42 protein-coding genes, 2 tRNA genes and 1 pseudogene (1 of these 45 cut by a window edge) are annotated in these 50,851 nt (G+C 68.9%); 27 read left to right on the top strand and 18 right to left on the bottom strand.

Annotation, left to right across the window (positions count from 1 at the left end):
• The 8 genes from RMN86_RS01720 to RMN86_RS01755 form a co-directional block, all read left to right on the top strand.
• Positions 1-264, top strand: partial view of an acyl-CoA dehydrogenase family protein gene (locus RMN86_RS01720; protein WP_309604097.1) — the final stretch only. 900 nt of this gene lie to the left of the window's left edge; 264 of the gene's 1,164 nt are visible here — the last part of the coding sequence; its start codon lies off the left edge, out of view; the stop codon is at positions 262-264.
• Positions 265-1,044, top strand: coding sequence for an enoyl-CoA hydratase-related protein (locus RMN86_RS01725; RefSeq protein ID WP_309604098.1), 780 nt, complete (start codon positions 265-267; stop codon positions 1,042-1,044).
• A gap of 67 nt (positions 1,045-1,111) precedes the next feature.
• Positions 1,112-1,957 (top strand): phytanoyl-CoA dioxygenase family protein, encoded by an 846-nt coding sequence (locus tag RMN86_RS01730; protein WP_309604099.1) that lies wholly within the window; start codon positions 1,112-1,114, stop codon positions 1,955-1,957.
• Positions 1,958-1,993: 36 nt separating this feature from the next.
• Positions 1,994-3,262 carry a hypothetical protein gene (locus RMN86_RS01735; protein ID WP_309604100.1) on the top strand — a complete coding sequence of 423 codons (1,269 nt, stop codon included), beginning with the start codon at positions 1,994-1,996 and terminating at the stop codon, positions 3,260-3,262.
• 42 nt (positions 3,263-3,304) lie between these two features.
• On the top strand, positions 3,305-4,792 hold the full coding sequence (locus RMN86_RS01740; protein ID WP_309604101.1) for an FAD-linked oxidase C-terminal domain-containing protein: 1,488 nt from the start codon (positions 3,305-3,307) through the stop codon (positions 4,790-4,792).
• Entirely contained in the window at positions 4,792-5,949 is a 1,158-nt protein-coding gene (gene glcE / locus RMN86_RS01745) for a glycolate oxidase subunit GlcE (protein WP_309604102.1), read from the top strand. Before RMN86_RS01740 ends, glcE begins: the two co-directional genes overlap by 1 nt.
• Position 5,950: 1 nt before the next feature.
• Complete coding sequence (gene glcF / locus RMN86_RS01750; RefSeq protein ID WP_309604103.1) at positions 5,951-7,252, top strand: glycolate oxidase subunit GlcF; 1,302 nt, start codon at positions 5,951-5,953, stop codon at positions 7,250-7,252.
• A gap of 28 nt (positions 7,253-7,280) precedes the next feature.
• Entirely contained in the window at positions 7,281-7,895 is a 615-nt protein-coding gene (locus RMN86_RS01755) for a glutathione S-transferase family protein (protein ID WP_309604104.1), read from the top strand.
• Between the two features lie 20 nt (positions 7,896-7,915).
• Here RMN86_RS01755 and RMN86_RS01760 read toward each other — a convergent pair whose 3' ends face one another.
• Together RMN86_RS01760 and RMN86_RS01765 are read right to left on the bottom strand one after the other, a co-directional pair.
• Entirely contained in the window at positions 7,916-8,482 is a 567-nt protein-coding gene (locus RMN86_RS01760) for a gluconate 2-dehydrogenase subunit 3 family protein (protein WP_309604105.1), read from the bottom strand.
• Positions 8,482-10,209 carry a GMC family oxidoreductase gene (locus tag RMN86_RS01765; protein ID WP_309604106.1) on the bottom strand — a complete coding sequence of 576 codons (1,728 nt, stop codon included), beginning with the start codon at positions 10,207-10,209 and terminating at the stop codon, positions 8,482-8,484. The genes RMN86_RS01760 and RMN86_RS01765 overlap by 1 nt, the downstream gene beginning before the upstream one ends.
• Positions 10,210-10,336: 127 nt before the next feature.
• Between RMN86_RS01765 and RMN86_RS01770 the strand changes: the two genes are divergently transcribed.
• Positions 10,337-11,155: a DUF1080 domain-containing protein gene (locus RMN86_RS01770; protein ID WP_309604107.1), complete on the top strand. Its 819-nt coding sequence runs from the start codon at positions 10,337-10,339 to the stop codon at positions 11,153-11,155.
• Positions 11,156-11,178: 23 nt separating this feature from the next.
• Here RMN86_RS01770 and RMN86_RS01775 read toward each other — a convergent pair whose 3' ends face one another.
• Positions 11,179-12,081, bottom strand: a complete 903-nt coding sequence (locus tag RMN86_RS01775; protein WP_309604108.1) for a helix-turn-helix transcriptional regulator — start codon at positions 12,079-12,081, stop codon at positions 11,179-11,181.
• A 117-nt stretch (positions 12,082-12,198) separates the two neighbouring features.
• Between RMN86_RS01775 and RMN86_RS01780 the strand changes: the two genes are divergently transcribed.
• The 4 genes and pseudogenes from RMN86_RS01780 to RMN86_RS01795 all read left to right on the top strand — a co-directional run bounded on the left by RMN86_RS01780 (position 12,199) and on the right by RMN86_RS01795 (position 16,645).
• A complete protein-coding gene (locus tag RMN86_RS01780) occupies positions 12,199-13,503 on the top strand; it encodes a hypothetical protein (RefSeq protein WP_309604109.1) in 1,305 nt (434 codons plus the stop codon).
• Positions 13,504-13,530: 27 nt separating this feature from the next.
• Positions 13,531-14,859: pseudogene (locus tag RMN86_RS01785) on the top strand (aspartate aminotransferase family protein).
• Positions 14,856-16,031: a membrane dipeptidase gene (locus RMN86_RS01790; protein WP_309604110.1), complete on the top strand. Its 1,176-nt coding sequence runs from the start codon at positions 14,856-14,858 to the stop codon at positions 16,029-16,031. Before RMN86_RS01785 ends, RMN86_RS01790 begins: the two are co-directional and overlap by 4 nt.
• Positions 16,032-16,123: 92 nt before the next feature.
• The gene (locus RMN86_RS01795; protein ID WP_309604111.1) at positions 16,124-16,645 is read left to right on the top strand and encodes a DUF1993 domain-containing protein; all 522 of its coding nucleotides are present in this window, start codon (positions 16,124-16,126) and stop codon (positions 16,643-16,645) included.
• Between the two features lie 34 nt (positions 16,646-16,679).
• Here the strand turns inward: RMN86_RS01795 and RMN86_RS01800 are convergent, their stop codons facing one another.
• Complete coding sequence (locus tag RMN86_RS01800) at positions 16,680-17,129, bottom strand: hypothetical protein (protein ID WP_309604112.1); 450 nt, start codon at positions 17,127-17,129, stop codon at positions 16,680-16,682.
• A 223-nt stretch (positions 17,130-17,352) separates the two neighbouring features.
• Here RMN86_RS01800 and RMN86_RS01805 point away from each other — a divergent pair, with 223 nt between their 5' ends.
• On the top strand, positions 17,353-17,892 hold the full coding sequence (locus tag RMN86_RS01805; RefSeq protein WP_309604113.1) for a hypothetical protein: 540 nt from the start codon (positions 17,353-17,355) through the stop codon (positions 17,890-17,892).
• 21 nt (positions 17,893-17,913) lie between these two features.
• On the opposite strand, the gene RMN86_RS01810 is transcribed toward RMN86_RS01805, so the two are convergent.
• Together RMN86_RS01810 and RMN86_RS01815 are read right to left on the bottom strand one after the other, a co-directional pair.
• Positions 17,914-18,354 carry a hypothetical protein gene (locus RMN86_RS01810; protein WP_309604114.1) on the bottom strand — a complete coding sequence of 147 codons (441 nt, stop codon included), beginning with the start codon at positions 18,352-18,354 and terminating at the stop codon, positions 17,914-17,916.
• A 173-nt stretch (positions 18,355-18,527) separates the two neighbouring features.
• A complete protein-coding gene (locus tag RMN86_RS01815) occupies positions 18,528-19,496 on the bottom strand; it encodes a LysR family transcriptional regulator (protein WP_309604115.1) in 969 nt (322 codons plus the stop codon).
• 82 nt (positions 19,497-19,578) lie between these two features.
• Here RMN86_RS01815 and RMN86_RS01820 point away from each other — a divergent pair, with 82 nt between their 5' ends.
• The 4 genes from RMN86_RS01820 (at position 19,579) to RMN86_RS01835 (ending at position 26,737) form a co-directional block, all read left to right on the top strand.
• A complete protein-coding gene (locus tag RMN86_RS01820; protein ID WP_309604116.1) occupies positions 19,579-21,996 on the top strand; it encodes an FAD-dependent oxidoreductase in 2,418 nt (805 codons plus the stop codon).
• Between the two features lie 5 nt (positions 21,997-22,001).
• On the top strand, positions 22,002-24,440 hold the full coding sequence (locus RMN86_RS01825) for an FAD-dependent oxidoreductase (RefSeq protein ID WP_309604117.1): 2,439 nt from the start codon (positions 22,002-22,004) through the stop codon (positions 24,438-24,440).
• Between the two features lie 25 nt (positions 24,441-24,465).
• Positions 24,466-25,710, top strand: coding sequence for an aromatic ring-hydroxylating dioxygenase subunit alpha (locus RMN86_RS01830; RefSeq protein WP_309604118.1), 1,245 nt, complete (start codon positions 24,466-24,468; stop codon positions 25,708-25,710).
• A 100-nt stretch (positions 25,711-25,810) separates the two neighbouring features.
• On the top strand, positions 25,811-26,737 hold the full coding sequence (locus RMN86_RS01835) for a LysR substrate-binding domain-containing protein (protein WP_309604119.1): 927 nt from the start codon (positions 25,811-25,813) through the stop codon (positions 26,735-26,737).
• Here RMN86_RS01835 and RMN86_RS01840 read toward each other — a convergent pair.
• Both RMN86_RS01840 and RMN86_RS01845 read right to left on the bottom strand, forming a co-directional pair.
• A complete protein-coding gene (locus tag RMN86_RS01840) occupies positions 26,734-28,242 on the bottom strand; it encodes an aldehyde dehydrogenase family protein (protein ID WP_309604120.1) in 1,509 nt (502 codons plus the stop codon). The genes RMN86_RS01835 and RMN86_RS01840 overlap by 4 nt on opposite strands.
• A gap of 47 nt (positions 28,243-28,289) precedes the next feature.
• Positions 28,290-29,243, bottom strand: coding sequence for an NAD(P)-dependent oxidoreductase (locus RMN86_RS01845; RefSeq protein ID WP_309604121.1), 954 nt, complete (start codon positions 29,241-29,243; stop codon positions 28,290-28,292).
• 269 nt (positions 29,244-29,512) lie between these two features.
• Between RMN86_RS01845 and RMN86_RS01850 the strand changes: the two genes are divergently transcribed.
• Positions 29,513-30,826 carry a dienelactone hydrolase family protein gene (locus tag RMN86_RS01850; protein ID WP_309604122.1) on the top strand — a complete coding sequence of 438 codons (1,314 nt, stop codon included), beginning with the start codon at positions 29,513-29,515 and terminating at the stop codon, positions 30,824-30,826.
• 10 nt (positions 30,827-30,836) lie between these two features.
• Here the strand turns inward: RMN86_RS01850 and RMN86_RS01855 are convergent, their stop codons facing one another.
• Entirely contained in the window at positions 30,837-31,802 is a 966-nt protein-coding gene (locus RMN86_RS01855) for a LysR substrate-binding domain-containing protein (protein ID WP_309604123.1), read from the bottom strand.
• Between the two features lie 163 nt (positions 31,803-31,965).
• Here RMN86_RS01855 and RMN86_RS01860 point away from each other — a divergent pair, with 163 nt between their 5' ends.
• Genes RMN86_RS01860 through RMN86_RS01875 form a run of 4 tightly spaced genes read left to right on the top strand, consistent with a single transcriptional unit; the run spans position 31,966 to position 37,202 of the window.
• Entirely contained in the window at positions 31,966-33,180 is a 1,215-nt protein-coding gene (locus tag RMN86_RS01860) for an aromatic ring-hydroxylating dioxygenase subunit alpha (RefSeq protein WP_309604124.1), read from the top strand.
• A complete protein-coding gene (locus RMN86_RS01865; RefSeq protein ID WP_309604125.1) occupies positions 33,177-34,445 on the top strand; it encodes a cystathionine gamma-synthase family protein in 1,269 nt (422 codons plus the stop codon). The genes RMN86_RS01860 and RMN86_RS01865 overlap by 4 nt, the downstream gene beginning before the upstream one ends.
• Entirely contained in the window at positions 34,445-36,031 is a 1,587-nt protein-coding gene (locus RMN86_RS01870; RefSeq protein WP_309604126.1) for an NAD(P)/FAD-dependent oxidoreductase, read from the top strand. Before RMN86_RS01865 ends, RMN86_RS01870 begins: the two co-directional genes overlap by 1 nt.
• 10 nt (positions 36,032-36,041) lie before the next feature.
• Entirely contained in the window at positions 36,042-37,202 is a 1,161-nt protein-coding gene (locus RMN86_RS01875) for an FAD-binding oxidoreductase (protein WP_309604127.1), read from the top strand.
• A gap of 143 nt (positions 37,203-37,345) precedes the next feature.
• Here the strand turns inward: RMN86_RS01875 and RMN86_RS01880 are convergent, their stop codons facing one another.
• The 4 genes from RMN86_RS01880 to RMN86_RS01895 are packed head-to-tail and all read right to left on the bottom strand — an operon-like array spanning position 37,346 to position 42,341.
• Positions 37,346-37,867, bottom strand: a complete 522-nt coding sequence (locus tag RMN86_RS01880) for a sarcosine oxidase subunit gamma family protein (RefSeq protein WP_309604128.1) — start codon at positions 37,865-37,867, stop codon at positions 37,346-37,348.
• A complete protein-coding gene (locus RMN86_RS01885; protein ID WP_309604129.1) occupies positions 37,860-40,805 on the bottom strand; it encodes a 2Fe-2S iron-sulfur cluster-binding protein in 2,946 nt (981 codons plus the stop codon). The genes RMN86_RS01880 and RMN86_RS01885 overlap by 8 nt, the downstream gene beginning before the upstream one ends.
• Positions 40,802-41,074 carry a sarcosine oxidase subunit delta gene (locus RMN86_RS01890; RefSeq protein ID WP_309604130.1) on the bottom strand — a complete coding sequence of 91 codons (273 nt, stop codon included), beginning with the start codon at positions 41,072-41,074 and terminating at the stop codon, positions 40,802-40,804. The genes RMN86_RS01885 and RMN86_RS01890 overlap by 4 nt, the downstream gene beginning before the upstream one ends.
• A gap of 10 nt (positions 41,075-41,084) precedes the next feature.
• A complete protein-coding gene (locus tag RMN86_RS01895; protein WP_309604131.1) occupies positions 41,085-42,341 on the bottom strand; it encodes a sarcosine oxidase subunit beta family protein in 1,257 nt (418 codons plus the stop codon).
• A 203-nt stretch (positions 42,342-42,544) separates the two neighbouring features.
• On the opposite strand from RMN86_RS01895, the gene purU reads away from it, so the two are divergent.
• Positions 42,545-43,420, top strand: a complete 876-nt coding sequence (purU, locus tag RMN86_RS01900) for a formyltetrahydrofolate deformylase (protein WP_309604132.1) — start codon at positions 42,545-42,547, stop codon at positions 43,418-43,420.
• A gap of 86 nt (positions 43,421-43,506) precedes the next feature.
• On the opposite strand, the gene RMN86_RS01905 is transcribed toward purU, so the two are convergent.
• Positions 43,507-43,583: transfer RNA gene (locus RMN86_RS01905), tRNA-Pro, on the bottom strand.
• A gap of 178 nt (positions 43,584-43,761) precedes the next feature.
• On the opposite strand from RMN86_RS01905, the gene RMN86_RS01910 reads away from it, so the two are divergent.
• Positions 43,762-43,835 (top strand) — tRNA-Gln (locus tag RMN86_RS01910).
• A 130-nt stretch (positions 43,836-43,965) separates the two neighbouring features.
• Here RMN86_RS01910 and RMN86_RS01915 read toward each other — a convergent pair.
• Both RMN86_RS01915 and RMN86_RS01920 read right to left on the bottom strand, forming a co-directional pair.
• Entirely contained in the window at positions 43,966-44,511 is a 546-nt protein-coding gene (locus tag RMN86_RS01915) for an N-acetyltransferase family protein (protein ID WP_309604133.1), read from the bottom strand.
• The gene (locus RMN86_RS01920; protein ID WP_309604134.1) at positions 44,508-46,598 is read right to left on the bottom strand and encodes a S9 family peptidase; all 2,091 of its coding nucleotides are present in this window, start codon (positions 46,596-46,598) and stop codon (positions 44,508-44,510) included. Before RMN86_RS01920 ends, RMN86_RS01915 begins: the two co-directional genes overlap by 4 nt.
• A gap of 179 nt (positions 46,599-46,777) precedes the next feature.
• Here RMN86_RS01920 and RMN86_RS01925 point away from each other — a divergent pair, with 179 nt between their 5' ends.
• A complete protein-coding gene (locus RMN86_RS01925; protein ID WP_309604135.1) occupies positions 46,778-47,617 on the top strand; it encodes a serine protease in 840 nt (279 codons plus the stop codon).
• A 4-nt stretch (positions 47,618-47,621) separates the two neighbouring features.
• On the opposite strand, the gene RMN86_RS01930 is transcribed toward RMN86_RS01925, so the two are convergent.
• A complete protein-coding gene (locus RMN86_RS01930; protein ID WP_309604136.1) occupies positions 47,622-48,071 on the bottom strand; it encodes a MaoC family dehydratase in 450 nt (149 codons plus the stop codon).
• Positions 48,072-48,176: 105 nt separating this feature from the next.
• Positions 48,177-49,718 carry an acyl-CoA synthetase gene (locus RMN86_RS01935; protein WP_309604137.1) on the bottom strand — a complete coding sequence of 514 codons (1,542 nt, stop codon included), beginning with the start codon at positions 49,716-49,718 and terminating at the stop codon, positions 48,177-48,179.
• 125 nt (positions 49,719-49,843) lie between these two features.
• Between RMN86_RS01935 and RMN86_RS01940 the strand changes: the two genes are divergently transcribed.
• Entirely contained in the window at positions 49,844-50,728 is an 885-nt protein-coding gene (locus RMN86_RS01940; RefSeq protein WP_309604138.1) for a crotonase/enoyl-CoA hydratase family protein, read from the top strand.
• The last annotated feature ends 123 nt before the right edge of the window (positions 50,729-50,851 follow it).

Below are 50,851 nucleotides of genomic sequence, written 5' to 3' on the forward strand. Positions count from 1 at the left end.
ATGGTGCAGAAGGCCTGCGCCCTGTTTGAAGCCGGCCTGCCCTGCGGCACGGAAGCCAACATGGCAAAGCTCTGCGCGTCGGAAGCCTCCTGGTACGCCGCCGACATGTGCCTCCAGACCCACGGCGGCTTCGGTTTCGCCGAGGAGTACGACATCGAGCGCAAGTTCCGCGAGACCCGCCTCTACCAGGTCGCCCCGATCTCCACGAACCTCATCCTCTCCCACGTGGCGACCCATGTGCTGGACCTGCCCAAGAGTTTCTGAATGCCCGAAACCCTCCTTCTCGACGAACCGGCGCCCGGCGTGGCGCGGATCACCTTCAACCGCCCCGAGGCGGCCAATGCGCTCAACACCCGCATGGGCGAGGATCTGCTGGCGGCCTGGACGGCGTTGGCCGCGCGCGAGGACCTGCGCTGCGTGGTGCTGGCCGCGGCCGGGCGGCACTTCTGCGCCGGGGCAGACCTCAAGGAACGCAACGGCATGAGCGATGAGGCCTGGTCGCTGCAGCACAAGGTTTTCGAGGCCATGGCGCGGGCGCAGCTTTCCGTGCCCGTGCCGATCATCGCCGCGGTCAACGGCGCGGCCATGGGCGGCGGCTGCGAAATGACGCTGGCCTGCGACTTCGCCTATGCCGCCGACACCGCCCGCTTCGGCCTGCCGGAAGTGGGGCTGGGGATCATGCCGGGCCTGGGGGGCACACAGCTGCTGCGCCGCTGCGCCGGCGAGCGGCGGGCGCTGGAGCTCTTGACCACCGGCCGGCCGTTCACCGCGGCCCAGGCGCTGGACTACGGCGTGGTCAGCGGGGTGACGGCGCCGGACGCCCTGATGGATACGGTCCTGGCCGTCGCCGCCGAGATCGCGGCCAAGGCGCCGCTCTCCGTCCGAGCCCTTAAGCACGTGGTCCGCGAGGCCCATTCGCTGGACCTGGCGGCGGCCATGGAGATGGAGCTGTCGGCCTACAACCGGCTGTTCAAGACCGCCGACCGCCGCGAGGGAGTCGCCAGTTTCAACGAGAAACGGACGCCGGTGTTCGGCGGCCGGTAGGGGCGCACTCCGAGACTTGCGGGGCCACGCGTCCCCCGACTAGGTTTGCCGGGCAAGGAACCCGGGCATGATCCGACGCGGCCGACCCTATCTCGAACCTCGTGACGACCCCGCCAGCGACGAGACCCTCCAGCTGGAGCGCGAAGGCTATGCGGTCATCCGCGACCTGTTGACGGCCTCGGAGGTCGCCGACCTTCGCCACGAGATCGCCGGGATCTTTGATCGCGACCCGCCGGACGAACGCGGCCAGCGCCCGGTCGAAGACGCTGCCATGTTCCGCTACGCCATGCTCAATCGCAGCGCCGCCGCGCAAGCCGTCGTCGCCCATCCGCGGCTGTTGTCTGTGATCGAACCTCTGCTGGGCGAGGACTGCCACGTGATCGCCAACACCGCCTGGCGCAATCCCGCGGGACATCCGGGATCGCACGGCGGCCAAGCCTGGCACGTCGATGGCGGGCCGCATGTGCCTCTGCCCGACGGTGTTCGCTGGCCGGCCGATATTCCGCACCCGGTGTTCGCCATTGGCGTGCACCTCTACCTTCAGGATTGCGCGCTTGAGGATGGTCCCACGGGCGTCATCCCGGGCAGCCATCTGTCCGGCCGCGCCCCGCCGACGGGACGCCAGCTGGACGACGACCTGGACTTCGAGGGCCGGGGCGTTACGCCGCTGATCGTCCGCGCCGGCGACGCCGGGCTGTTCGTCTCCGACATCTGGCATCGCCGCATGCCCACCGGTCCAGGCGACCACGGCCGCTTTTTCCTGCAGGTCCACTATGGCCGTCGCGACATCGCCCAGCGGCTGGTGACCACTGCACAGAGCAACCAGCTCAGCCCCGAGGCTATCGCCCGCGCCACGACCGACCGGCAACGCCGGGTCGTCGGCCTACATCCGGCTCATTTCTACGATGGATGAGTCGTCGGTCGGCGGCGGCCCACTGTGACCTTGCCCTTGTCGATCAGGGTGGATCGGCGCCGCGGGGTGCTGGCGGGCCTGGGCGCCTGGGCGGGGGCGGCGATGCCTGCGGGGCCCGCGATCGACCCGCTGGCCGGGGCTTCGCTCCAGGCCGACGTGCGGACCTATGCGAGCCTGGGCGTACATCGGACGGGCACGCCGGGCGACGCGGCGACCACGGCCTGGCTGCTCCGGAGGCTCCGGGCGGCGGGCTACGCGGCGCAGGCGCAAGGGTTCGACTATCCGGTGTTCGAGCTTGGCCGTGCGGACCTGGAGCTGGCCGGCCGCACCCTGGAAAGCTTTCCCTATTGGACGCCTGTGACGACCGCGCCGGGCGGCGTGACCGCGCCACTGTCGACGGCGGGCGGACCGGGCCGGATCGCGCTGGTCACCCTGGCCGCCGGGGCGGGGGGCGGCCTCAACGCGGCCCCGCCGCCGCAGATCGTCACGGCCGCGGCCAGCGGGGCCGTGGCCGTGGTGGCGGTCACCGAAAACCCGCTGGGTGAGCTTGCCGCGCTCAACCGGACGCCCAAGGCCCGGGCCTGGTCGGTCCCGGTGCTGCTGGCGGCGGCGCGCGACGGCGCGGCGTTGCGGGCGGCCGCGGCGGCGGGCGAGCCGCTCACCGCGCGCCTGGAAGGTCGGACGGTCCTGGGAAGGGCCGACAACGTCATCGGCCACCGCGCCCGGCCCGGCAAACACCTGGTGCTCTCGACGCCGAAGAGCGGCTGGTTCCATTGCGCGGGTGAGCGCGGATCGGGGCTGGCCATCTGGCTGGGGCTGGCGCGCCAGCTGGCGGCGACGACCGATCACAACCTGACCGTGGTCGCCGCCTGCGGCCACGAGTTCGACGGCTATGGCGGGCATGTCTTCACCGAGACCGCCGCGCCACCGCCCGCCGACACCAAGCTGTGGGTGGCCATCGGGGCCAATGTGGCGAGCTACGACTTCGCCCTGCGAGACGGCAGGCTCGTCCGCCTGGATGGGCCGCCGGCGGGCCGGATCCTGGCCTGCAGCGACGCCCTGATGACCCGCGCCGCTACCGCGTTCGCCGGCCAGTCTGGCTACCAGGCGCCAAGCGACATCGACCGGACCAGGCCGCCCGGCGAGCTCGCTCACTTCCAGAGCCTCGGCTATGTCCCGCTGATCGGCCTCGTCGCCAGCCACCCCCTGCACCACACCCGCCGCGACCGGGCAGATGTGACGGGGCCGGCGATGCTGGAACCGGTGGCGCGCGGCCTGGCGGCGCTGATCGCGGCCGCCACCTAAGCGCTGGAGGAATCCGGCGAAACCGGGTTAGTCGTGGCGCAGATGAAGATGCCGCTGCCCGACGCCGCGCTGATGGCCCGCAAGGGTGAGATCGTGCGCGCACTGCGGCGACTGGTCCCCGGCGACGGGGTGATCGGCGATCCCGCGGGGCTGGTTCCATTCCAGTCCGACGGGCTGTCGGCCTATCGGCAGACGCCGCTGGCCGTCGTGCTGCCGGAGACGACCGCGCAGGTCTCCGCCGTGCTGGCCTGGTGCCAGGCCAACGGGGTCAAGGTGGTGCCGCGCGGGGCGGGGACGTCGCTTTCCGGCGGCGCCCTGCCGCTGGAGGACGGCATCGTGCTCGGCATGGCCAAGTTCAACGCCATCCTGGAGGTCGACTACGCCAACCGCTGCGCCGTGGTGCAGCCGGGCGTCACCAACCTGGCGATCACCGGGGCGGTGGAGGCGGACGGCTTCTACTATGCCCCCGATCCGTCGAGCCAGATCGCCTGCACAATCGGCGGCAACGTCGCGGAGAACGCCGGAGGCGTGCACTGCCTGAAGTATGGGCTGACGACCAACAACCTGTTGGGTTGCGAGATCGTGCTGATCAGCGGCGAGGTGGTGCGGCTGGGCGGCAAGGGGCTCGACGCTGCCGGCTATGACCTGCTGGGCGTGGTGACGGGGTCGGAAGGGCTTCTGGGCGTGGTCACCGAGGTGACCGTCCGTCTGCTGAGGAAACCCGAAACGGCGCGCGCCATGCTGCTGGGCTTTGCGTCGGTTGAGGCGGCGGGCGGGTGCGTCGGCGACATCATCGCCGCCGGCGTGATCCCCGCGGGGCTGGAGATGATGGACGCCCCGGCGATCCGGGCGGCCGAGGCGTTCGTCGGCGCGGGCTATCCGCTCGACGCCGCGGCCCTGCTGATCGTCGAGCTGGACGGCCCGGAGGCGGAATGCGCCGAGCTGTCGGCTCAGGTTGTGGCGCTCGGCGAGGCCCGCGGCGCGACGACGATCCGCAGCTCCGCAAGCGAGGCCGAGCGGCTGGCGTTCTGGGCCGGACGCAAGGCGGCGTTCCCGGCGGTGGGGCGCATCGCGCCGGACTATTTCTGCATGGATGGCACCATCCCGCGCCGCCAGCTGGCCCACGTGCTGACCCGGATCGGCGAGATGGCCAGCCAGTACGGCCTGGGCGTAGCCAATGTCTTCCATGCCGGCGACGGCAACCTGCACCCGCTGATCCTCTATGACGCCGACAAGCCGGGGGAGCTCGAGGCCGCCGAGGCGTTCGGCGCCGACATCCTGAAGCTCTGCGTGGCCGTGGGCGGGGTGCTGACCGGCGAGCACGGGGTCGGCGTCGAGAAACGCGACCTTATGGGGGAGATGTTCAACGATACGGACCTGGCCTGCCAGCAGCGGGTCAAGTGCGCCTTCGATCCGGACCTGCTGCTCAATCCCGGCAAGGTGTTCCCGCGCCTGCACCGCTGCGCCGAGCTCGGCCGGGTGCATGTTCACCGCGGGGCCGTGGCCTTCCCCGACCTGCCGAGGTTCTGATGGCGGACGTGGCGGCGATCCTGCGACCGAAGACCGCCGAGGCCCTGGCCGCGATGGTGGCGGAAGCCCGTAAGCTGGAGATCATCGGCGGCGGGACAAAACGCGGCGTCGGGCGCGTGATCGGCGCCGAGGCGGTGCTGAGCACCCAGGCTCTGAACCGGGTGATCGACTATGCGCCGGAGGAACTGGTGCTGACCGCCCAGGCGGGCGTGCGGCTCGCCGACCTCGAGGCGCTGGTCGCCGCCCAGGGCCAGATGCTGCCGTTCGAACCGCCGCACCTGACGCGCCTGCTGGGATCCCGGGGCCGGCCGACGCTGGGCGGGGTGCTGGCGGCGAACCTCTCCGGACCGCGCCGGATCCGCGCCGGAGCGGCGCGCGACCATTTCCTGGGAGCCGAGGCGGTCACCGGCCGTGGCGAGATCGTCAAGGCCGGTGGCCGGGTGGTGAAGAACGTCACCGGCTATGACCTGTGCAAGCTGCTGGCCGGATCGTGGGGGACGCTGGCGGTGTTGACGGAAGTGAGCCTCAAGGTGCTGCCGGCGGCGCGTGCGGAGCTGACGCTGCTCTATTTCGGCCTCGACGATGCGCGGGCGGCGCAGGCGATGACCCAGGCGCTGAACGCGCCCGTCGATGTCTCGGCGGCGGCTCACCTGCCGGGGGCCACTGCGGCGCGTTCGCCGTTGAAGGTCGCTATGGCGGTCACGGCGCTGCGGCTGGAGGGCTTCGCCGCCTCGGTGGCGGCCCGCGCCGATCACCTCGCGGCGGCATTGCAGGGCTTCGGCCGATGCGACCGGCTGGACGCCGAGCACAGCCGGGGGTTCTGGGTCCAGGTCCGTGAGGTCGAGGCGTTCAGTCGGGACCCGCGCCCGCTCTGGCGCATCTCGGTCCCCCCGGCGGCGGGCTGGCGGGTCGGCGAGGCGATCGCCGGCGATGCGCTCTATGACTGGGGCGGGGGCCTCGTCTGGCTGGCGTCCGACGCGGACCCCGGCCAGGTCCGCGGCGCCGTCCGGGCGCTGGGCGGCCACGCTACGCTCTATCGTGGCGAGGCGCCGGCGTTCGAGCCGCTGGACGGAGCGCTGGCGGCGCTCAGCGCGCGGGTCAAGGCCGCGTTCGACCCCCGGGGTCTGCTGAACCCCGGCCGGATGGGGATGGTCTAGGATGCAGACCGCGTTCACGCCCGAGCAGCTGGCCGATCCGGACTATGCCGCCAGCCACGCAGCGATCCGCAAGTGCGTCCACTGCGGCTTCTGCACGGCGACCTGCCCGACCTATGTGCTGCTCGGCGACGAGCGCGACAGCCCGCGCGGCCGGATCGAGCTGATCAAGTCCATGCTGGAAGCCGACGGCGCGCCGTCGAAGGAAACTGTCACCCACATCGACCGGTGCCTGTCGTGCCTGGCCTGCGTCACCACCTGCCCCTCGGGCGTCGACTATGCCCAGCTGATCGACCACGGCCGGACCCATATCGAGACCCACTACCGACGGCCCTGGTTCGAGCGCGTCCTGCGCTGGGGGATCCCCCAGGTCCTGACGCGGCCTCGGCGCCTGCGCGCGGCGCTCTGGCTGGGACGGCTGACCCGGCCGTTGGAGCCCCTGCTGGAGGCGTTGCGGCTCGGACCCCTGGCGGCCCTGCTGCGGCTGGTCCCGGAGCATCGGTCGCGGGATGAGTTCGAACGATCCTACCCGGCGCGGGGGGAGACGCGGGGCCGCGTCGCCCTGTTGCAGGGTTGCGTCGAGCCGGCCATGGCGCCGTCGATCCGCGCCGCGGCGATCCGGCTGATCACCCGGGCGGGCTTCGAGGTGGCGCTGGTCGAGGGCGAGGTATGTTGCGGCGCGCTGTCCGAGCACCTGGGTCGGGCCGAGGAAGCCCGAGGCTTCGCCGCCGCCAATCTGGCGGCCTGGAGCCGTGCAGGGCCGTTCGCCGCGATCGTCACCACCGCCGCCGGGTGCGGCACGACGCTGAAGGGCTATGATCGCCGGGTGGCCGGAGAGGCCGCGTCCACGCATGCGGCGGCGATCACCCGCGATGTGCTGGAGTTCATCGAGGAGGTCGGTCTGCCGCCGGTTACCCGGCCGGGCCGGATCAGCGTCGCCTATCACGCCCCCTGCTCGCTGCAGCACGGCCAGCAGCTGAAGGCCGGACCGGCGCGGCTGTTGGCGGAGGCCGGGTTCGAGGTGCGCCAGGTCGCCGAGGGCCACCTGTGCTGTGGCTCGGCCGGGGTCTACAACATCCTCCAGCCGGCGCTTGCGGGCCGCCTGCGCGACCGCAAGGCCGCCAACATCGCGCGCACCGGCGCGGCCGTGGTTTCGGCCGGCAATATCGGCTGCATCGCCCAGCTGGCGCCGGCCCTGGACGCCCCCGTGATCCACCCCGTCGAGCTGCTCGACTGGGCGACCGGCGGCCCCGCGCCGGCGGGGCTTGAACAGCTCGCCGTTGACGCCCCTGGAGCAGCCTCCTAGAGATTTCACCCAAAGCAGGGGAAACGTCATGAAGCTCTATACCTCGGTCGGCCCGAACCCGCGGGTGGTGAAGATGTTTTTGGCCGAGAAGGGCATCGACCTGGCCCGCGTCACCGTCGATCTGGGCGTCGGCGAAAATCGCCAGGAGGCCTACCTGAAGCTCAACCCCGCGGGCCAGACCCCGGCGCTGGAGCTGGACGACGGTTCGTATCTCTCCGAGATCACCGCCATCTGCGAATATATCGAGGAACGCCATCCCTCGCCGCCGCTGATCGGCGCGACGCCGGAAGAGCGCGCCGCGGCCCGCATGTGGACGCGCCGGGTGGACATCATGATCTGCGAACCGCTGGCCAACGGCTTCCGCTATGGCGAGGGCCTGCAGATCTTCCAGAACCGGATACGGTGCCTGCCGGAAGCGTCCGCCGGGTTGAAAGCCGTCGCCCATGACGGTGAGAAGTGGCTGGAGGGTCAACTCAGCGGCCCCTGGATCGCCGGCGATCGGTTCACACTGGCCGACATCCTGCTGTTTGCCTTCATCGACTTTGGCGGCGTCGTGGGCCAGCCGCTGGACCCGGGCCTCAGCAAGCTCAACGCCTGGTTCGCCAGGGTGAAGGAACGCCCGAGCGCCGCGGCCAGCGCCTGACCGCCGCCCTGCCCCCGCGCTCAGATCGCCCAGCCTCGGCCGATCTCCTTGAGCGGGACGCAGCCGCGATAGGGGCCGGGGATCGGGTCATAGCGCAGGGCCACCGTCGCCCCGGGCCTGGACGTGAAATAGCCGATTGTGACCAGTTCGCGCAGCGTCAGGAAGAACGGCCGCTGGCGGGCGCCTGAGCTGTCATAACCGGCCAAGATCGCGGTCTGCTCGGCCGCTGTCAGGTCGGCGAAGGCGGCGGCGTGGGCCGCGCGCGCGTCGGCGTCCAGGCCGTCCAGTCCAGCGCGCAACAGGGCAGCCTGGCCCTTGTCGCACCAGCCGGCGATTGCGCGGTCAACGAATTGCGGTACGCCCGCCGCCCGCGCGCCAGGCGTCTCGGTGGCCGGCATGATCTGCTCGGCGGCGGCGTCCAGGGCGCGCGCCTGCGCCGGCGTCAGGGCGACGGGCGCCCAGGTCAGCCCCTGGGCCGCGGCGGGTTGCGCCAGTCCGAAAGACAGGGCTCCGACTGTGAAGGCGAGGCCGGCGAAGGCGACACCGGCGAAGGCCTCACGCCGACTGAGCTTGGCGCAGGTCGCCATCAGAGGTCTCCCCTTCGACGCTGGCTCACCGCATGGTCCACCGCGCGCGCGGTCAGCGCCATATAGGTCAGCGACGGGTTGACGCAGGAGGCCGAGACCATCGCCGAGCCGTCGGTGACGTAGACGTTGCGGCAGCCATGCACCTGGTTGTGGGCGTTGAGCACCGAGGTCTTCGGATCGCGCCCCATGCGCGCGGCGCCCATCTCGTGGATGCCATTGCCCGGCGAATAGCCGGCGTCGTAGCCGCGCACGTTCTTGAAGCCCGCCGCCTCCAGCATCTCGGCGGCGGCGACCTGCATGTCGCGGCGCATGGCGTGCTCGTTTTGGCGGATCGAGACATTCAGGCTGAGGGTCGGCAGGCCATGCTGATCCTTCACCGCGGGGTTGAGTGTCGCACGGTTGTCGGCATAGGGCAGGGTCTCGCCGAATCCGCCCAGCCGGATCGCCCAGGGTCCGGGCTGGCTGAGCGCGGCCTTGCGCTCGGCGCCGAAGCCGGCGGCCATGCGGTTCCAGCCGGCGCGCCCCGCGCCGCCCTGGTAGCCGAAGCCGCGGGTGTAGTCGCCGCGCGCGCTGGCCTTGTCGCCAAGGTTGCGGAACCGGGGCACATAGATGCCGTTCGGCCGCCGGCCCGAATAGTACATATCCTCATAGCCCGGCGCTTCGGCCGAGGCGCCGACGCCTAGGTGGTGGTCCATCAGGTTGCGGCCAAGCTGGTCGCTGTCGTTGCCGAAGCCGTTGGGGAACCGGTAGCTGGTGGAGTTCAGCATTACCCAGGTGGTGTTGAGCGTCGAGGCGCAGAGGAACACCACCTCGGCGTAGAATTCGCTCTCCTCGCCGGTGTTGGCGTCGAGCACACGGACGCCCCGCGCCTTGCCCTTGCCCGGGTCGAAGATCAGCGAGGTGACGATCGAGGCGGGGCGGATCTTCAGGTTGCCGGTGCGCTCGGCGGACACCAGGGTCGCCGAGTTCGACGAGAAATAGGCTCCGAACGGGCAGCCCCGCATGCACATGTTGCGATGCTGGCACTGGCCGCGGCCCAGCGCCTTCTGTTCCTCGGTCGGCGCGGTCAGGTGGGCGGCGCGGCCCATGGTCACTCGCCGCTCGGGGTAGCGGGCCTCGGACCTGGCCTTGAACGCCAGTTCCACGCAGTTCATTTCCATCGGTGGCTGGAAGACGCCGTCGGGCAGGTGCGCCAGGCCCTCCGCCTGGCCGCTGACGCCGATGAAGCGCTCGACATAGTCATACCAGGGCGCCAGTTCCGAATAGCGGATCGGCCAGTCGATGCCGACGCCTTCGCGGGCGTTGGCCTCGAAGTCGATCGGACTGTGGCGGTAGCACTGGCGACTCCACAGCAGGGAGCGGCCGCCGACCTGATAGCCGCGGATCCAGTCGTAGGGCTTGGTTTCGGTGTAGGGTTCCTCGTCGTCGCGGACGAAGAAATGCTTGGTGTATTCGGTGAGCGCATAGCCGGTGCGGTTCTGCACCGGGTAGTGGGCCTTCACCTGGTCCGGCGGCAGCCGGCCTGCGGGGTATTGCATATCCCAAGGGTCGGTCATGGCGGTGGGATAGTCAGCGATGTGGCGGACCATCGGTCCGCGCTCGAGCACAAGGGTCTTCAGGCCTTTTTCGGTCAGTTCCTTGGCCGCCCACCCGCCGGTCATGCCGCTGCCGACGACGATGGCGTCGTAGCTGTTGTCCTGGCCCCAGCGGCTGTTCAGGTTGGCCATGTTCCTCTCCCGGTCGCCGCATCAGGTCGCCGCGGATCCGGCCATGAGGTTTCCACGGCGTCGATTACACTTCAAGCTGGCCCTGACGCTCCGGGACGGGGCCAGGCATAGTCGCACGGAGGTCACGATGGTCGGTCGGGGATGGCGCGCAGCGCTGGTGGCCGGTGTCTGTGCGGTGCTGACGGCCTGCGCCCATGCGCCGCCGGCGCGACAGGCCGAGGCCCCCTGGCGCCCGCTCTTCGACGGGCGGACGCTGGACGGCTGGACGCCCAAGATCGCCGGCCACCAGCTAGGCGACAACTACCGGCAGACGTTCGTCGTGCGCGACGGGGCGATCACGGTCTCCTATGCGGGGTACGACCGGTTCGCCGGCCAGTTCGGACACCTGTTCTACAAGGCCCCGTTCAAGGCCTACCGGCTAAGGCTGAGCTATCGGCTGCTGGAGCCCGGTATGGCCGATGCGCCAACCTGGGCGCACAGCAACAGCGGGGTGATGTTCCACGCCCAGAGCCCGCAGAGCATGGGCCTCAATCAGCCGTTCCCGGTCTCCTTCGAATTCCAGATCCTGGGGCCGGACGGCCCGGGTCCGCGGCCGACGGGATCGGTCTGCTCACCCGGGACCAACCTGACCATCGGCCGGGCGATGGCGAAGACCCATTGCGTGACCTCCAGCGGCCCGACCGTTCCCAACGGGACCTGGACCCGGCTGGAGCTGGAGGTCAGCGCCAGTGGCGAGGTCACCCACAGGATCAACGGCCAGGTGGTGCATCGCTATGTCGGGTTGGAACTCGATCCGCTGGACCGCGACGCGCGGCCGCTGATCGCCGCGCGCGGCGGGGTGCTGGCGCTGACCGAGGGCTACATCGCCCTGCAGAGCGAGGGCCATCCCATCGCCTTCCGCGACATCGAGGTGCAGCCGATCACCCCGGCCCGCGCCGCGCCCTGATCGGGCGGCCGCGATCCGCGCGACTAAGCGTCATGGGGCGTCGGGGCTTCGAAGATCGGCCCGCGGCTGAGCGAGCGGCCCAGCGGCATGCTGAGCAGCCAGTCGCGGCCGGCGGCCAGTTCGCTGGGGCCGAAGTCGCGGTCGAGATGTCTGCGAATGGGCTCGGGGATGGAGCCCTCCGGGGCGAGCGGATTGAGGGTGATGAGCTCGGCATACTTTGCATTGTCGATCGCCGGGTCGCCACTCAGGTCCGCGACCCGTTCGCAGATCATCGCCATGGCCGTGGGCGTGCGGCCGGCGTCGAGGCTGGGCGTCAGGGTCAGGCCGTCGAAGACGTCGACGCGTGCGGTGCCGACGCCGTTGAAGATGCCGAACAGCAGCACACCGCTGGTGACGTCGCAGGCGATCGAGAACAGCTGGTTATGCAGCGGCAGCATCCAGCCGCTGACTTCCGTTCCGCCGGTGCCCATCGACAGGCGCAGGAGGCCGATCTCGTCGCGGCGGATCATCCCGTGGTCATGAACAAAGCGGCCGGGCATGGCGGGATGGGCGCGGGTGGAGCGGAAGAAACCCTCATAGGCCGCGCCGCGCACCGACGCGCCGGCGATCATCAGGTCCCAGATGGCGAGGGGCAGGCCCTGGATCGGGCGCGGTGCGAGGATCGCGGGAAAGGCGCCGGGCTCGGCCCCGAACATCTGGGCGAGGCTTTCGGCGTCGCGCTCCCAGTCCAGCGTGCGAAAGCCGGGCAGACGGGTCGCCACCAGGGCCGACAGGCGCGACAGGTTGTGGGCCGAGGGCTGGACGGCGCCGGCGAGCCAGCGGCTGACCACGGACTTGTCGGTCTCCAGCTCGGAGGCAAGCCTGGCGCTGCTCATCGACAGCAGCTTCAGCACCAGCCGCAATTTTTCGGAGAACGGCGTCGTCATAACCCTGGTTTCCCGCGAAAACCCTAAGAAGGCGTGGACTCTGCTGTTAAACGTTTCGCGTGGATGGCGATTTGATACGCGTGCGGCGAGGCCGCCCGCCCGCGGGGGCGGCCCGGCATGTGTGACACCCTTGTCAGCCTGCCCGCCTCGGCCCGGCGCGGGGCCACCCTGTTCGCCAAGAACAGCGACCGCGAGCGCAACGAGGCCCAGGGCCTGGAGATGTCGCCGGCGCGGCGCGGCGGCGGGCCGCTGAAGCTCACCTACCTGACCATTCCCGACGCCCCGGCCACCCACGCCTGTCTGCTCAGCCGACCGTTCTGGATGTGGGGCGCGGAGATCGGCGCCAATGCGCAGGGCGTGGTCATCGGCAACGAGGCGCTGCACGCCAAGATCCCCGCCCAGCGCAAGGCCGCGCTGACCGGCATGGACCTGGTGCGGCTGGGGCTGGAGCGTGCGGCGAGCGCCGAGGAAGCGGTCAGCGTCATCACCGGCCTGCTCGAGCGCTACGGCCAGGGCGGCGATTGCGGACACCTGGGGCGGTTCTACTACGACAACGGCTTCATCATCGCCGACGCGCGCCAGGCCTTCGTGCTGGAAACCGCCGGGCGCTGGTGGGCGGTGGAGGCGGTGACGCGGCATCGGGCGCTGTCCAACGCCTATTCGATTGGCGCGACCTGGGACGCGGTCAGTCCCGGCCTGGCTGAGCAGGCGCGCCGGGCCGGCTGGGCCGACGCCTCGGGCCGCTTCGACGTGGCCGCTCATCTGCTCGACGCGGCGCGCGACGTCGTCAGCTTCGGCCGGGGCCGCTGCGCCCGCGCCGCGGCCCTGCTGGACCGCGCCGCCCCGGACCTGACCCCCCGCGCGATGATGGCGATCCTGCGCGACCATGGCGACCAGGTCGACTGGAGTCCGGCCAATACCCGGGACCGCACGATCTGCATGCACGCCGCGCAGGGCGCGCGCCGCAGCCAGTCGGTGGCTTCGATGGTCAGTGAACTGCGGCCCGGGCGGATGGTCCACTGGGTGACGGGAACCTCGGCGCCCTGCGCCAGCCTGTTCAAGCCCGTGCTGTTCGAGACCGGCCTGCCGCCGCAGGGCGCCGCGCCGACCGACCGCTTCGACGCCCAGACGCTGTGGTGGCGGCACGAGCGCCTGCACCGGACCATGCTGGGTGACTTCGTCCCGGCGCTGGCGAGCCTCGAGGCCGAGCGGGACCGGGTCGAGGCGGGGTTCGTCGCGCGGATCGACGCAGCCGCCGATTCGCCCGCGCTGACCGCCGCTGTCGCCGAGTGCTGGCGCGAGGCTGACGCGGTCGAGGCGCGGTGGCTGGCGACGGCGTTGGCAAACGCCTCGCCAGGGGGCGGCGCGCATGGCCGAAGCTGGTCACGGCTCAATCATCTGGCGGGACTGCCGCGAACCTGATTTCCTGCATCCCCAAAGGCGGACCCCATGAACGACATCTCCAATCGCAAGAACCAGCTGGACATGGCGGCCTACTGGATGCCGTTCACGGCGAACCGCCAGTTCAAGGCCGATCCGCGGCTGTTGGTGGCGGCCAGCGGCATGTTCTATCGCACCGACGACGGTCGCGAGGTGCTGGACGGCACCGCCGGGCTCTGGTGCGTCAATGCCGGGCATGGACGGCCGGAGATCGCCGCGGCGGTCGGCCAGCAGCTGCTGGCCCTGGACTACGCGCCGTCGTTCCAGATGGGCCATCCCCTGGCCTTCGACTTCGCCACCGCTCTGGCGAAGATCGCCCCGGCCGGCCTCGACCGGATCTTCTTCACCAACTCCGGATCGGAGTCGGTGGACACCGCGCTGAAGATCGCACTCGCCTATCATCGGGCCTGCGGGCAGGGCCAGCGCACCCGGCTGATCGGCCGCGAGAAGGGCTATCACGGGGTAGGCTTTGGCGGCATTTCGGTGGGCGGCCTGGTCAACAATCGCCGCGCCTTCCTGACCCTGCCGGGCGCCGATCACCTGCGTCACACCCTCGACCCGGAGCGCAACGCCTTCTCGCGCGGCCAGCCGGCGCACGGCGCGGAACGGGCCGACGACCTGGAACGGCTGATCGCCCTGCATGGCGCGGAGACCATCGCCGCGGTGATCGTCGAGCCGGTGGTCGGCTCGGCCGGCGTGCTGCCACCGCCGGTGGGCTAACACGAGCGGCTGCGCGAGCTTTGCACCCGGCAAGGCATACTGCATATCTTCGATGAGGTGATCACCGGCTTTGGACGCCTGGGCGCGCCGTTCGCGGCCCAGTATTTCGGGGTCACGCCCGACCTGATGACCACCGCCAAGGGCCTAACCAACGGCGCCTTCCCGATGGGCGCGGTGTTCGCCAGTCGCGGCGTCCACGACGCCCTGGTGCAGGGGCCGGAAAACGCCATCGAACTGTTCCACGGCTACACCTATTCCGGTCATCCGGCGGCCTGCGCCGCGGGGCTGGCGACGCTGGAGATCTATGCGCGCGAGGGCCTGCTGACCCGCGCCGCCGAGCTTGCGCCGGTGTGGGAGGCGGCGATCCACGAGATTGCCGACTGTCCGCATGTGATCGACATCCGCAACCTGGGCCTGATGGGAGCTGTCGAACTGGCGCCCCGGCCGGGCGCGCCCGGCGCCCGCGGCTACGAGGTGATGGTCGCGGCGCTCAAGGCTGGACTGCTGGTCCGGTTCACCGGTGACACCCTGGCGTTCTCGCCGCCGCTGATCATCAGCGAGGCAGAGATCGCGCGTCTGTTTGCCACCCTGCGCACGGTGCTGGCGGACCTCAAATGAGCCTCTCGCGCCGCGAAGTGATGGCGAGCTTCGCTGCGACCTGGGGCGCCGGCCTGGCCGCCGGGCCCGCGGCGGCGCAGAAGGCCATCTTCGACGCCCAGAGCGCGGGAACCGGGCTCAGCCTCACCGAAGCCCAGATGGACGCCGGAAGGGCCTTGCTGGCGAAGCATCCGTCGGTGGACATCCACGCCCATCCGGGCCGCTTCTTCCTGCGCGACCTGACCCGCCAGAACGCCACCACCCGGGCGATGGGCGCGCCGTTCGAGGCAAGGGTCCTGGCCGCCATGGCGTCGGGCCAGGTCACCGCGGCACTGTTCAACTGCGTTTCCGACGCCGTCTTGCTGGAGCCGACCCGGTCCGGCGGGCTGGGCGCGGCCCGCGAGTTCGAACCGGGCGAGGCCTGGGCCGACTACCGCCGCCAGATCGGCGTGCTGAAGGCCCTGGTGGCGACGGGCCAGGCGGCGGCCGGACGCACGCCTGGCGAGATCGACAGGGCGCTCAAGGCCCACAGGACCGCCGCGGTGTTTGCCGTCGAGGGCGGCGACTTCATCGAAGACCGGCTCGAGCGTGTCCAGGCGGCCCATGCCGAGGGCGTTCGATCGATCACCATCGTCCACTATCATCCCAATCAGATCGGCGATCCGCAGACCGAGGCGCCGCGGTTTCCCGGCCTGACGCCGCTGGGGCGCGACATCGTGCGCGAGATGAACCGTGTCGGCGTGATCGTCGACCTGGCCCACGCCTCCTTCGGCGTCACCCGCGATGCGGTGGCGATCGCCACGCGGCCGATGATGATTTCCCACACCAACCTGAAGCGCCCCGATATCGACCATCCCCGCCTGGTCAGCGTCGAGCACGCCCGCCTGGTGACCCGGGCGGGCGGGATCGTCGGCTCGGTTCCCTCCGGCATCGGCCAGAAGACGGCGGGCGACTGGATCGTCTCGATCCTGCGGCTGATCGAGGCGGTGGGCGTCGATCATGTGGCCATCGGCACCGACATGGACGCCAATTTCAGGCCGGTGTTCGCCGACTACGCGCTGTGGCCGCTGATCCCCGCGGCCCTGCTGGCGCGCGGCCTGGGCGAAGCTGACGTCGCCAAGGTGATGGGTGGCAACTTCCTGCGCCTGATGGCCGCCGGCGCGACCTTGACGCCGGATCGCGCGCGAATTTGACGACGTCCCCTTTTTGACGACGCCCCCTGGCGCAGCGGGCCCGGCGGCGCCATCTGCTGACCTCGCGAGCCCCCTCGCCCTGGAGAACGCCCTTGTCCCTGTCGCTCTATGACGCCTCGATCTCGGTCTATCTGACGATGCTGAAGAACCTCAGCCACTTCATGGACAAGGCCCAGACCCATGCCGCCGCCGAGCACATCGAGCTCTCGACCCTCGCCGAAGCCAGTCTCGGCTTCGGGATGGGCAATTTCACCCGCCAGATTCAGTTCGCGAGCGACGCGGCCAAGAGCGGCTCCGCGCGGCTGGCCGGGGTCGAGGCGCCGGCCATGCCCGACACCGAGACCACCTTCGCGGACTTGAAGGAGCGGCTCGCCAAGACCATCGCCTTTGTCGAGAGCGTCAAGCGCGAACAGGTCGACGGCCAGGAGGGTCGCCAGGTCGTGCTGACCTTTCCCGGCCGGACCATGGAGTTCACCGGCCAGAGCTTCCTGCTGACCTTCTCGATGCCGAACTTCCTGTTCCACGTGACCACGGCCTACGCCATCCTGCGCCACCTGGGCGTGCCGCTGGGCAAGATGGACTTCCTGGCGGGCGCCCAGCAGCCGGCGTCCTGACCGTCCCGCCGTGCGCCAGGGTGAGCGTCGCGGCTCAGCCGGCCGGCAGCATGGCCACCACGGAGTTGGTCTTGGAGATGAACCGAACCCCCTTCAGGTGATCGGCGGGATAGGGTTGCCACGCGCCCTTGACCTCGATCGGGGTGACCCCCGCCGCGCTCGCGGCGGCCGGCTTGTCGGCCACGACATCGACCTCATAGACGCCATCCTTGGGCGGGCCGGCGTTGATCCGCTTGAGGAAGGCCTGATTGGTGTAGCCCGCTCCGCCGACGCTGCCCGAGACGGCCATGGTCAGGGAGCCGGCGGGGCCCGCGGCGATCGTTCCGGCGTCGACTTTGTCGATCATCTCCTGGCCGGCGTACATCTGTTGTGAGCGGGCGAGATATTTGGGGGCCGCGGGCGCCGCCACGGTCTCCGGCTTGGAGTCGCAGGCGGCCAGTCCGATCAACGCCGCCAGACTGGTGGCCACGATCACGCAACGCATAGGCATCCTCCCCGTTATGATTGGGCCGGAGTGTGCCTACGGTCGCGCTTGCGCCGCAAGCCCCGTGCGGCCGCGCGCTTCAGCGCCCGGCCAGGTCGGCGTCCGGCCTCGTCAGGGCGTCCGGGATCAGATCGCCTGGGCTACGGGACCTCTCCGGTTGGTCTGTTGCAGCGGCGTTGCAAGCGCGCCTTATTCTGGCGCATCGGCGGGGGGATAAACCGCCATGCCCAGGATCCGCGTGACGTCAGCAGCCCTTGCCCTCCTTGGACTTCTCGCCGCCGCGCCCGTCCTGGCGCAGGAGGCTCCGCAGGCGACCGCGCCGGTCGGCGTGGGCGCGGTCCCCAATATCGCCGACCAGATCGACACCTATCTGAAGACCTCGCCGGCCGTCCTGCCCAGGCCGGACACGCTGGGCGTCACGACGGGGACCGAGCCGCGCACGGTCCACGGCGTGGTGGATGTGGCGGTGGGGACGGGCGGCTATCGCAGCGCCTATCTGCGCGCCGACCTGCCGATCGGGGCCAGCAGCACGCTCAGCGTCGCGGTGCGGGAAACCCGGAGCGACGGCCGCTTCGGTCCGCGCCAACAGCAGGACCTGGGACTGAGCCTGGCGTTCGGCGAGGGCGACGGCCTCGACCCCGCCGATCCCCGCTGCCGTCCGGCCCTCGATCCGACCTTCGGCGGTCAAGTCGACCCGCGGCGCGGCGAGGTCGAACGCCTGCGTTCGTGCCGGTTCGCCGGGGCGCGAGGCCCTTCCCGTTAACGGCCATCGCGGGAGGGGCTCCTAGCGGCGCGGATCGTCACGGTTGTCGTAGCCGCGTCCGTTTCCGGTGTAGCCGCGGTAGGAATTGTTCCAGTCGTCCTGGCTCGCATGGCCCTCCTCGTGCGCCTGGTGCATCACCTCGTGCAGGCGATCGAGCCGCAGCTTGATGTCCTGGCCCTCCTGCGGGCTGAGATAGCCATCCTGCGCGCGGTAATAGGATTCGCGCTGGCGGATATTGCGCAGTTGCGAAACAAAATATCGCGCCTCGCGGCGGGTGTAGGCGCCGTCGCCGACGCTGTGCTGGATGCCCTCCAGTTCATGCTGATAGAGGGCGTCAAAGTTCTGATAGCCGCCGTAATACTGGCCGTATCCGGCGTTGTCGTCGCCATCGTGGGCGAAGGCGGGGCTGGCGACGGCGCCGATCGCGGCCGCGGCAAGCAGGGCGCCAAATAGCTTTTTCATCTGCCTATCCTTGTTGGAACGCCTTGAGGCGCGAGACCACAAGAACGCACGGGCGATGAGCTTGTTCTGAGCGGGCGGGTCAGGCGCCGTTCATGTCCCGCCCGCGTTCGGGTCGCCCACAAGGCTCCGGACGGCGTCGAGCGCCCAGCCCACCTGGCGCCGCCCCGGCAAAATCAACAGCCCGGATCCGCGGGTCCAACCCCGACGAAGGCGGCAGCGCCCACGCCAGCTTCGCCCTTCACCCAGTCCAGAAACACCCGCACTTCGCGCCGCGTCCGCTGTGGCCGGTCGGGCGCGACGACGTAGAAACTTTGCGGGTCGGCGAACGTCTGGCTGGACGGCAGAACCAGCCGGCCGGTGCGCAGATAGGCCTCCAGGAACAGCGGGTGGGTCAGCACGCAGCCGGCGTCGCTTGCCGCCAGTTCCAGCGCCGCGACCGTGGTGTCGACGGTGGGGCCGGGGATGGCGTCGATATCGCCGATCCTCAGGGTGTCGAGCGCGCCCAGCCAATGGGTCTCGTGGCCCATGATATGGATCATCTGGTGGCGCACCAGAGCCGCGAGATCGACCGACGCCAGATCGCCCGGCGCAGACGCGCGCGCCAGCAGGGCGGGACTGCAGGCGACCACCAGGTCCTGGTTGAGCAACCGCTCCGCGACATAGCCCTGGAACCGCCCATCGCCATAGCGGACCTCCAGATCGGTGGCGTCGTCCGGCGCCGCGGTGTCCCAGATCGTCGAGGACAGCCGCACCTCGATGTTGGGGTGACCCGCGAAGAACGTGGGCAGCCGCGGCGCCAGCCACAGCGCGGCGAAGGACACCGGGGCCTGCACCAGCAGGTGCACCCTGGCCCGGGCGCCGAACAGGCCGACCGTCGAGATCGCCAGGTCGTCGAACGCCTTGCGCACCGGCGCCAGATAGGCGACCCCCATGGCCGTCAGCCGCACGCCGCGCGGCTTGCGTTCGAACAGGGCAAAGCCGAGGTGCTCCTCCAGGGCGCGCACCTGGTAGCTTACCGCGGCCTGGGTCAGGTTCAGTTCCCTCGCCGCGGCGGTGAAGCTGGACGTGCGCGCCGCCGCCTCGAACGCCCGCAGCAACAGCAAGGGGGGCAGGCCGGCGAGGGGCGGGCGGGGATTGGGCATGACCGACCCATAAACCAATTGAGGTCAATCGCACGGAATTACTGATTTGTGTCGCCCCGTTGCGGACCCTTAGTCTGCCGGGATGAAGTCGCAGGCACGGGTGGTCATCGTCGGCGGCGGCATCATGGGCGCGAGCCTGCTCTATCACCTGGCGGAGCTCGGCTGGACCGACACCCTGTTGATCGAGAAGGACGAGCTGACCTCGGGCTCGACCTGGCACGCGGCCGGCCAGTGTCCGAACATCACCGGCAGCTACAACCTGGCCAAGATGCATGCCTACAGCAATCGGCTCTATCCGAAGCTGGAGGCGATCACCGGGCAGTACGTCAGCTGGCATGCGTCCGGCGGCATCCGGCTTGCGACCACCGAGCGCGAGGTCGCCTGGTTCCGCTACATCGAGGGCTACGCCAAGGCCATCGGCTTCAATATGCAGATCATCGGACCGGACGAGATCCGCCGGCTCAACCCGTTCCTGACCACCGACGGGGTGATCGCCGGCGCCCACACCACCGACGACGGCCACGCCGATCCGGCCGGCCTGTGCCACGCCCTGGCGATCGGCGCGCGCAACCTGGGCGCCAGCATCGTGCGCAAGACCCGCGTGGTCGGCATCGATCCGCTACCGGGCGGGGCGTGGCGGGTGCGCACCGATCAGGGCGACGTCACCGCCGAGATCGTCGTCAACGCCGCGGGCTGCTACGCGCGCCAGGTGGGCCAGATGGTCGGGCTCGACACCCCGATCACCAACATGGAGCACCACTATATCGTCACCGACCCGATCCCGGCCTTTGTCGAGCGCGGTGTCGAGATCCCGGTCATGCGCGACCCCTACATGTCGGGCTATTTCCGGCAGGAACAGAATAGCGGCCTGATCGGCGTCTATGAGAATCTGGGCCTGCGCGAGGCCTGGGCGCCGACGGGGGCGCCGGCGTGGGACTCCACGGCCGAGTTGTTCGCCGGCGACCTCGACCGGATCTCGTTCTGGCTGGAACGCGCAATCGAGCGGATGCCGATCTTTGGCGAAGTGGGGATTCGCCGGGTGATCAACGGCGCCATCCCCCACACCCCGGACGGTGGCCCCCTGCTGGGGCCGGCGCCGGGCCTGCGCAACTTCTGGATGTGTTGCGGTACGTCCTTCGGCATCGCCCAGGGCGGCGGGGCCGGCAAGTACCTCGCCCAGTGGATGGTCGAGGGCGACGCCGAGATCAACATGACCGAGTTCGATCCGCGCCGGTATGGCGCCTATGCGGACCAGGCCTACAGCCGCGCCAAGGTGTTCCTCGACTACCGCATGACCTTCACCACCCGCCTGCCGGGCGAGGAGGAGCCGGACGGCCGGCCGAACAAGGTCAGCCCGCTGCACGACCGGCTGGTCGCCCAGGGCGCGGTGCACACCGAGACCTTCGGCTGGGAGCGCCCGAAATGGTTCTCGCTCGACGGTCGAACGGAGGTCTCCGGCTACGGTCGGACAAATATCTTCGACGTCGTCGCCGAGGAGGTCCGCGCGGTGGCCGAGCGCGTCGGCGTCCTCGACCTGAGCGGCTTCGCCAAGTTCGATGTCTCCGGTCCCGACGCCGAGAGCTTCCTCAACCGCATCTGCGCCAACGCCATGCCTCGCAAGGCGGGCGGCATCGGCCTGGTTCACCCCCTGTCGCGCGGCGGACGGATCGCCGGCGAGATGACCGTCACCCGGTTCGCGGACGACCGGTTCTACTGCCTCTCTGCCGCGGCGGCCGAGCTGCGCGACCTGGACCTGATGACCCAGTCAATGCTGCCCGGCGAACAGGTGGCCGTGCACAACGTCACCGAGGACCGCGGCGTCCTGGTGCTCAGCGGCCCACGCTCGCGCGACCTGCTGGCGACGCTCACCGACGCCGACCTGAGCAACGCCGGGTTCCGCTGGCTGAGCGGCCAGGAGATCGACATCGCCGGCCACCCGGTCCGGGCGCTGAGGGTCAGCTATGTCGGTGAGCTGGGCTGGGAACTGCATCCGCCGATGGACGCCATGGCCCCGCTCTACGAGGCGATCTGGCAGGCCGGCCAAGCGTTCGGGATCGCCAACTACGGCCTCTACGCGGTCAACAGCATGCGGATCGAGAAGGGCTACAAGGCCTGGGGTAACGAACTGACAAATGAGCTGACCATGGTCGAATCCGACATGGGCCGGTTCATCAATTTCAAGAAGCCCGACTTCGTCGGCAAGGCCGCGACACTGAGCGCGCCCGACCGCCCGCTGCGCATCGTCTACGGCGAGCTGGACGCCGCCGGCATCGACGCGCGCGGCGCCGAGCCGGTGCTGGTGGGTGATCGCTGCATCGGGCTGACCACCTCGGGCGGCTATGGCCATCGGGTGAAGAAGAGCCTGCTGTTCGCCTGCGTCGACCCGGCGTTCGCGGCGCCGGGATCGCGGTTCGAGGTCTATGTGCAGGGCCAGCGACGCACCGCCACGGTGCTGGAGCACCCGGCCTATGACCCGGACAATCTGAAGATGAAGGTCTGATCGCCGTGGCCGCGGACCTGCCCACCCGAGCCCGTGTCGTGATCGTCGGCGGCGGGGTGATCGGCTGTTCGGTCGCCTATCACCTGGCTAAGATCGGCTGGAGCGATGTGGTCCTGCTGGAACGCAAACAGCTGACCAGCGGCACGACCTGGCACGCCGCCGGCCTGGTCGGTCAGCTGCGGCCGTCGATCAACATGACCAAGCTGGCCAAATATACGGCCGAGCTCTACCGCGGCCTGGAGGCGGAGACCGGCCAGGCCACGGGCTATCGCCAGTGCGGCTCGCTGTCGCTGGCGACCAACGTCGAGCGGTTCGAGGAACTCAAACGCAGCGCCTCGATGGCCAAGGTCTTCGACCTGCCGGTGCACGTGGTGGGCCCCGCCGAGATCAAGGCGCTCTACCCGATCGCCAGCGTCGACGACGTGGTCGGCGGGATCCACATCCCCAGCGACGGGTACGCCAACGCGGTCGACATCACCCAGGCGCTCGCCAAGGGCGCGCGCGCCGGCGGCGTGCGGATCTTCGAGAACACCAAGGTCACGGCGATCCGTCAGGACGGCGAACGGGTGACCGGCGTGGACACCGCGCAAGGCCGGATCGACGCCGACTATGTGGTGCTCTGCGGCGGCATGTGGACCCGCGATCTCGCCGCCAGCGTCGGCGTCGCCGCCCCGCTGCACGCTTGCGAACACTACTATGTGCTGTTCGAGGGCGTTGAGGGCCTGACGCCGGAATTGCCCGTGCTGCGCGACTACGACCACTGCGCCTACTACAAGTACGACGCCGGCAAGCTGCTGGTCGGGGCCTTTGAACCGCAGGCCCGGCCCTGGGGCATGGGGGGCATCTCCGAGGACTTCTGCTTCGACGAGATCGCCGGGGATTTCGCGCATTTCGAGCCGGTCCTGATCGACGCCATGCGACGCGTGCCGGCGCTGGAGACCGCCGGCCTGAAAAAGTTCTTCTGCGGCCCGGAGAGCTTCACCCCGGACGTGCGCTATCACCTGGGCGAGTCGGCCGAACTGAAGAACTGCTTCGTCGCCGCCGGTTTGAACTCCATCGGCCTGCAGTCGGCGGGCGGCGTCGGCAAGGTGATGGCCGAGTGGATCCGCGATGGCCGGCCGCCGGCCGACCTGTGGACCGTCGATGTCCGACGCAACATGCCCTTCCAGATCAATCGAAAATACCTGCGCGAGCGCGTCAGCGAGAGCCTGGGCCTGCTCTACGCCACCCATTGGCCGTTCAAGCAGTACGCCACCGCGCGCGGCGTCCGGCGCTCGGCGATCCATGACCGGGTAGCCGCCGCCGGCGCCTGCCATGGCGAGGCGTTCGGTTGGGAGCGGCCGAACTGGTACGCGCCGCCCGGGACCGCCCCGGAATACCACTACAGTTACGGCCGCCAGAACTGGTTCGAGCACAGCGCCCGCGAGCACTGCGCGGTCCGCAAGACGGTCGGCCTCTTCGACCAGTCTTCGTTCGCTAAGTTCCGGCTCGAAGGAGCCGATGCGACAGCGGTGCTCAATCAGGTCTGCGCCAATGACATCGACGTCGCCCAGGGCCGGCTGGTCTATACCCAGTGGCTGAACGAGAGCGGCGGGATCGAGGCCGATCTCACCGTCACGAGGCTCGAAGAGAACGCCTATCTGATCGTCACCGCCGCCGAGACAGAGATCCGCGATTTCAACTGGCTGAAGCGGCACATTCCGGCGGACTCACGGTGCGTGCTGACCAATGTGACCTCGGGCCTGGGGGTGATGTCGATCATGGGCCCCAACGCGCGCGCCCTGCTGCAGTCGCTGACGCCCAACGACCTGTCCGACGCCGCCTTCCCCTTCGCCACCAGCCAGCAGATCGAGCTGGGCTATGCCATCGTCCGGGCGTCGCGGATCACCTATGTCGGCGAACTCGGCTGGGAGCTGTATGTGCCCACCGAATTCATGACCGGCGTCTATGACGCCATCGTCGAGGCCGGCCCCCGGTTCGGACTGGTCCACGCCGGCTATCACGCCCTCAACTCGCTGCGCATGGAGAAGGGCTACCGCCACTGGGGCCACGACATCACCGACGAGGACACCCCGCTCGAGGCCGGCCTGGGCTTCGCGGTCAAGCTGAACAAGCCCGGCGGGTTCATCGGGCGCGAGGCGCTGGTCCGCCAGAAGGCCGAGGGACTGAAACAGCGGCTCGTGCAGTTCCGGCTGGGGTCGCCGGACCCGCTAATCTATCACAACGAGCCGATCTGGCAGGGTGAGGCGATCGTCGGCTACATCCGCTCGGGCATGTACGCCCATACGCTGGGGGCTGCCGTAGGGCTTGGCTATGTGGCGACGCCCGACGGCGCAACACCCGATCTGCAGGGCTTCGAGATCGAGATCGCCGGGGTGCGCCACCCGGCCACGGCGTCCCTGCGACCGATGTTCGATCCCGCCAATCTCCGCATCAAACAGTAGCTCTTAACTCCACAGAGGTATCGCGATGGCCGACGCCGCCGCCCCGCTCATGACCCGGCTCGCCGCCAACACCAAGGTTGGCTACAGCTTCGAGCGCGAATTCTACTGCAGCGACGAGGTGTTCGCCGCCGACATGGAACAGGTCGTCGGCCGCAAGTGGACCATGGCCGGCCATGTCGATCGCGTGCGCCAGCGCGGCGACTATTTCCTGTTCAAGATCGGCGATGAGCAGATCATCATCCTTCGCGAGAATGAGACCAGCGTAAGGGCCTATTTCAACGTCTGCCGGCATCGGGGCTCGTTGCTCTGCACCGAGGACAGCGGCCACAAGACACGGCTGACCTGCCCCTATCACGCCTGGACCTACGGCCTTGACGGCGCCCTGGTCGCGGCGCGGCTGATGCCGGAGGATTTCGCCAAGCAGGACAATGGCCTGCTGGCCTGCCACGTGCGGGTGTTCTTCGGCCTGATCTTCATCAACCTGTCCGTCGGTGAGCCCGACGATTTCGACGCCACCTTTGGCGACCTGGCCCCGTTCCTCGATTTTCACGGCCTGGAGGACGCCAAGATCGCCCACATGGCGTCCTACCCGACCACCGCCAACTGGAAGCTGGTCGTCGAGAATTTTATCGAGTGCTATCACTGCCAGCCCGCCCATCCCGAGTTCTGCTCGCTGCATCCGCCCGAGGCGCTGATCGCCTGTGGCGCGGGGCCCAGTTCCGGCCCGGCCGAGGCTGTTGCGGCGTATCAGCCGGTGCTGGAGGCCTGGGAGGCCCATGCCGCCGCCCTGGGCCGGCCGATCGGCACCGTCGACGACGGCCCGGAGTCCTCTCACCTGCGGCTGTTGATCCAGCGCACCTTGCGCGACGGCTTCGAAACCGAGACCGAAGACGGCACGGCGGCGTCCAGTCTGATGGGCAAGCGGCTGGGCTGGGACCAAGGGCGGATGCACCTGTCGTTCACACCTGTCAGCCACATCGTCGCGGACAATGACTTCGCCATCCTGTTCTTCTTCACTCCGCGCGGCCCCATGGCCACCGACGTCGATCTGATCTGGCTGGTCGACGGCAAGGCGGGCGACTACGACGTCGGCAAGATGATCTGGGCCTGGGACGCCACCACCAAACAGGACAAGGTCATCACCGAACACAATCAGGCCGGCATCCTGTCGTCGCGCTATCGACCCGGCCGGTATTCGGACCAGGAACGGCGCGTGATCACCTTCCAGCAATGGTACCTGCGCCAGTTCGGACTGGTCCGGGCGGACTGATCTCCGGGGCGGGCCGACGCCGCCGCCACCGGTAAATATATTCTACCGGTCCAGGCCACAGCTGCTAACCTGCCGCCACGGTGCGACGGGGGTGGCGCGGATGCGAAAGATCGATCTTCGAAAGCTTCCGCCACTGAAGTCCCTCAAGGGGTTCGAGGCGGCGACGCGACATCAGAGCATTCGCGAAGCGGCAGATGAGCTGTGCCTGACCCATCCCGCCATCAGTCATCAGGTGCAACTGATCGAAGAAGCGCTCGGCGTGACGCTGTTCGAGCAGAAGGGTCGCGGGATCGTCTCGACGGCTGAAGGCCGTGCGCTCTACCCCTACGTCCGTTCCGCCTTCGAACTGCTGATCGAGGGCGTCGAAGCCGCGCATCGCCAGAGCTTGGACAAGCAGTTGCGCGTGCAGACCTATGTCACGGCGTCAATTCGCTGGCTGGCCAAGCGTGTGCCACAGTTCCTGCGGGACAATCCGCAGATCAAGCTGGCCCTCAGCACCTGCGCCGTCGAATGGGAATTCGACGATATTCATGCCGATGTCGGGCTGGTCTACTACGAGGCCGATCCCGGCCCGAAATACCACTGGGCCCCGCTGTTCGAATACGCCCTCTATCCGGTCTGCAGCCCGGCGATGGCGGCCCGCGTCGGGCCGCAGGCCCAGGTCCGCGACCTGCTCGACCATCCCCTGGTGATCATCCATACCGAGGTCCGCAACTGGGAAACCTGGTTCGCCTCGGCAGGGGTGACCTTTGATCCCTCCAGCAACTATCTGGTCGTCGACACGCTGGCCGTGGCGCTGGAATTGGCGCTGAGCGGTCAGGCCATCGCGCTGGTGAATGGCCCGTTCGTCGATGATGACCTGGCCGAGGGTCGGCTCGTGCGCCCTGTGCCACACCGTCTGGTCTGCCCTGGCGAGTGGGGTCTGATCTGTCGCAAGGAGCTGCAGGAAAACCCGTCGGTGAAGACCTTCATCGACTGGATGGCGGCAAGCGCGGCCGGACCCGAGGCGCTGTCGCAAGTCGCTTAGCCGATGTTCAGCCAAGCTGACTTGGACTGGGTGTAGCCCAGCAGGCATTCCATGGATTTGTCGCGTGTGTTGCCGGATTGCTTGTAGCCGCCGAACGGCTGGGTCATGTCGCCGTCGCCGAAACAGTTGACCCAGACGACGCCGGCCTCCAGCGCCTTGACCATCCGGTGCGCCCGGCTGACATCCTGCGTCCAGACACTGGCGGCGAGGCCGTAGATGGACTGGTTGGCGACCTGGATGGCCTGGGCTTCGTCGCCGACCTTCAGGACCAGAGCCAGCGGGCCGAAGACTTCCTCCTGGGCGATGGCCATCTCCGGGCGGACATCGGTGAACAGCGTCGGCGCCACATAGGCCCCCCCAGGAAATTCGGCGACGTCGCCGCCGCCAAGCGCCAGCCGGGCGCCCTCGGCCTGGCCCCGCGCCACCCACTGCAGCACGCTGGCCTGCCGGGCGCGCGAGGCGGTGGGGCCCAGGGTCGTCAGCGGATCGAGGGGATCGCCCGCGCGGTAGAGTTCGCCCGCGCGGCGGGTGAATCTTTCGACAAAGACGTCGTGGATCTCGGCGTGGACCAGGAGCCGGGAGCCGGCGTTGCAGACTTGGCCCGCGTTGTCGAAAATCCCCCGGACCGCGGCGTCGACCGCCCGATCAAGATCGGCCAGATCCGGCAGGAAGATCTGCGGACTCTTGCCGCCGGTTTCCAGGCTGACCCGCTTGAGATTGGACTGGCCGGCATAGATCAGCAGCTGCTTGCCGACCGCTGTCGATCCGGTGAAGCTGATCTTCGCCACGTCCGGGTGCAGCGCGAGCGCCCGGCCAGCGGTCTGTCCGGGACCGTTGACCACATTGAACACGCCCGCGGGACCGCCGGCTTCCATGAACAGTTCCGCCAGTTTCAGGCAGCTCAGCGGCGCGAGCTCGGCGGGTTTCAGGACCACGCAGTTGCCCGCCGCAAGCGCCGGGGCGACCTTCCAGGTCGCCATCAGCAGCGGATAATTCCAGGCTGAGATCGCGCCCACCACGCCCAGAGGCTCGCGCGAGACATAGTGCAGGGCCTCGTGCGGCGAATTGCTCACCACGCCGGCCAGCTTGTCGATGCACTCGCCGAAGTAGCGGATGGTCACCACGGCCTCGGGGATGTCGAGGGTCAGCGCGTCGGTGATCGGCTTGCCCATCGGCAGGCAGTCCAACAGCGCCAGATCCACTGCATTGGCCGCCACCAGATCGGCGAAGCGGCTGAACACCGCCATGCGGTCACGCGGCGTCATCCGCCGCCAGCGGCCGTCGTCCCATGCGGCCCTGGCGCTGGCGACCGCACGGTCGATGTCGTGCGCCCCGCCGCTGGCGACCTCGGCGACGAGGTTGCCCGTCGCGGGGTTGATCACCGCCAGCGTCGCCCCGTCTGCGGCCGGGACGCTCGCGCCGTCGATGAACAGGCCCGTGGGGATCCGCAGAGCGCGCGCGGCAGCGAGCCAGCCCTGGTGGGTCGATGGCGTCGGCGAGGTCATGGGCGCACTCTCGATGCGGTCGTGCCGGGAAGGCTGGCGCTCAGGACTCAACGTTTCGGGACGACTTCGTAGCCGGGTTCCTCGGGCTCGTCATCGACCATCTCGGCCGGGAAACCCTGGCCGAGGACCTTCACCCCGCAGGGCTCCTCGAGACGGCGGATGATGTTCGGGGAATGCTCGCGCGGGCCATAGCGCGCCTGGCCGTCCTTGAAGATATTGAGCACCAGCGGAGAGATTTCCAGGGGCACATTGTGATCCTGCGCCAGCTGATCGAACAGGCCGACATCCTTGATCACCAGGTCCATGGTGAAGTTGATGTCCCGGCTGCCGTTGAGGATGACCTGGGACTCGGTCTCGTGGACGAAGGAATTGCCGGACGAAATGCGGATCGCCTCATAGGCGGTGTTCATGTCCATGTCGGCGACCTTGCAGACGGTCAGCGCCTCGGCCAGGGCGGCCAGGTGGACGGTGCACAGATAGTTGGTCACCACCTTGAGCCTTGAGGCTGTGCCCAGCGGGCCGGTGTGCAGGATGCGCCGGCCCATCGTGGCGAGGATCGGAAAGACCGTCTCGAAGGCGTCGCGACTGCCCCCCGCGAAGATGGCGATGTTACCGGTATCGGCCCTGTGGCAACCGCCCGAGACCGGGCAGTCCATCATCATGCCGCCCCGCGCCGCGACCCGTTCGCCCAGTCGCAGCACCTCGGTGTGATCGGTGGTGCTCATCTCGAGCCAGACCTGGCCGGGGCGAAGGACCTGGAGAAAACCGTCGGCGCCTTCCGCGACCGCGGCGCTGGCGGCCGGCGAGGGCAGGCAGGTGATGATGATATCGACCTTAGCGGCGAGATCTCGCGGCGAATTGGCGCGCGCCGCGCCGAGGCGTTCAAACGCCAGGACGAGGTCATCGTTGAGGTCCCTGACCACAACCTCGTGGCCGTTTCGCAGGAGGCTGCCGGCCAGCTTGCCACCGACGTTGCCGAGACCGATGAATCCAATTTTCATTGAAACATGAACGCCATTCAAAATGCTGATCTGAAGCCAGGGCGCCGCCAGCAGAGAAGAACCTGGAGCATCGCCTACGAGCCTGAAGAAACTAGGGAAATTGCACGGACGCCGACAACTGAAAATTTTGCGGCTATCGTCAAATTTTTTGCAGTCTCGAACGCGCCGGCAGTGCGAGTAATGACTCTGACGGCCGACGCAGTTCGAGCGGCCAAGCCGTCAACCCCGCCCTTGACTTGCCCGCTGGCGACGCCCCCTGGAGACCCATCATGCTGAGGTTCTGGCTGCCGCTCGTCGCCGCGATCTGGGTCGCGGGAGCCGCCGTGGCCGGCGAGCCGCTGAGCCGGCCGGGCATCGATGCGCCGGACCTCGCGCGCCTCGGGCCCCACGCGGTCGGACTCAAGTCCACCGTCCTGATCGACGGCACTCAGCCGGATCTCGCGCTGCCGGGATTGACCGGAACCGCCCAGCCGTCAGGGCGCCGCGTGCTTCCGATTGACATCTGGTACCCTGCCAAGGCGCGCGCAGGCGCCAGGCCGGTCAGCTATGCCGACGCCTTGCCGGGCGAGCCGCCGCTTGGACCGGCTCCGTTCACGGTCAAGGGCCTGGCGGTGCGCGACGCCAGCCCGGATGGCGGCCGCTATCCCCTGGTCATCGTCTCCCATGGCTACAGTGGGACCCCGGCGGCGATGACCTGGCTGACCGAGAACCTGGCGTCCAAGGGCTATGTGGTCGCCGCGATCCATCACCGCGATCCGGACATCAGCGACGCCTCAAAAGCCGGCCAGCCGATGCTGCGGCGGCCGCTGGACATAGCCTTTGTCGCCAGGACGCTGCAGGCTGAGGCGAGAACGGGGCGATTGCCCGGGGTCGATCCGGACCGGGTGGCGGTGATCGGCTATTCGATGGGCGGCTACGGCGCCCTGACCGTGGCCGGCGCGGCGCTGAGTCCGACCGGGCGGGCGGCGCGCGCGGTTCCGGGCGGCTATCTGCAACCCTATCTGCGGGGCGGCCCCAGGGTGTCGGACCTGCGTATCGCTGGGCTGAAGGCTGTCGCGGTGATGGCGCCGGCGGGCGGCGGGTCCGCGTTCAACGCCTGGGGCGCGGAGGGTCTGGCCGAGCTCAGGACCCCGCTGCTGGTGATCGGCGGTGATCGGGACCGGACGGTCGGCTTCAACGACGGCGTGCGCACCGTCTACGAACAGGCGGTGCATGCGGACCGCTATCTGCTGGTGTTCCAGAACGGCGGCCACAACATCGGCATGAACGCCGCGCCGGCCGGGATGCGCAACCGGCTCTGGGATCTGGACTGGTTCGAAGATCCCGTCTGGAGCAAGGACCGGACGGCCGCGATCCAGCAGCATATGATCACCGCCTTCCTCGACCTGTGGGTCAAGGGTGACCAGAGCCGGGCCGCCTATCTGACCACCGACGTGCCGATCTCCAATGACGCGAAATGGCCGTCCGGCGGACCCTCCGGCTATGCCGCCATCAGTCCGGGCGGTCCCGGCGCGCCCTGGAAGGGCTTTCCGCGCAACCATGCGGTCGGCCTGGAACTGCACCATGCGCCGGCAGCGCCCTGAGGTTGTGGCGTCAGACCGTCGCTGAAGCCTCCATGGACGCCAGGGTCCGGTTTTCCGCCGCGAACCGGGCCAGGAACCAGCTGCGGAACACCGCGATGGCCGGGTCGCCGAGGTCTTCGGCGTGGAACTTCAGATAGTAGCCGAATCCGTCCTCCATCACCGACTCAAAGGGCCGCACCAGGCGACCCTGGGTGATCTCCTTGGCGAACATGTCGATGTCGGCCAGGGCTACGCCGCCGTCGGACATGGCGTACTGCATCGCCGAGATCGCGGTGTCGAACGCGGGGCCGCGCTCGGCGTTCACCGGCAGTCCGAAATGGCGGGCGAACATCGACCACAGCAAGCTGCGCGGCTCGCTGTCGAGCTTCACATGCAGCAGTTCGGTTTCGGCCAGGAACTCAGCCAGCGTCTTGCCTTCCGCCGCCCTGGCCACCGCCGGGGAACAGACCGGCGAGACCCGGACCATCCACAGGAGGTCGGTGACCCGATCATCCATGACCGGCCGGTCGTAGACGATGGCCACGTCGATTTCCTGATCCGGCAGGCCGGTCACGTGGGATGACGAAACGTCGAGCAGCACATCGGGAAATTCACGGCGAAACTCGCGCAACATCGGCAAGGCCATCTGCTGCAGCAGGGACGGCGGCATGTGGACGCGCAGGGTCCGCCCGCCGGTCTCGCCGTTGCGCACCGCGTTGAGCGCCTGTTCCAGCCGGTCAAAGGACTTTCGCACCACCGGCAACAGGGCGGCGCCGGCCTCGGTCAGCGCCAGCCGGTGGGGTTTTCGCTCCAGCAGTTGACAGCCGAGCAGGCCCTCCAGGCTGATGACGTGGCGGCTTAGCGCGCTTTGCGACACATGCAGGGCCTGGGCGCCGGCCGTGAAACTCAGATGCTGGCCGACCGCGTCGAAAGCCCGCAGCGCATTCAGGGGAAGCCACCGCCGATTGATCCTGTTGGTCCTTGTCGCATCGCCCATCCGTCCTCCGCCCCCGGCGCTCACGGCCGATCCTGGACCGGCCGACTGTGGCCCTCCGCCCCGCCGACTGAAAGGGAAGAAATATCGAATAGACACATGATCAATTGCGATGTGCCGGGTTGCTTAGCGCGTGCCATGGTTCCCGTGAAATCCTGGAGAGATCATGGGCAGATTGCGGTCGATAGAGGCGATGCTCAAGGCGCGCAAGCCAGGACATAGCCTTCCGCAAGGGCTCTATAACGACCCGCAGACTTACGAATTCGATCTGCGGGCGATCTTTGCCCGGTCCTGGCTGATGGCTGGCTTCGAGATCGAACTGCCGAAGCCGGGGAGCTATATGGCCCTGACCGTCGGGCCGTGGCCGGTGCTGCTGACCCGTGATCGATCAGGCCGTCTGCACGCATTCCACAACACCTGCCGGCATCGCGGCGCGCAGATCTGTCCGGACGGCAAGGGCGCTGCGGCCAGACTGGTCTGTCCCTATCATCGCTGGGCTTATGAGTTGTCGGGTGAGCTTGCCCACGCCAGCCGCATGCCGGCGGATTTCGATCCCGCGCGCCGAAGCCTGGGGCCGATCCATATCGAGACCCTGGCGGGGACCATCTATATCTGCCTGGCCGATGACCCCCCGGACTTCGCGCCGTTCCGCGAGGCTTTCGCGCCGCTGCTCGCCCCGCATGACCTGGCCAACGCCAAGGTCGCCTTCGAATGCACACTGGTCGAGAAGGGCAACTGGAAGCTGGTGATCGAGAACGCGCGGGAGTGCTACCACTGCCCAACAGGGCATCCGGAGCTGTCTGTGGCGTTTCCCACCGGAGCGTCAGCCCATTTCGATCCCGATGAAGAGGGCCGGACCGAGGCGTTCAACACCCGGATCGCCGCGCTTGGCCTGGAGATCGGACCGGTGGAAGGCGCGTGGTGGCAGGCGATCCGCTTTCCCCTCAACGAAGGCTGCGTCTCCATGACCCCGGACGGCAAGCCATCGGTGGCCAAGCTGATGTGTCCGACCGGCGATGGCGACATCGGTTCGCTGCGCTGGGCGGTGGAGCCCAACAGTTTCTGTCACGCCACCGGCGACTTCCTGTTCATGTTCTCGGCCATGCCGACCGCCCCGCAAGAGACCGTGGTCACCGCCAAGTGGCTGGTCCACAAGGACGCGGTCGAGGGCCGCGACTACGACGTCGAACGGCTGATCGCGCTTTGGAACGGCACGAATTTCCAGGATCGGGATCTGGTGGAAAATAACCAGAAGGGCGTCAACAGTCCCGGCTATCGACCCGGCCCCTATTCCCCGGACGCCGAGTCGCTGTTGATGCGCTTTGTCGACTGGTACTGCGTTCGGGCGCAGGCGTTCATCGACGAGGCTGGGCCAGTATGAGCGACAAGACCGGGCTGCATCTGGAAACCCTGGCCATCAGTCACGGCTATGATCCCCAGTCGGGGCAAGGCGCCGCCAAGCCGCCGATCTACGCGACCTCCACCTTCGTCTATCGCTCGGCCCAGCAGGCCAAGGACATTCACGAAGCCTTCTTCGACGGCCCGGAATCGGCCGGTGCGCGGCGCCTGGCCGGAGAGCCCCAGGCCTACATCTACGGCCGGCTGGGGCATCCGAACCTGACCATGGTCGAGGCGCGGCTGGCGGCGCTTGACGGCGCCGAGGACTCCGCGGCGTTCAACAGCGGGATGGCGGCGATCTCGACGATCCTGTTCGCCCTGCTCCGGCCCGGCGACAGCCTTGTCCACAGCCGCCCCTTCTATGGCGGCGCCGACAACCTGATCCACAATGTGCTGTCGGGGTTCGGGGTCAACGCCTTCGACTTTGCCGACGGCCTTGCCGAAGTGTCGATCCAGGACGCCCTGGATCGCGCCGCGGCCCGGGGTCCGGTGACGGTGATCTGGATCGAGAGCCCGGCCAACCCCACTGCCGCGCTTGTCGATATCGCCCTGGTCGTACGTCTGGCCCGCGCGCTTGGCGAGCGGCAGGGGCGCCAGCCGATCGTCGCGGTCGACAACACCTTCCTGGGGCCGCTGTTGCAGTCGCCTCTGGCGCACGGCGCCGACCTCTGCATGACCTCGCTGACCAAATATTGCGGCGGCCATTCTGACCTCCTGGCCGGCGGGGTTTCCGGGTCGGCCGATCTCATCGCCAGGCTGAAGACCCTGCGGACGCTCAAGGGCGCCCATCTGGACGCCCAGACCGCCTGGCTGTTGCTGCGCTCGTTCGAGACGCTGCCGGTCCGCACGGAGCGGGCCTGCGACAACGCGTTGAAGATTGCCACCTATCTGCGCGACCATCCCAAGGTGCGCGGCGTGACCTATGTGGGATTCCGCGACGAACCGGCCGCGCTTGCGGTTCGCGCGCGCCAATGCCGCGGGACCGGTTCGACGTTTTCCGTGCGCCTGAAGGGTGGCGAGGCCGAGTGCTTCCGAATGCTCGACCGGCTGAAGGTCCTGCGCCTTGCCGTGAGCCTCGGCGGAACCGAGACCCTGATCTGCCACCCTGCCACCACCACCCACTACGCCGTGCCCCGCGAGACCCGGGAAGCCTCCGGCATCGATGACGCGACCCTGCGGCTGTCCGTCGGGTTGGAGCATCCCGATGACCTGATCGCCGATCTCAAACAGGCGCTGGACGCCGCCTGATGGCTGGCGCGCCCATGGCGGATCCCCATGCGCTGAACGGAAAACTGCCGCGCCCGGACCGCACGGTCGAGGTCCTGGTGATCGGCGCGGGGCCAGCCGGCATCGCGGCGGCCATCGAGGCGGCGAAGCGGGGCGCCCAGGTGCTGCTGGTGGACGAGAACCCGGTTTCGGCGAGCCTGATGGGCCTCGATACGCCGCTCTACTTCGGGGGTCGCATGACGCCGGCCGTGCAGCGACAGGCGCGGATGATCGAACAGCTCCTGGCGGCCAGTCCCGATCTGGAGATCGCCATGGAACTGGGCGTCGAGGTGGCGCTTGGAACCTACGCCTGGGGCGCGTTTGTCAACGGGCCGGGGCTGGGAACCCTGCCCGAACCGGTGGTGGGGCTGGCCGACGAGGACCGCGCCTGGATGGTCGGCTTTGGCAAGCTGATCCTGGCCACCGGCGCCCGCGACATCGCGCTGTCCTTCGCCGGCTGGGATCTTCCGGGCGTGATGGGCGCCAATGGCCTGGCCTCGTTGCTGGACCGATACGACGCCTTCTCGGGTAGCAGGATCGTGGTTCTCGGGTCGGGGGACCTTGGCCTGGAGACCGCGCGGCGCGCCCTGGACCGGGGCCTCGAGGTCGCCGCGATCATCGAGGTTCGCGACGCTGTGCAGGGAAACCCGGCCGCCGCGGCGGATCTGCGCGCGCGCGGTGTCGAAATCCTCACCGGCCAGGTGATCCATCGCGCCCACGGCGGCCTCGACGGCGTGGGGCGGGTCGATGTGGGGCCGGTGGCCGGACCGGTCCGGTCGATCGAGTGTGACACGGTCTGTCTTGCGGTGGGTCTGGTCCCGGCAATCGAACTGCTGAACGTGCTGGGCGGGGCCTTGAGCCTGGACAGCGGCCGGGGTGGACATGCGCCGGTCACGCACGACGGCGTGACCACATCGCTGCCGGACATCTACGTCGCCGGCGACTGCTCGGGACTGGCTGGAAGTGGACCTGAAGGCGCTGCGCGCGCGACCGCGCAAGGGGTCGCCGCGGCGCGGACCGCGCTGGGCCAGGCCACGATGCCGCTGGCCGCCGCCCCGGCGTCGGACAGCCTCGGATATCAATTGGACTGGATGCGCGCGCTGATCGCCGTCTCCTCTGACACGGTGATCGTCTGTCAGTGCGAGGAGGTCTCCCGCGGCGACCTGCTCGGTGTCCAGCCGCCGCGCTATCTCGACCGGCCCGCTCGGATGGCCGCGCGCGACATCCACAGCCTGAACGCCGATGGGCCGGTCAATCAGGACCAGATCAAGCGGCTGACGCGAGCCTGCATGGGCGCGTGCCAGGCGCGCCGGTGCCGTGAACAGGTTGCCCTCATCCTGGCGCTGGCCACCCAGTCGCCGGTCGATGCGATCCCGCTGGCCGGTTTCCGTGCGCCCGTTCGGCCGCTGCCCCTGAAGGTGCTGGCCGATTGGAACGAAGCCGCCGCCATGGGCGAGGGCTGGGACGTCTGGTTCGGCATCCCCAGCCAGTGGGTGCCTTACCAGGACATCGGATCCGACCGCGAGGCCATGCACATCGCGGTCCTCGGCGGCGACATGCATCTGTGATGCGCCGCCCATGAGCTCTGCTTCCTCCAAGGGCGCCTCGGTGGTCATCATCGGCGGCGGCGTCACGGGCCTCAGCGCCGGCTGGCATCTGGCGCGGTCCGGCTGCGACGTGCTGGTGGTCGACAAGGGGATCGTCGGCTGGGAGGCTTCGGGCCGTAACGGCGGCGGCGCCTCGCACTACCACAGCCCGTTGTTCGCCGAGGAGCAGCGCCTCTGGCCACAGATGGACGAGCTGCTGGGCTATCCGACGGAGTATCGCCGCGAGCGGGTGATCGTGGCCCTGACCGAAGCCCAGCTGGCGCACTATCGCTATATGGCCGCCATGTTCAACGAGCTGGGCTATGCAGCCGAGCACCTGGACGCCCAACAGGCCATCGCCATGGCGCCCCTGGTCAGCGACGCCTGCCTCGGCGGCATCCACCTGAAGTTTGGCGGCCAGGCCAATCCCCAGCGCACCGTCCAGGCCTATGCCTGGGCCTTGCAGGACCACGGGGGCCGCATTGCGCAGCATGCCGCAGTGACCGGATTCGAGACGATGGGCGGGCGGGTGACCGGGGTGAAAACGACGCGGGGCGATTTCGGCTGCGATGTGGCGGTGGTGGCCGCCGGGCCGCAGAGCGGGCGCCTGCTGGACCATCTCGGCGTTCATCTGCCGCTGGCGGCCGCGCGCGCCGAAATGATCGTCACCGAGCCGGCGCCGCTGATGGCCATCGGCGGCGTGGACGGCAACGGGCTCTATGGCCGCCAGACCCTGCGCGGCAACCTCGCCTATGGCGGCGGACCACACGAATGGATCGAGGTTGGCGACGGCGGACCGGGGGTGCGACCGACCACGCCTCTGATGCGCAATCTGGCCCGCCGGGTGGCCGAACTCTTGCCCAAGGCCGCGCACCTGCGGGTGATCCGTAGCTGGGCGGGCGTGATCGAGACCACGCCGGACGGCCGCCCGGTGATCGAACGCCTGACCGCGCCGGACAATGTCGTGGTGGCGACCATGTCCGGCGTCGGGTTCGGATTGTCGCCGGCCAGCGGCCGCGCCATCTCCGACCTGGTGCTGGAAGGCCGCTGCACCTTCACCGACATCGACAAACTGGGGATCGGTCGGTTCGCCGACCTCTCCACGGATTGGCGGGCCGAGCGCGGATGGACATCGGTCAGCGCGCCGGCCTAGGCGAGCTTCCGGCAGGATCTGAGGGCGCCTAGACCCTGTCCCGGCTGACTTGAATCAAGTCAGCCGGGATGAAACAGGGTCGACGCTTATATCTGGAGCCCTTCTCCTCCACTCAGGTCGAGCCAACCTGAGTGGGAAGGACACTAGCCCCTGACCTCGAGGCGACGCGCCACCGAGGTCCAGTAGCCGAACAGGTCGTGAGCGAAACTCGGCGCGACATAGGCGTCGACCTGATCCTCGGCGATGACGTCGAAGCGTACGGACATATGTTCGACCACGGTGCCGGCGACCGAGCCCGGCCGAAAGTCAGCGTCTTCGGCATCGAACACGCCGCCATGGGTCAAGAGGATGCGCCAGTCGCGGCCCCGGATCGCGCAGCGGACCGCCGCGCCGGAGATATCGGTAACCGCGCCGTCGTCGCCGGCGATCTCGGCCAGGCGCGCCGCCAGCGCCTCGCGCTCGACGAGCGGCGCGCGGATCATCCAGGCCCTGGGTTCACGCCAGATGACTCGCCAGGCGCCCGCCGAAAACGCTTGCCCGGGCCCTGGCAGAGCGGCGTCGAACGCGCGCTTGAACCGCGCCTGCGCCGCGCGCGGCTCGGCCCAGAGTTCAAGGCGCAGCAGCGTCTCGGGAGGCACGGCGTGGAATCGCGGAACGTCAGTCACGATAGCGCGCGCCTTCCGGATCATAGAACATCGGCGCGACCACGCGCACGCCGGCGCTGCGAGCCCGTGTGGGAGACCATGCAGTGAGCGCCTCGCCCAGCCGGGCGTGGCCGTCATGAAGCAGCCCAAGGGCCACGAAGCCATCGCCGATCACCCGCACGCCGCCGGCCGTTATGTGACCCTCTGCGGCGTCCGGCGCCTGACGCACGAGCATGGAGCCTTCGGGGATTGGTTGTTCGGACTCCAGGCCGACCAGCTGCTGGCGCCCCGCCTGGGTTTGCAGCGCCGGCCGCTGCAGAGCCGCGGCCCCGACGAACGGCCGCAACGGGTTCATCATCCTGTGCAGGCCAAGGTCGTAGGGCGTGGTCCGACCATCGATCTCGCCGCCGACCACCACATGGCCCTTTTCGATGCGCAGGATCTCCAGCGCCTCCAACCCGTAGGCGCAGCCGCCCAGCCTGGCGCCCGCCTTGGCGACCAGGGCCCAGACCACCGCGGCGTCGGGGTTGCGCACATAGAACTCGAACGCCCGCTCGCCGGAGTAGCTGGCGGCCAGGACCAGCACATCGACCCCGCCGATCATGGCCCGGCCCGCGGCCATGTGGCGGGGAACATCCAACGCCGGCGCCAGCGCGGCGACCAGCGCCCTGGCCCGGGGGCCGGCCACGGCGATCCCTGCCCAGTGTTCCTGGACGTTGGCGACCGCCGCCTTCAGCTGTGGCGCCAGGACCTTGCGAACATAGTCCAGGTGGTGCCCCATACGGTCGGCCCCCCCCGTCGAGCTGGTCAGCAGATAGCGCTCGGCGCCGATCCGCCAGACCGTCCCGTCATCCATCACCATGCCGTCTTCGCGCAGCATGTAGGTGTAGCGCCCGCGCCCGACCGCCAGCTTGCCGACCGTGGTGGCGCAGACCCGCTCCAGCAGAGCCGCGGCGTCCGGCCCGGCGACCTCGAATTTGCCCAGGGTCGAGACGTCGACCCAGCCGAGCGCTGTCCGCACCGTGCGCGCTTCGCGCAGGGCCGCGGCGTGCAGGTCTTCCCCGGCGCGCGGATAGGCGCGCGGCCGCATCCAGTAGCCGACCGGCTGCCACAGCGGATGGTCGGCGGCATGGGTCGCGTAGAGCGCCGGTCGGCGAAGCGGGGCGACGTTGAAGCCCTTGGCGTGTCCGGCCAGGACCCCCAGTGTCACCGGCGTGTAGGGCGGCCGAAACGTGGTCAGCCCGACCTCGGGGATGGGCCGGCCCTCGTTGGCCGCCAGTCTCGCCAGGCCCATCATGTTGCTGGTCTTGCCCTGGTCCGTGGCCATGCCCAGCGTGGTGTAGCGTTTGAGGTGCTCGACCGATCGGTAGCCCTCGCGCCAGGCCAGGTCGACATCGGCCAGGGTCACGTCGTTCTGGAAATCCACGAACACGCGCTTGGGATCGACGCCAGCGGGCGCGGCCAGCGCCGCCACCGCATGGGAGGGACCGGGGTAGCGCTCATTGACTTCAGGCGGCGCCCCGGCGGGGCCGACCGATTTCAGCGTGGCCGCGGCCGAGGCCCCGGACGCCCAGCCATGGCGGATGACCTCGCCGAGGTCATCGAGCCCTGCGGCCGATCCGGTGCTGGACTGGTGCTGCCGCGCCTCGCCGGCGTGGAAGGCTGCGGTGGTCGGATCCCAGTCGAGCGCGCCGCCGGCCTGCATGTGCAGATGCGCCACGGGGGAAAACCCGCCGGAGACCGCCAGCAGATCGCAGTCGAAGCTGAGCGTCTGGCCGCCCGCCCGCGCGATCACCCGGCGCACGCCGCCGGCGCCGCCCTGCGCGCGCAGAACCTCAGCCTCGAACCTCACAGGGAATCGGGCCATCGCGTCCCGGACGATGGGGCGATCGCCGGCCGGGCGTGAATCCAGGATAGCGGCGACCTGGCCGCCGGCGTCGGCGACAGCGAAGGCTGTGCGATAGGCGTCGTCGTGGCTGGTGGCGATCACTGTGCGCGCGCCCGGCAGCACCCCGAAGCGCCCGACATAGCTGCGGACCGCCTGGGCCAGCATCACCCCTGGGCGGTCGTTGTGCTCGAAGGGCAGCGGACGCTCGATCGCGCCGGTGGCCAGCACGACCTGTTCGGCGCGAACACGCCACAGTCGCTGGGCCGGCGCATCGCGGACCGGCGACTGGCCTGGCTCGATCAGGCGCTCGGCGATGGTGACGAGATCATGATCCCAATACCCGACAGCCGTGGCCCGGGTGAGGATCCGGACTCCGCGCGCCGCCAGAGTCTTGCGCGTCCGCGCGATCCATCGATCCGGCGTCACCCCGTCGAGGCGAGCGGTCTCGCGCAGCAGGGCCCCGCCGAGGCGTTCATCCTGCTCCACGAGCATCACCCTGGCGCCGGTCGTTGAGGCCGCAAGCGCGGCGGCCAGGCCCGAGGGACCGGCTCCCACCACCAGCACATCGCAGAACGCCGCCTGATGATCGTAGGGGTCAGGATCCGGCTCGCGTGGCGGTCGTCCCAGACCGGCGGCGCGGCGGATGAAGTGCTCGTAGATCTTCCAGAGGTCCGGCTTTCCGAGGAACGCCTTGTAGTAGAACCCGGCCGGGAGAAACCGCCCAAAAGCGCCCAGCACGGCGCCCACGTCGAGGGCCAGCGACGGCCAGCGGTTCTGGCTGCGCGCGGTCAGGCCGTCGTAGAGGAACAGGTCCGTGGCCCGGGTATTGGGCTCGAAACGACCGCCGACCCCGACCTCGACCAGGGCGCTGGGTTCCTCGACGCCCGCGGCGAGAATGCCGCGCGGTCGGTGATATTTGAAGCTGCGGCCCAGCAGTCTGACGCCGTTGGCGAGCAGCGCCGAGGCGAGGGTGTCGCCGCGATGGCCTTCATACGGTGCGCCGTCGAAAGTGAAGGCCAGCGTTCTCGACCGGTCGATCAGACCGCCGACAGGGCGTCGCGCGCCGGTCATTCGCCTGCGTCCTGGGCGGAAGCGCCAAGGGTTTCCACCGCCGCGATCTGGTGGGTCACGGTATGGCGATGAAGCTTGAGCCAGGCGCCGCAGCCGGCGGTGTGGCGCCACAGTTCCCACGACCAGCCCTTGGGATTGTCCCGGGCGAACAGATGCTCGACCGCGGCGACGGGCGTTTCGTCCAGGGGCAGGATCGCGTCCAGAGCGCGTTCGAAGACGAACTCGGCCTGCGCCCGGCGGCCGCAATAGGGGCAGGCGATCCTCAGCATCTAGGGTCCACTAGCGGTCCTGCGCCTTCGGCCCGGCGCCGGTCTCATCGATGGTGGCGCCGCGCGCGAACCGGTCCAGCGCGAAGGGGGCGGCGATCTCGTGCGCCTCGCCCCCGGCCAGGTGATGGGCGAACAGCCGACCCGAGCCGGGGGTAGCCTTGAAGCCGCCGTAGCACCAGCCGCCGTTCAGATAGAGCCCTTCGATCGGCGTATCGCCGATGATCGGCGAGCCGTCGAAACTCATGTCGGTGGTGCCGGCCCAGCTGCGCAGCATCCGCAGCCGCGACAGGGCCGGAACCAGCGCGATGGCCTGGCTGGCGACCTCCTCCAGCCGCATCGGCACGCCGCGCTGCGAATAGGTCGGATAGAGGTCCGGATCGCCGCCCAGCACGATCTCGCCCTTGTCGGACTGGCTGATGTAGCAGTGGATCGACTGGGACATGATCACGGTGTCGATCATCGGCTTGATCGGCTCGGAGACGAAGGCCTGCAAGAGGTGGCTCTCGATGGGCAGCTTCAGGCCGGCCAGCCCGGCGACCTGGCCGCTGTGGCCGGCCACGCAGATGCCGACCCGGTCGGCGCCGATGGTCCCGCGGGTCGTCTCGACGCCCTCGACGCGCCCGCCGCGGATCGAAAACCCGGTGACTTCGCAGTTCTGGATGATGTCGACGCCCAGCGCGTCGGCGGCGCGGGCATAGCCCCAGGCGACCGCGTCGTGTCGCGCGGTGCCGCCGCGTCTCTGGATCAGCCCGCCCTGGACCGGAAACCGTGCGTCCGGCGACATGTCCAGCACCGGGATCAGCCGCGCCACCTCGGCGCGGGTCATCAGTTCAGCGTCGATGCCGTGCGCGCGCAGCGCGTCGCCGCGCTCCGCCAGGCGGGTCATGTCGGAGTCCGAGTGGCCGAGGAACACAGCGCCGCGCTGGCTGAACATGACGTTGTAGTTCAGCTCCTGGGTCATGCCCTCCCAGAGCTTGAGCGAGTATTCCAGCAGCCGCTGGAGCTGCGGCTGGCGATAGTTGGACCGCACGATGGTGGTGTTGCGACCGGTGTTGCCGCCGCCAATCCAGCCGCGCTCCAGCACGGCGACGGAGCCGATCCCATGCTGCCTGGCGAGATAGTAGGCGGTGGCCAGACCATGCCCGCCGCCGCCGATCACCACGATGTCGTAACGCGATCTTGGCTCAGGGTCGCGCCAGGCGCGAGGCCAGTCCCGGTGGCCGGACAAGCCGGCCTTCAGCAGCCCAAGGGTGGAATAGCGCTTCATCCCCCGGAGCCTGTCTGCCCCAGGCCGGTCACATTGGAATGCGCCGCATTCTGCCCCATCGTCAGGGGATAGTGTGGCGGCTGGCGCGCCGCCAGCCGCAAAAATCAGATTGCCAGCCGACAAAATTCGATTGGCTATCGGCGCCGCCAGTCCGGATTGCTGCCAGCGCCCGGGTTGGTGATCGCGGGACGGGGGACATCAGCGTGAAGACCAAGGCCAAGGATTCCGACGGGCGGCACATCCTGATCCTCAACTGTCCCGACCAGAAGGGCGTAGTGGCGGCGGTCTCGGGGTTCCTGGCCGACAACAACGGCTCGATCACCGAGTCCAGCCATTTCAACGACGCCATCGCCGGCCAGTTCTACATGCGCACGGTGTTCCGCCCGGACGGGGCGATGCCCAGCGCCGCGGCCCTGAAGGCCGGCTTCGAACTGATCGGCCAGCGCTTTTCCATGCACTGGTCGCTGCATGAGGCGGCGGCCAGGCCCCGGGTGCTGATCGCGGTTTCCAAGTTCGGGCATTGCCTGTTCGACCTGCTGCACCGCTGGCGGGCCGGACTGCTGCCGGCCGAGATCGTCGGCGTAGTCTCCAATCACCAGGACCTGCGCTCGTTCGTGGAATGGAGCGGCGTGCCTTTTCACTACCTGCCGGTGACGCCGTCGACCAAGCCCGAGCAGGAAGCCGCCTTCATGGCGCTGGTGGATCAGGAGGCCGCCGATCTGGTGGTGCTGGCCCGGTATATGCAGATCCTGTCGGCGGAGATGTGCGCGCAGTTGGCGGGCCGCTGCATCAATATCCACCACTCGTTCCTGCCAGGCTTCAAGGGCGCCAAGCCCTACCATCAGGCCTACGACCGCGGCGTGAAGATCATCGGGGCCACCGCCCACTATGTCACCACCGACCTCGACGAGGGCCCGATCATCGAACAGGGCGTTCAGCGCGTCGACCACAGCCAGGGGCCGGACCAGCTGGTCCAGCTTGGCCGCGACATCGAATGCCAGGTGCTGGCCCGCGCGGTCGGCTGGCACGTGGAGCATCGGGTGCTGATCGAAGGCGGCAAGACCATCGTCTTTGCGTGACCCCGCGCGCGCGAGGTCTGGGCGCTGAGCCCGGCCGGAGACATCTGCTGGTGACAGGACTCACCCGCGCGGTGGCGGGAAAAGATTGGTCGGAGTGGCAGGATTTGAACCTGCGACCCCCGCGTCCCGAACGCGGTGCTCTACCAGGCTGAGCCACACTCCGACTTTGGAGCGCGCCTTATAGAGGAGGGTCCCCAGGGTCGCAAGGCCGGGTCGCAAGGCCGGGTCGCAAGGTGGGCGCCGAGGCTGACAGAGAGGCGGGCAGGGGGGCGTTGCATCGCACCGGCGCGTGCGCTATCTCCACGCCTCCGCGACGGGGCGCCCCTCGCGGCCATTCCTGCTGGGGAATGGTGTAATGGTAACACAGCGGTTTTTGGTACCGTCGTTCTAGGTTCGAGTCCTAGTTCCCCAGCCAGTGATTCCCAGGCGAACTAGAGCCCTTCCCACTCGGGTTGGATCAACCTGAGTGGAGGAGAAGGGCTCCAGATATAGCGACGACCCTGTTCATTCCCGGCTGACTTGATTCAAGTCAGCCGGGACAGGGTCTAGCCGGCGCCGAGCGTCAGGCCGGGGGTGTCGGGCTCACGTGTCCCACCGCCGTTCAGCGCCTTCTGCATCAGCACGATGTCCACCCAGCGACCGTGCTTGTGGCCGGCGTCGCGGATGGCGCCGGCGTCCATGAAGCCTAACCGGCGGTGCAGCGCGATGGAGGCCGCGTTGCCGCTGTCGCCGATCACCGCGACGATCTGGCGAAGGCCCAGGGTTTCGCACGCGGTCAGGACCTCGGACAGCAAGGCGTGGCCGACCCCCGCGCCGGCCGCGTCGGGCGCTACATAGACGCTGTCCTCCGCCGTGAAGCGATAGCCGGGCCGGGGCCGGAACACGCTGGCGTAGGCATAGCCCAGCACCCGGCCCCCGGCCTCGGCGACCCGGTAGGGCAGGCCGTGCTCAAGGACGGCCTGCCGGCGGCGGTCCATTTCGGCGGCGCTGGGCGGCGTCGTCTCGAAGGTGCCGAAACCGTGCAGCACAGCGTGGCCATAGATCGCGGCCAGCGCGTCGGCATCCTGTTCGCCGGCCGGTCTGATGATCATTTTGGCGCCCAGCCCTTGTCCAACGCCCAGGCGGCGAAGGCGTAGTCGAGCGCGATCTCCTTGAGGAAATCGAAGCGGCCCGAGGCGCCGCCGTGGCCCGAGTCCATGTTGATCTTGAGCAGGATCGGGGCCGCCGAAGTGGAACGGTCGCGCAGTTTGGCCACCCACTTGGCCGGCTCCCAGTAGGTGACCCGGGGGTCGGAGAGGCCGCCCGTCGCCAGCACCGGCGGGTAGGCCAGCGAGGTCACGCGATCGTAGGGGCTGTAGCTTTCGATCAGGTCATAGGCGGCTGCGTCCTCCAGCGGATTGCCCCACTCCGGCCACTCCGGCGGCGTCAGGGGCAGGGAGACGTCGCTCATGGTGTTGAGCACGTCGACGAACGGCACGGCGGCGACAATCGCGCCCCATAGGTCCGGCCGCAGGTTGGCCACGGCGCCCATCAGCATACCGCCTGCCGAGCCGCCGTAGGCCGCGATCCGGCCCCTGGTGGCAAAGCGCTGCGCGATCAGGTGCTCGGCGCAGGCGATGAAGTCGGTGAAGCTGTTCGGCTTGTTTTCCTTGCGCCCGTCGAGGAACCAGCCCCAGCCCTTGTCGGAGCCGCCGCGGACATGCGCGGTGGCCCAGATCCAGCCCCGGTCGACGAGGCTGAGGTTGCGGATCGAGAAGCTGGCGTCCATGGCGTGGCCATAGGCGCCGTAGCCATAGAGCAGCAGCGGCGCGCTCCCGTCGAGCGGCGTGTCCTTGCGCATCAGGACGGTGATCGGCACGTCCTGGCCGTCGCCCGCCCTGGCGTAGAGCCGGCGCGCCACATAGAGGGCCGGATCGTGGCCCGAGGGGAGTTCCTGGGTCTTGCGCAGCGTCCTGGCCCTGGTCGCCAGCTCGTAGTCGAAGGTCTGCCGGGGCGTGGTCGGCGATTGATAGACGAAACGGGTCGTGGTGGCGTCGTACTCGTAGCCGCCTTCGAGGTTCAGCGCATAGGCTTCCTCGTCGAAGGCGACCTCGTGCTCGGAGCCGGCACGGTCGGTGACCACCAGCCGATCCAGCGCATCGACCCGCTCGGCGCGCACCAGGTGGCCGGCGAAGGCGGCGAAGCCGGTGATGTAGTGGCCCGGCCGGTGGGCGATCCAGTCGCGCCACGTGGCCTTGGCCGGAAGGTCCGCGGTGCTGGTCGAGAGCTTGAAATCCACGGCGCCGTCGGCGTTGGTGCGGATCACCCAGCGGTCGGTCCAGTGGTCGAGACTGTATTTGACCCCGACCTGGCGCGGTTCGGCCACGGCCGGCGGGGCGGTCGGGTCGGCGGCCGGGATCAGCCAGAGCTCGGTGGTCTCCTGATTGCCGACGTGGATGACGATGTGGCTGTCGTCCGAGGTGGTCCCGACGCCGAGGAACATGCCGTCGTCGGCCTCGTCATAGACCAGGACGTCCTCGCCACCCCTCGCCGGTCGCCGAAACACCCTGGACGGCCGGGCGTTCTCGTCGCGCCAGATCCAGAAGAGCCACCGGCTGTCCGGCGAGAAGGTCAAGTCGCCATAGGCGCTCGCGATGGGGTCGCCAAGATCCTGGCCCGTGGCCAGGTCCCTGACCCGGATCGTGTAGTATTCCGAGCCCTGTTCGTCGCAGGCCCAGGCGAACAGGGCGTGATCGGGGCTGTGGCTGGCGGCGCCGACCTGAAAGAACGCCTTGCCCCGGCCCAGCGCCTCCTCGTCGAGCAGGATCTCCTCGCCGTCAGCCCGCCCCCTCGGCCGGCGCCCGTGGATCGGATGCTGGGCGCCCAGGTTGTAGCGGACATAGTAGTCCCAGGGTCCGTCGGGCGCGGGGACCGAGCTGTCGTCCTCCTTGATGCGGCCCTTCATCTCGGCGAACATCTGGGCCTGCAGCGGTTCCGTCGCGGCCAGCATCGCCTGGGTGTAGGCGTTCTCGGCCTCGAGGTGTTCGCGCACGTCGGCCCGCAGGGTCTTGGGATCGCGCAACACCTGCTGCCAGTTGTCGTCCTTCAGCCAGGCGTAGTCATCGACGCGGACTCGTCCCAGCTGTTCGGTCCGCCGGGGATGCTTGGCGGCGACGGGAGGCTCTGGCGGCTTGTTCATCGGCGCTAAATGCGGCGCCTGGACCCGGCGCTCAAGTCGCGCCTGTCCGCCAGCGCGTCACTTCGGCGCATTTCATCCGTGCGCTCTTAGCTTGGCGGCAACCCCTTTAGCTGTTCTGTATCGTCGCAATCGAGATCGCGCGCCGGCGCGAGGGCGAGCCAGAGCTTTCGGGGGCCGACATGGTCATGGACCTCTCCATGGAGCTGATCCAGGCGACGGTTCAGCTGGAGCAACCGCTCGGCGACGGCACCCGCACCGTCGGCACCGGCTTCCTGATCTCCTCGCCCGGACCCGACGGCCATCCGCGCACGGTGCTGGTCACCGCCAACCATGTGTTCGAAAAGATGCCCGGCGCCGTCGCCCGCATCGGCTATCGCATCGCCAACGCGGACGGCTCCTGGAGCTACGCGCCGCAGGCGCTGCGGATTCGCGACGGCCAGGGCCATGAGTTGTGGACCCATCACCCCTCGCGCGACGTGGCCGCCATGACGGTTGTCGCACCGGAGCCCTTCGCCCGGGCCGCGATCCCGGCCGACTACCTGGCCGCTGACGACACCTTCGCCAGGTATCAGGTCGGTGCGGGCGATGAGATGATGGCGCTGGGCTTCCCGCGCGGGCTCGCCGCCAACCCGGCGGGGTTTCCGATCCTGCGCTCCGGCCGGGTAGCGTCCTATCCCGTGGCCCCGGCCAGGATCTTCCCGACCTTTCTGCTCGATTTCTCGGTGTTTCCGGGCAATTCCGGCGGGCCGGTGTTCATGAGCGAACTGGCCCATCGCCGGCCCGGCGCCGATCCCGCCCAACCGGGCCAGGACGTGGAATTCATCGCCGGGCTCCTGACCCAGCAGGTCGAACTGAACAGCGAGCGGCTGGAGATCGGCATCGTCACCCATGCCCAATACATCCGCGAGACCATCGCCCTGGTCGGCGATCCGGCCGCGCCGGTGACGGTGGCCGCGACCGAGGCCGCGGTGTCCGGCGCCAAGGCCGCCTCCGCGGAGGAAGCGGCCTCGCCGGACTGAGGCCCTACCCCCCGTAGATGATCGACATCGTCTCGGCGATGCAGGCGGGCTTCTCCTCGCCCTCGATCTCGATGGTGCACTCGTTCTTCAGCTGCATGCCGCCGGCCTTGGGCTCGGCGCCGATCAGCTTCTGGCGCATGCGCACGCGCTTGCCGACCCGGACCATATTGATGAATCGCACCTTGTCGGAACCGTAGTTGATGCCCCGGGTCACGCCCTTGACCGGCAGCATGCCCTGGCCGAGGAACGGGATCAGCGACAGCGTCAGGTAGCCGTGGGCGATCGGGCCGCCGATCTCGCGCGTGGCGCGCTCCACATCGACGTGGATCCACTGATGGTCGCCGGTGGCCTCGGCGAACATGTTGACCCGGGCCTGGTCCACCAGCACCCAGTCTGACACGCCTACTTCCGTGCCGATCAGACCGGGCAGGTCCTTGATTTCCACCGGGTTCATTGTTGGCTCCTTGTTGTTGAAACTGTCGTTTGATGTCTAGCAGGCCTTTCCTTTCCCGCGAAGCAGCCGACGGTCCCCCTTTCCCACAAGCGGGAAAGCAAGCCCTCACCCGATGCGGGCGCCGTCCTTGGCCCAGTAGGCGTCGCGGATCAGGCGTTTGTAGAGCTTTCCGGTGGCGTGGCGGGGCAGTTCGGCCATGAAGTCGATCACGCGAGGACACTTCACGTGGCTGAGGTGCGCCCGCGCATAGGCCATCAGGTCGGCGCGCAGATCGTCCCCGGCGTCGGCCCAGTCCAGCGGCTGAACCACCGCCACGACCTTCTCGCCCATCTCCTCGTCCGGCGCGCCGACCACGGCCACGTCGGCGACCCTGGGATGGCCGATCAACAGGTTCTCGAGTTCCTGGGGATAGATGTTCACCCCGCCGGAGATGATCATGAAGCTCTTGCTATGGGTGAGGTAGAGAAAGCCCTCCTCGTCCTGCCTTCCAACATCGCCGAGCGTCGTCCAGCCGTGCTTGTTGCGCGAGTCCGCCGTCTTGGCCGGGTCGCCGTGGTATTCGAACTGGCCGCCGCCCTCGAAGAAGACCATGCCCTCGGCGCGCGGCGGCAGGGGGTCGCCGTCGTCGTTGCAGATCCTGACCTGGGCGGTCAGGCCCCGGCCGACCGAGCCCTTGTGGGCCAGCCACTCCTGCGAATTGATGACGCAGAAGCCGTTGCCCTCGGTGCCGGCATAGTATTCGTGAACGATCGGGCCCCACCACGCGATCATCTGCTCCTTGACCGGCACGGGGCAGGGCGCGGCGGCGTGGAACACGGCTTTCAAGCTGGACATGTCGTAGCGCGCGCGCACCTCCGGCGGCAGCTTCAGCATGCGCACGAAGTGGGTCGGCACCCATTGGGCGGAGGTCACCTGGTACTGGCCGATGAAGCGCAGCGCGTCCTCGGGATCGAACCGCTCCATCATCACCACGGTGCCGCCCATCGACTGCACGGCGATCGACCAACCCAGAGGGGCGGCATGATAGAGCGGCGCCGGCGACAGATAGATGGTCTGCGGCGTCCAGCCGTAGAGCGCCTGGCCCAGCATCGCCAGCGGATTGGGCGCGTCGATCGCCGGATCGACCTCGCCGGCACGCTTGACCCCCTTGGGCCGGCCGGTGGTGCCAGACGAATAGAGCATGGCGCGCCCGGCGGATTCGTCGGCGATCGGCGTGGTCGGGAACGGCGCGCGGGCGTCTTCGAAGCTCTTGAACGGACCCGCCTCGCCGCCGACCATGTAGAGACCCACGCCAGCGATCAGCGGCGCCACGGCCAGGGCGGTCTCGGCCAGCGCCTTGGAGGCGATGAACAGCTTGGCCTCGCAATCCCCGACAATATACTCGACCTCGCCGGGGGTCAGTTTCGACGACAGGCAGGTGAAGCGCAGGCCCGAGCGTTGGGCGGCCCACAGGATCTCATAGTAGCGCGGGTGGTTGTCGATGAAGAGCGCGATGGCGTCGCCAGCCTCGAGGCCCAGGCTCCTGAACATTTGCGCGCCCTGGTTCGAGCGCGCATCGAGCTGGCCATAGGTCACCGTCTCGCCGGAATAGGCCATGATATAGGCCGGCTTGTCCGGGTTCGCCTTGGCGTGGACCGAGGGGTGCATGGTCTTCCTCCCGTGGCGATGGGAAGACAGCCTCCGTCGCCGATTAAACTTCGTTGTCCGGCTATAGCGGGCCTTGACCTACCGTCCGTCAAGCACCGTGAAATGATCCAAACCGGGAGAAAACCATGGCCGCGCCGACCTTCGAGACCCTGCTCTACGCCGTTGAGGACGGGGTCGCCCTGATCACCCTCAATCGGCCTGAAAAGCTGAACGCCTTCAACACCCAGATGATGCGAGACCTGATCGCAGCCTTCGACGCCACCGACGCCGACGACGCCGTGCGCTGTGTGATCGTTACCGGAGCGGGGCGGGCGTTCTGCGCCGGGGCCGACCTTTCGGCCGGCGCCCAGACCTTTGACTACGACGCGCGCGGCGGCGAGGATCGGGCGGCGCGAACCCGCGAGGGGGCTCAGCGGGACGGCGGCGGCCTGCTGACGCTGCGCATCTTCGACAGTCTCAAGCCGGTGATCGCCGCGGTGAACGGCGCGGCGGTCGGAGTCGGGGCCACCATGCAGCTGGCCATGGACATCCGCCTAGTGTCGACCGAGGCGCGGTACGGCTTTGTCTTTGCCCGTCGCGGACTGAACCCGGAGGCGGCGTCATCCTGGTTCCTGCCGCATCTGGTGGGCGTCCAGACTGCGCTCGAGTGGTGCTACACGGGTCGCATCTTCCCGGCGCAAGAGGCGCTTGATCGTGGCCTGGCGCGCTCGATGCACGCGCCCGTGGATCTGCTGCCGGCCGCCAGGGCCCTGGCCCGGGAGATCGCCGACAACGCCGCTCCAGTGTCCGTCGCCCTGACCCGGCAGTTGATCTGGCGAATGGCCGGCGCCGCACACCCGATGGAAGCCCATTGGGCAGACAGCCGGGGCATCCAGGCCCGGGGCCGTTCGGGCGACGCCCGCGAAGGGGTAACCTCGTTCCTGGAAAAGCGTCCGGCGGCGTTCCCTGACAAGGTTTCGAGCGGCCTGCCGGACATCAGGCCGAACTGGGTCGCGCCGGAATTCAAATAGGGGGTTCGGGGGGGGGGGGGCCGGTGGTAGTGAACCCGCCGCTTACACGGTGACAGTCCCGCAATAATTTAAAATATGCAATTTTGTTGGATTTTCAGGCTGTCTGGCCACGCCCAGTCTATT

This window comes from Phenylobacterium sp. (genome assembly GCF_031360265.1).
Taxonomy (GTDB): Bacteria; Pseudomonadota; Alphaproteobacteria; order Caulobacterales; family Caulobacteraceae; genus Phenylobacterium.

Bases quoted from the DNA above. Each gene is read 5' to 3' on its own strand.
- RMN86_RS01740 (WP_309604101.1), top strand. From the start codon at position 3,305: ATGAAGATGCCGCTGCCCGACGCCGCGCTGATGGCCCGCAAGGGTGAG.
- RMN86_RS01890 (WP_309604130.1), bottom strand. From the start codon at position 41,074: ATGCTGAGGATCGCCTGCCCCTATTGCGGCCGCCGGGCGCAGGCCGAG.
- RMN86_RS01775 (WP_309604108.1), bottom strand. From the start codon at position 12,081: ATGACGACGCCGTTCTCCGAAAAATTGCGGCTGGTGCTGAAGCTGCTG.
- RMN86_RS01895 (WP_309604131.1), bottom strand. From the start codon at position 42,341: ATGAAGCGCTATTCCACCCTTGGGCTGCTGAAGGCCGGCTTGTCCGGC.
- RMN86_RS01805 (WP_309604113.1), top strand. From the start codon at position 17,353: ATGCCCAGGATCCGCGTGACGTCAGCAGCCCTTGCCCTCCTTGGACTT.
- RMN86_RS01855 (WP_309604123.1), bottom strand. From the start codon at position 31,802: ATGGGCGATGCGACAAGGACCAACAGGATCAATCGGCGGTGGCTTCCC.
- RMN86_RS01840 (WP_309604120.1), bottom strand. From the start codon at position 28,242: ATGACCTCGCCGACGCCATCGACCCACCAGGGCTGGCTCGCTGCCGCG.
- RMN86_RS01755 (WP_309604104.1), top strand. From the start codon at position 7,281: ATGAAGCTCTATACCTCGGTCGGCCCGAACCCGCGGGTGGTGAAGATG.
- RMN86_RS01915 (WP_309604133.1), bottom strand. From the start codon at position 44,511: ATGATCATCAGACCGGCCGGCGAACAGGATGCCGACGCGCTGGCCGCG.
- RMN86_RS01820 (WP_309604116.1), top strand. From the start codon at position 19,579: ATGAAGTCGCAGGCACGGGTGGTCATCGTCGGCGGCGGCATCATGGGC.
- RMN86_RS01920 (WP_309604134.1), bottom strand. From the start codon at position 46,598: ATGAACAAGCCGCCAGAGCCTCCCGTCGCCGCCAAGCATCCCCGGCGG.
- RMN86_RS01860 (WP_309604124.1), top strand. From the start codon at position 31,966: ATGGGCAGATTGCGGTCGATAGAGGCGATGCTCAAGGCGCGCAAGCCA.
- RMN86_RS01870 (WP_309604126.1), top strand. From the start codon at position 34,445: ATGGCTGGCGCGCCCATGGCGGATCCCCATGCGCTGAACGGAAAACTG.
- glcF (WP_309604103.1), top strand. From the start codon at position 5,951: ATGCAGACCGCGTTCACGCCCGAGCAGCTGGCCGATCCGGACTATGCC.
- RMN86_RS01835 (WP_309604119.1), top strand. From the start codon at position 25,811: ATGCGAAAGATCGATCTTCGAAAGCTTCCGCCACTGAAGTCCCTCAAG.
- RMN86_RS01845 (WP_309604121.1), bottom strand. From the start codon at position 29,243: ATGAAAATTGGATTCATCGGTCTCGGCAACGTCGGTGGCAAGCTGGCC.
- RMN86_RS01930 (WP_309604136.1), bottom strand. From the start codon at position 48,071: ATGAACCCGGTGGAAATCAAGGACCTGCCCGGTCTGATCGGCACGGAA.
- RMN86_RS01940 (WP_309604138.1), top strand. From the start codon at position 49,844: ATGGCCGCGCCGACCTTCGAGACCCTGCTCTACGCCGTTGAGGACGGG.
- glcE (WP_309604102.1), top strand. From the start codon at position 4,792: ATGGCGGACGTGGCGGCGATCCTGCGACCGAAGACCGCCGAGGCCCTG.
- RMN86_RS01760 (WP_309604105.1), bottom strand. From the start codon at position 8,482: ATGGCGACCTGCGCCAAGCTCAGTCGGCGTGAGGCCTTCGCCGGTGTC.
- RMN86_RS01935 (WP_309604137.1), bottom strand. From the start codon at position 49,718: ATGCACCCCTCGGTCCACGCCAAGGCGAACCCGGACAAGCCGGCCTAT.
- RMN86_RS01925 (WP_309604135.1), top strand. From the start codon at position 46,778: ATGGTCATGGACCTCTCCATGGAGCTGATCCAGGCGACGGTTCAGCTG.
- RMN86_RS01725 (WP_309604098.1), top strand. From the start codon at position 265: ATGCCCGAAACCCTCCTTCTCGACGAACCGGCGCCCGGCGTGGCGCGG.
- RMN86_RS01730 (WP_309604099.1), top strand. From the start codon at position 1,112: ATGATCCGACGCGGCCGACCCTATCTCGAACCTCGTGACGACCCCGCC.
- RMN86_RS01765 (WP_309604106.1), bottom strand. From the start codon at position 10,209: ATGGCCAACCTGAACAGCCGCTGGGGCCAGGACAACAGCTACGACGCC.
- RMN86_RS01800 (WP_309604112.1), bottom strand. From the start codon at position 17,129: ATGCGTTGCGTGATCGTGGCCACCAGTCTGGCGGCGTTGATCGGACTG.
- RMN86_RS01885 (WP_309604129.1), bottom strand. From the start codon at position 40,805: ATGACCGGCGCGCGACGCCCTGTCGGCGGTCTGATCGACCGGTCGAGA.
- RMN86_RS01790 (WP_309604110.1), top strand. From the start codon at position 14,856: ATGAGCCTCTCGCGCCGCGAAGTGATGGCGAGCTTCGCTGCGACCTGG.
- RMN86_RS01810 (WP_309604114.1), bottom strand. From the start codon at position 18,354: ATGAAAAAGCTATTTGGCGCCCTGCTTGCCGCGGCCGCGATCGGCGCC.
- RMN86_RS01770 (WP_309604107.1), top strand. From the start codon at position 10,337: ATGGTCGGTCGGGGATGGCGCGCAGCGCTGGTGGCCGGTGTCTGTGCG.
- RMN86_RS01780 (WP_309604109.1), top strand. From the start codon at position 12,199: ATGTGTGACACCCTTGTCAGCCTGCCCGCCTCGGCCCGGCGCGGGGCC.
- RMN86_RS01850 (WP_309604122.1), top strand. From the start codon at position 29,513: ATGCTGAGGTTCTGGCTGCCGCTCGTCGCCGCGATCTGGGTCGCGGGA.
- RMN86_RS01875 (WP_309604127.1), top strand. From the start codon at position 36,042: ATGAGCTCTGCTTCCTCCAAGGGCGCCTCGGTGGTCATCATCGGCGGC.
- RMN86_RS01815 (WP_309604115.1), bottom strand. From the start codon at position 19,496: ATGCCCAATCCCCGCCCGCCCCTCGCCGGCCTGCCCCCCTTGCTGTTG.
- RMN86_RS01865 (WP_309604125.1), top strand. From the start codon at position 33,177: ATGAGCGACAAGACCGGGCTGCATCTGGAAACCCTGGCCATCAGTCAC.
- RMN86_RS01830 (WP_309604118.1), top strand. From the start codon at position 24,466: ATGGCCGACGCCGCCGCCCCGCTCATGACCCGGCTCGCCGCCAACACC.